The following is a 46,005-nucleotide window of genomic DNA, read 5'->3' on the forward strand; positions in this document are numbered from 1 at the left end:
TCCGAACTCCTGGTACGGCTGTCCGACTCGCTGGGACACCGGGAATGACCCGCGTTACCGCTGGGTTACATCTCACGCAATCTCCAGCGGGGTGGCAGTCCAGGTGGCTACCATGCTGCAACCGGCAACGATCGCGTTGCTGAACCCCGTCACGGTCATCCCGACCGCTCGGGCTTGGAGACGACAGGAAGGAGGAGTTCTCATGGTTCTCGTTCGTCAGGAGATCGGCGACGTTCTGCGGGACTTCCGCTTGCAGAAGGGCCGGACCCTCCGTCAGGTCGCGTCCAAGGCCAGCGTCGCGCTCGGGTACCTCAGTGAGGTCGAGCGTGGTCAGAAGGAAGCGAGCTCGGAGATCCTCGCGTCGGTCGCCGACGCGCTGGACACGCCCATCTCGACGATCATGCGCGAGGTGGGCGACCGCCTCGCCGTGGTCGAGGGACTCGTCCCCGTCCCGGACACGCTCCCGGACGAGCTCGTCGCCGAGTTCGACAACGACCTCGCGGTGCGCTGAGCCGTACTGCAGTCGAACGCCCCCGTCGGTCCGCCGGCGGGGGCGTTCTCGTGTGCGGGGGCGTGCTGGCGTCCGGGCTACCCTGGTCGGATGCGCGTGAGTGAGTTCTGGCGAGCCGTCGACCAGGTGTTCGGCGAGGCCTACGGTGCCGTCGTCGCACGGGACGTCGTGCTCGAGGAACTCGGAGGTCGTTCGGCGGCCGAGGCGATCGCCGCGGGCATCGACACCCGCAAGGTCTGGGACGCGCTCTGCGACTCGCAGGACGTCCCCGCGGACCGGCGGCACGGCAAGGGGCTCATCGAGCCTCGGGGGTGACGCGCCGCGGTGACCGCTCGGGATGCGTGTCACGGGCACGCTCGAACGCGTGTTCGGCGTGTCGCTCGAACGGGTGTTCGACGGGTGGTACGTTCCTGCACAGCGGAGTCGATCGAGGCATTCGTCCACAGGCAGCGTGACCACCGGCAGTGATGTCGGTGGCGGGCCCTAGGTTCGAAGCCATCGGGAGACACCCGGAGCCTTGTCCGAGAACCAGCAGCCCTGCACCACCGGCGGCTGGGGGCCAGACAGCCTACAGGCGGCAGACCACGAGCACGCAGGAGCACATCATGCCTTCACCCGCAGACCGCGAGAAGTCCCTCGAGACCGCCCTCGCCCAGATCGACCGGCAGTTCGGCAAGGGCGCCGTGATGCGCCTGGGCTCCGAGGACCGTGCGCCGGTCGCCGTCATCCCGACCGGTTCGGTCGCCCTCGACGTCGCGCTCGGCATCGGTGGACTGCCCCGTGGCCGCATCATCGAGATCTACGGCCCGGAGTCCTCCGGCAAGACGACGCTGACGATCCACGCGATCGCCAACGCGCAGCGCAACGGCGGCATCGCGGCCTTCATCGACGCTGAGCACGCGCTCGACCCCGAGTACGCCAAGAAGCTCGGCGTCGACATCGACGCCCTGCTCGTGTCCCAGCCCGACACCGCGGAACAGGCACTCGAGATCGCGGACATGCTGGTCCGCTCGGGATCGATCGACCTGATCGTGATCGACTCCGTCGCAGCGCTCGTGCCCCGCGCCGAGATCGAGGGCGAGATGGGTGACTCGCACGTCGGTCTGCAGGCACGTCTGATGTCGCAGGCCCTCCGCAAGCTGGCCGGTGGGCTCAACCAGACCCAGACCACGATGATCTTCATCAACCAGCTGCGCGAGAAGATCGGTGTGTTCTTCGGCTCGCCCGAGACCACCTCCGGCGGCAAGGCGCTCAAGTTCTACGCCTCGGTGCGCCTCGACATCCGTCGCATCGAGACCCTGAAGACCGGCACGGACGCGGTGGGCAACCGCACGCGTGTCAAGGTCGTCAAGAACAAGATGGCGCCGCCCTTCAAGCAGGCCGAGTTCGACATCCTCTACGGCACGGGCATCTCGCGCGAGGGCTCGCTGCTCGACTTCGGTGTCGACCACAACATCGTCAAGAAGTCCGGCGCCTGGTACACGTACGACGGCGACCAGCTCGGGCAGGGCAAGGAGAACTCGCGCTCCTTCCTCATCCAGAACCCGGAGATCGCGGCCGAGATCGAAGGCAAGATCCTCGCCAAGCTCGGCGTCGGCGGTGCGAAGCCGGCGGCGGACGCAGCACCGGTCGAGTCCATCGAGCCCAAGCTCGCCGCGCGCAAGGGCGCGTGAGCATCGACGACGACGCGGGCCTCGCACCGGTCACCGACCTGTTCGGTGCGCGGTCCCGTCGTGGTCGTGCGGACGTCAGCCCGCCTGCTGAGCCGGATGAGTCCGGTGGGGGCGACCGACCCGGGGACACCGACATGCCCAGCACGCCTGGGCAGTCCGGGGAGCCCGAGGACGACCTCGCCGACGACGCCGATGCACCCGTGCCTGTGCAGCTGCGCGGCCCCGCGGCCCAACCGGCCTGGGTCTCGCCCGTCGTGGGTGACGGCTCCGGCCGGAGCGCTCGCGCCGAGGAGTCGGGGTACGCGACCGAGGACGAAGCCACAGCCCGGACGGCATCGGTGTTCTCCATCGCCGGGGGTGAGGAGATCGACCCGGCCGACGCTCCCCGTCCGATCGACGAACAGCGCGCCGACGCCGAACGGATCAGCATGCGCGCGCTCGGGCGCAAGGGCGTCAGCACGTCCGAACTCCGGTCGACGCTCACGCGGAACGACCTCGACCCCGACGTCGTCGAGCACGAGATCGAGCGACTGACGCGAGTGGGCCTGCTCGACGACGTCGCCCTCGCGACCGACCTGGTCGACCGCTTGCACGACCGCAAGGGCCTCGGACGCCAGGGGGTCGTCGCGGAACTCCGGAAGCGCGGCATCGACCAGGCCGCGATCGACGCGGCACTCGACGCCGCTGCCGACGACGATGACGACGAGTTCCTCCGCGCGATCGAGCTCGCACAGAAGCGCGCCGGGCAGCTCCGCGGGCTCGACCGGGCGACCGCCGAGCGTCGGCTCTCCGGGGTCCTCATGCGCAAGGGCTACAACGGCGGCATCGTGCGGATCGCCGTCGAACGAGCGCTCGACGGCGGCGGCGGACCGCGTCCCGGTGGTCCGCGCGGGACCGTCCGGTTCGAGTAGGCCGAGCGGTCCGAGCGGAGCACCCGACCTACACTGGGACGACCATGGCGACCGTCGACGCGCAGCCCCGCACCTACGAAGTCCGCACCTACGGGTGCCAGATGAACGTGCACGACTCCGAGCGGTTGAGCGGGTCGCTGCAGGCCGCCGGGTACGTCGCCGCGGACGGCGCGCAGGCCGACGTCGTCGTGATCAACACCTGCGCGGTGCGCGAGAACGCCGACAACCGGCTCTACGGCAACCTGGGCCAGCTCGCCGGCATCAAGCGCGACCACCCGGGCATGCAGATCGCGGTCGGCGGGTGCCTGGCGCAGAAGGACAAGAACGTCATCCTCGAGAAGGCGCCGTGGGTGGACGTCGTCTTCGGCACGCACAACATGGGCTCGTTGCCGACGCTGCTCGAACGCGCGCGGCACAACGGCGAGGCCCAGCTCGAGATCCTCGAGTCGCTCGACGTGTTCCCGTCGACGCTGCCGACCAAGCGCGACTCCACCCACAGCGGCTGGGTGTCGATCTCCGTCGGGTGCAACAACACCTGCACGTTCTGCATCGTGCCGTCGCTGCGCGGCAAGGAGAAGGACCGCCGACCGGGCGACGTCCTCGCCGAGATCCAGGCGCTCGTCGACGACGGCGCGATCGAGGTCACGCTGCTCGGACAGAACGTGAACTCGTACGGCGTGGAGTTCGGCGACCGGCAGGCGTTCGGCAAGCTGCTGCGTGCAGCCGGCCAGATCGAGGGACTCGAGCGCATCCGGTTCACCAGCCCGCACCCGGCTGCCTTCACGGACGACGTCATCGACGCGATGGCGGAGACCCCGACCGTGATGCCCCAGCTGCACATGCCGTTGCAGTCCGGTTCCGACCGGGTGCTCAAGGCGATGCGGCGGAGCTACCGCAGCGAGCGGTTCCTCGGCATCCTCGACCGGGTGCGCGCCTCCATCCCGCACGCGGCGATCTCGACGGACATCATCGTGGGCTTCCCCGGCGAGACCGAGGAGGACTTCGCGGACACGTTGCGCGTCGTCGAGCAGGCCCGGTTCGCCTCGGCGTTCACGTTCCAGTACTCGATCCGACCGGGGACCCCGGCGGCCACCATGGACGACCAGCTGCCGAAGGCGGTCGTGCAGGAACGGTACGAGCGACTGACAGCACTGCAGGAGCGCATCACCGCCGAGGAGAACGCGCAGCAGATCGGCCGGACGGTCGCGGTCCTGGTCGCCAGCGGTGAGGGGCGCAAGGACGGCGCGACGCATCGGCTCTCGGGCCGCGCGGAGGACTCCCGGCTCGTGCACTTCTCCGTGCCGGCGGGCTCGGACGTCCCGCGTCCGGGCGACGTCGTCACGGTCGAGGTCACCCGGTCGGCACCGCACTTCCTGATCGCCGACGCACAGGACGGCGATCAGTTGCGTGTCCGTCGCACCCGCGCGGGCGACGCCTGGGACCGCGCGCAGGCCGAGTCCTGCGGCGTCCCCACCCCCGCCGAGCGGGGCTCCGGGCCGCGCTCGGTGTCGCTCGGGCTGCCGACACTCCGTGTCGGCCGCTGACCCGGTCGTGACGGACAGCACGGCGGAGCCGCACCCGGCGAGCGGTGACCTCGTCGCGATCGTGGGCGCGACCGGGACGGGCAAGTCGGACCTGGCCATCGCGGTGGCCGACCGGTACCGTGCGGCGGGTCGACCGGCCGAGATCGTCAACGCCGACGCGATGCAGTTCTACCGTGGCATGGACATCGGTACGGCGAAGGTGCCCCTCGTCGAGCGGCACGGCATCCCGCACCACCAGCTCGATGTGCTCGACGTCACGGACGACGCGAGCGTCGCTGCCTACCAGCAGCAGGCCCGCGCCACGATCGAGCGGATCACCGAGGACGGCGGCGTCGCGGTTCTGGTCGGAGGCAGCGGTCTCTACGTGTCGTCGGTGCTGTACGAGCTCGACTTCCCGGGCACCGACCCGGAGCTGCGTGCCGCCCTCGAACGAGAGCACGACGAGCACGGGCCGGGCGCCCTGCTCGCGCGCCTGCGCGACCTCGACCCGGAAGCCGCGCGAACCATCGACGCACGCAACCCCAGGCGCTTGATCCGTGCCGTGGAGATCGCGAGTCGATCCGACCGTGTGACCACGAGCCTCCCGGCCGTGCCGCGCGTGTGGCGACCAGCGACCGTCCTGCGGCTGCACCGGGAACGGGAGCAACTCGTGGCGGCCCTGCACGACCGCGCGCAGCGCATGTTCGACCAGGGGCTCGTCGACGAGGTAGCTGAACTGCGCGACGTCGGACTCGAGCGGGGGCGGACGGCGCGTGCGGCGATCGGGTACTCGCAGGCGCTCGAGGTGCTGCACGGTGCCGCGACGGTCGACCAGGCCATCGAGGCCACCGCCGTCGCGACCCGCAAGTACGCCCGGCGGCAGGTCTCCTGGTTCCGCCGGTACTCCGAGGCCCAGGTGCTCGACGTCACGGGAGCCGACCGCGACGACCTGTCCGCCCTGGCCCGTAGGATCGTCCCGTGACCGAGCTGCACTTCACCAAGGGCCAGGGGACCGGCAACGACTTCGTCCTGTTCGCCGACCCGGACGCGGCGGTCGACCTGACGCCCGAGCGGATCCGCGCCATCGCCGACCGCCGGTTCGGCGTGGGGGCGGACGGCGTGATCCGTGCGGTGCGCGCCGACGCGATCCCCGAGGGGCGTGCGCTCGCTGCCGCCGCTCCCGAGGTCACGTGGTTCATGGACTACCACAACGCCGACGGCACGGTCGCTGAGATGTGCGGCAACGGCATCCGCGTGTTCGCGCGCTACCTGACCGAAGCGGGCCTCGTCGACCTGCAGCCCGGCGAGACCCTGTCCGTCGGCAGCCGCAAGGGCGTCGTCGACATCCAGCGCCAGGCGAACGGGTTCGCGGCCGACCTCGGGCGGTGGGGCCTCGGGATCGAGGGCGGCGGCGCATCGGACGTCCTGGTCCGCGCGAAGGACCTGGACCGGGCGAGGCCGGGCCTCGGGATCGACGTCGGCAACCCGCACGTCGTGGTGGCCCTGGCGTCCGAGGACGAGCTCACCGGACTCGACCTGACCTTCGTCCCCGTGCTCGACCCTGCCCCGGCTGCCGGTGCGAACGTCGAGTTCGTGCTGCCGGGCGACCCGCTGGTGCAGGACGGCATCGGGCAGATCACGATGCGTGTCCACGAGCGGGGGAGCGGCGAGACCCTCTCGTGCGGGACGGGTGCCGTCGCCGCTGCCCTGGCGACGCGGCACTGGGCTGGTGCTTCGGCGCCGGACACCTGGCGCGTGCGGGTCCCCGGCGGGGTCGTGACCGTGCGGATGTTCGCGGCCGAGGACGGCGAGCACGTCTCGTTGGCCGGGCCCGCCGAGCTCGTGTTCTCCGGAGACCTGACCGTCTGACGGGCGCGGGCGCGCGGCGCGGCGCTGGCCGCGTGTTGTCGGTTCGGCGGTGCGGTTGGCGTTCGCCCAACCAGAAGCACCTCGAACCGCGCAATCGCGCAGTTCGGGGTGCTTCTGGTTGTGCGAACGGCGCCGAGGTCGTGTCGGCGGTGGCGTCGGCGTCGGCGTCGCGTCGGCGTCGCGTCGGCGAGGCATCGGCGTCGGACGGGAGGCTCGGGTAGGGTCGCCGACGTCGGTGACGCGAGTGGGGCCTCCCGTCTGGACTGCTGCGGGCGCGTTGCGCCGCTGCGGCCGGTGCGCGCTGGCGCACCTCGCGCACCGTGCGAGGTTGCGGACACGGTGCGAGCTTGTAACCGCGCACCGTGGACGGAACCTCGCACCATCCGCTGCGGGCGCGCCCGCGCTGCGCCGCCCGCGTCGCCCGCCCGCGCCCGCGCCCGCGCACCTACGCCGCGGTGCGGTGCACCCGCAGGACGCGGAAGCCCTTGTCCGTCGTGGCCCTCGTGACGTGGAACGACGCCCCGAGCGCATCGTGCAGCCACCGCTGCAACGAGTCGCCGCCGAGGTCCTTCGACACGACCAGCCACGCGTCACCAGCGACCTCGAGCCGGGGGAGCCAGGTCGTCAGGATGTCGTGGAGTTCGTCCTTGCCGACACGGATCGGCGGGTTCGACCAGATCGTGCGGAAGCGCAGGTCGGCGGGCACGTCGGACGGCAGCCCCACGGTGACGTTGGCGACCCCGGCGGCCTCGGCGTTGTGCCGCGCCAGGTCGAGCACGCGCTCGTTGACGTCCACACCCCACACCGCAGCGTCCGGCGAGTGCAGCGCCATCGTGACCGCGATCGGCCCCCACCCGCAGCCGATGTCGAGCAGCGCCCCTTCGGGCGACGGCGGCGGGACCGAACCGAGCAGCACCCGGGTCCCGCGGTCGATGCCGTCCGGGCTGAAGACCCCCGCCGCGGTGGTGAACGAGAAGGTCCGCCCGGCCAGCGTCACGGAGATCTGCCGCGGACGCGCCTGGCTCTCCGGGGTGGCCGAGAAGTAGTGGTCGTTCGCCATGGAAGAACCGTACCGGCTCGCCCGTGTGTCCCGGAGGAGACGGAGGTAGCCTGTGGACAGCATGACGGAACCCAACAACCAAGCTGAAGGCGACGGCGTCGTCGAGCGCGTGCTGCGCAACGCCGACTCGCGGGCCAGCTCGTCCATCTTCGCGCCGGCACAGGCGATCCAGACCCGCTCGGTCGACGAGCAGGGCTGGGCCGGCGACGGCGACCAGTACGACCGCGACGACCGCGCAGCGCTGCGCCGTGTCGCCGGTCTCTCCACCGAACTCGAAGACGTCACCGAGGTCGAGTACCGGCAACTCCGGCTCGAACAGGTCGTCCTGATCGGGGTGTACGCCCAGGGCGACGCCGCCGACGCCGAGAACTCCCTGCGCGAGCTGTCGGCCCTCGCCGAGACCGCCGGCGCGGTGGTGCTCGACGGGCTCCTGCAGCGCCGACCGCACCCGGATCCCTCCACCTACCTCGGCAAGGGCAAGGCCGAGGAACTGGCGATGGTCGTCAAGGCCACCGGCGCCGACACCGTGATCGCCGACACCGAGCTCGCACCGTCGCAGCGTCGTGCGCTCGAGGACGTCGTCAAGGTGAAGGTCATCGACCGCACCGCCGTGATCCTCGACATCTTCAGCCAGCACGCCAAGTCCCGCGAGGGCAAGGCCCAGGTCGAACTCGCCCAGCTCGAGTACCTCCTGCCGCGACTGCGCGGGTGGGGTGAGTCGATGTCCCGACAGGCCGGTGGTCAGGTCTCCGGCGGCGCCGGCATGGGCTCGCGTGGCCCCGGTGAGACGAAGATCGAGCTCGACCGTCGTCGCATCCACACGCGGATGTCCAAGCTCCGCCGACAGATCGCCGGCTTCCGCCCCGCGCGCGAGGCCAAGCGTGCCGACCGACACCGCAACGAGGTGCCGAGCGTCGCGATCGCCGGGTACACGAACGCCGGCAAGTCCTCGCTGCTGAACCGCCTGACGAGCGCGGGTGTGCTGGTGCAGAACCAGCTCTTCGCCACGCTGGACGCCACGGTCCGCCGGACCGAGAGCACGAAGGGCCGCGAGTTCACGTTCGTCGACACCGTCGGCTTCGTCCGGAACCTGCCGCACCAGCTGGTCGAGGCGTTCCGCTCCACACTCGAAGAGGTCGGCGAGGCGGACGTCATCGTGCACGTCGTCGACGGCTCGCACCCTGACCCCGCTGCTCAGCTGGCGACGGTGCGCGACGTGATCGGCGACGTCGGTGCCCGGGACATCCCGGAGATCGTCGCGTTCAACAAGGCCGACCTGATCGACGAGGCGCAGCGCCTGGTGCTCGTCGGCATGGCGCCCGACGCCGTGTTCGTGTCGGCCCGTACCGGCGAGGGCGTCGGCGACCTCCTCGCCGCGATCGAGGCCCGCCTGCCGGAGCCGGACGTCGACCTGACCGTCGTCGTCCCCTACGACCGGGGCGACCTGGTCTCGCAGCTGCACGACACCGGCTCGGTGGAGTCGGTCGACTACGTCGAAGCCGGTACCCGCCTGCACGTCCGCGTCTTCCAGCGGCAGGTCGCTGAGCTCGACCCGTACGTGGTCGCGCCGGTCGCGTCGGCGTAGACCGCCACCACCGCACAGACGGGAGGCCCGGTGCCAGCTGGCACCGGGCCTCCCGTCCGTCAGTGGATTGCGCAGGCGAGCTCGCTCAGAGCGAGCGGAGCACCGCCACGACCTTGCCGAGCACGGTGGCGGCGTCGCCGAGGATCGGCTCGAACGCCGTGTTGCGGGGGAGCAGCCAGGTGTGCCCGTCGCGCTGGCGGAAGACCTTGACGGTCGCTTCCTCGTCGAGCATCGCGGCGACGACGTCGCCGTTCTCGGCGGTCTGCTGTGACCGGACGACGACCCAGTCGCCGTCGCAGATCGCCGCGTCGATCATCGACTCGCCGACGACCTTGAGCATGAAGAGGTCACCCGAGCCGACGAGCTGGCGGGGGAGCGGGATGATCTCGTCGACGTGCTGCTCGGCCGTGATCGGGACACCGGCGGCGATCCGTCCGACCAGGGGCACGAGGGTCGTGGTGTCGACGTCGGGTCCGTCGGCCTCGGCGGAGGGCTCGTCGACCAGGACCTCGAGCGCACGCGGGCGGTTCGGGTCGCGGCGGATCCAACCGCCGAGTTCGAGCTGCCCGAGCTGGTGGGAGACGCTCGACAACGAGGACAGGCCGGCGGCGTCGCCGATCTCGCGCATGCTCGGCGGGTAGCCCCGGCTCGCGATGGAGGCCCGGATCGCGTCGAGGATCGCCTGCTGCTTCGCGGTGAGCGGTTTCTGGACCCGCAGTTCGTCCGCCACGTCGTCTCGCCTCCTGGTCGGGACGCGGCGCTGCGGGAATGTCGGTGGTCCCCGCCAGGCTTGTCCCAGTCAGTCGAAACAGTATCCGACCGCATACCGCCGGACAAACACCTGTTCGAGCGTGTCGCACGAAATCTCCCCAGAAATCACTCCGGGGGACTTGTGCGCCCGTTCGTTCGAACGTATGTTCGGTACAGCGCTTCGGAATGCAGCTTCGGCAGGCATCCCATGCTCCGCACCGCATCCGAGCACCGCACAAGGAAGGCACCACGACATGAGCACCATCGCACTTGCATCCATGCAGGACGCTCCTCGCGTCGTCCGCACCCGTCTGCGCCTCACCCGGCGCGGGCGCGTCGTCCTGACCAGCCTCGCGGCGCTGCCACTGCTGGTGACCGTGGCGCTCGTCGCCCTCAACGGTGGGCAGGCCTCCGCAGGCAACACCGTCGGCCACAGCGACTTCCAGACGGTGACCATCCAGCCCGGCGAGACGCTCTGGCAGCTGGCCGAGCAGACCGCGCCGAACGCCGACCCGCGCGACTTCGTGCAGGACGTCGTCAGCCTCAACGCCCTCGACGGCTCTGGGCTGCAGGCCGGCGAGCAGATCGCCATCCCGACCAAGTACACCGACGCGCGCTGACGGACCGGGCACGCGCCTCGGCACCGTCCGGCTGGCCGGTCGGCTCGGAGTCTCGGCGCTCTACGATGGATCGGTGGCATTCACGCTCGAAGACCTCCCGATCCGAGACGACCTCCGCGGTCTGAGCCCGTACGGCGCACCGCAGAAGCACGTCCGCGTGCAGCTCAACGTCAACGAGAACACGCATCCGGTGCCGGACGACGTCGCCCAGGACATCGTCGAGTCCATCCGGGTCGCGCTGCAGACCGTCAACCGGTACCCGGACCGCGAGTTCACCGCGTTGCGGGAGTCCCTCGCGGCCTACCTCGGCCACGACCTGCGCGCCGAGCAGATCTGGGCGGCGAACGGCTCGAACGAGGTCATCCAGCAGCTCCTGCAGGCCTTCGGCGGCCCGGGGCGCAGCGTGCTCGGGTTCCCCCCGACCTACTCGATGCACTCGATCATCGCCGCGGGCACCGGCTCGCGGTGGATCGCCGCCGAGCGCGACGACGCCTTCCGGATCTCCCCGGAGACGGCGGTCGCTGCGGTGCGGGAACACCAGCCGGACCTCGTGTTCCTCTGCGGGCCGAACAACCCCACGGGCACCCCGCTCGACCTCGCCACGATCCAGGCCGTGTACGACGCCACCGACGGCATCGTGATGGTCGACGAGGCCTACGCCGAGTTCATGCCGATCGGGCAGCCCTCGGCGATCACCCTGCTGCCGGGTCGTGAGCGCCTGGTCGTCTCGCGCACCATGAGCAAGGCGTTCGCGTTCGCCGGCGCCCGCGTGGGGTACCTCGCGGCGCACCCGGCCGTGATCGACGCCCTGCGCCTGGTGCGCCTGCCGTACCACCTGTCCGCCCTGACCCAGGCGGCCGCGGTCGCCGCGCTCCGCCACGCCCCCGAGATGCTCGCGATGGTCGACGACATCCGCGGGCAGCGCGACCGCATGGTGACCGAGCTGCGGGCGATGGGGTACGCCCCGTACGAGACCTGGTCGAACTTCGTGCTGTTCGGCGGGGTGGCCGACCCGAACGCCGCGTTCGAGTCGCTGCTGGAGGAGGACGTCATCGTGCGCGACCTCGGCATCCCGAACCACCTGCGCGTGAGTGCCGGCACCGAGTCGGAGACCACCGCGTTCCTCGACGCCATGCGCCGCGTCGCCGCCGAACAGCCGCCGGTTAGGGTTGGAGCATGACCGCGCGCACCGCCACGATCAGCCGCCGGACCAGCGAGTCGAGCGTCGAGCTCGAACTCGACCTGGACGGCACCGGCTCCTCCGACATCAGCACGAGCGTGCCGTTCTTCGACCACATGCTCACCGCGTTCAGCAAGCACTCCCTGATCGACCTGCGCGTGCGGTCGACCGGGGACACCGACATCGACGTGCACCACACCGTCGAGGACACCGGCATCGTGCTCGGGCAGGCGCTCAAGCAGGCCCTCGGCGACCGGTCGGGCATCGGCCGCTACGGGGACGCGCTCGTGCCCCTCGACGAGGCGCTGGCGCAGGCCGTCGTCGACGTGTCCGGGCGCCCCTACCTGGTGCACACCGGCGAACCAGCGGGCTTCGAGTTCCACCGCATCGGCGGGCACTTCACCGGGTCGATGGTCCGTCACGTGTTCGAGGCCATCACGGTCAACGCCGGCATCACCGTGCACGTCCGCGTGCTCGAGGGCCGCGACCCCCACCACATCGCCGAGGCCGAGTTCAAGGCGTTCGCTCGGGCGATGCGCCGTGCCGTCGAGCTGGACCCCCGCGTCGACGGCATCCCGTCCACCAAGGGCGCCCTGTGAGCGGCGACGCGAAGCCGAACGTCGTCGTCCTGGACTACGGCTCTGGCAACGTCCACTCGGCGGCCAAGGCCCTGGAGCGCGCCGGTGCCCAGGTCACGCTGACCGCGGACAAGCGCACCGCGCTGCAGGCCGACGGACTCCTGGTCCCCGGCGTCGGTGCGTTCGCGGCCGTCATCGACCAGCTCGAGCAGGTGCAGGGCGGCGAGATCGTCGACCACCGTCTGGCCGGCGGGCGCCCGGTGCTCGGCATCTGCGTCGGCATGCAGGTCCTCTTCGCCCGGGGGGTGGAGCGCGGCGCCGACGTCGAGGGCCTCGGGCAGTGGCCCGGCACCGTCGAGCAGCTGCAAGCCGAGGTCCTGCCGCACATGGGGTGGAACACCGTCCAGACGCCCGAGAACAGCGTGCTCTTCGACGGGCTGCAGGACGAGCGCTTCTACTTCGTGCACTCCTACGGCGTGACCGACTTCCCACTCGAGGCGTACGGACCGTTCCGCGCGCCGAAGCTGACCTGGGCCGAGCACGGCCAGCGGTTCATCGCCGCGGTCGAGAACGGCCCGCTGACCGCTACCCAGTTCCACCCGGAGAAGTCGGGTGAGCCCGGCATCCAGTTGCTCCGCAACTGGGTCCGCTCGCTCTGAACGCCAGCACGACCCCGAGCGCAACCGGGCGCTGAACGCCAGCACCACCGGACCGGAGCGGCCCACCGGAGCCGCTCCGGGCCTCCAGTCCGACCAGCCACGCACCGAGAACCGACAGGACCATGACCGACCTGACCAGCACCCCGCCCCTCGTCCTGCTGCCGGCGATCGACGTCGTCGACGGCCAGGCCGTCCGTCTGACCCAGGGCGAGGCCGGCAGCGAGACCGGGTACGGCGACCCGGTGGCCGCTGCCCGCACCTGGCGCGACCAGGGCGCCGCGTGGATCCACCTGGTGGACCTCGACGCCGCGTTCGGCCGGGGCGACAACCGCCGCGTCATCGCGGAGGCGATCGCCGAGGTCGAGGGGGTCCAGGTCGAACTGTCCGGCGGCATCCGTGACGACGCCGCGCTGCGCGCCGCCCTGGCGACCGGCGCCACCCGGGTCAACCTCGGCACCGCCGCGCTCGAGGACCCGGAGTGGGCCGCTCGGGTGATCGGCGAGTACGGCGACCAGATCGCCGTCGGCCTCGACGTGCGTGGGACGACGCTCGCCGCACGCGGCTGGACGGAGGACGGCGGTGACCTCTGGGAGGTCCTCGACCGGCTCGAGGCGGCCGGCTGTGCCCGGTACGTGGTCACCGACGTCACGAAGGACGGCACGCTGCAGGGTCCGAACGTCGAGTTGCTACGCCAGGTCTGCGACCGGACCGACCAGCCCGTGGTCGCCTCGGGCGGCATCTCGACGCTCGACGACCTGATCGCGCTGCGCGCCCTCGTACCGCACGGACTCGAGGGCGCCATCATCGGCAAGGCCCTGTACTCGGGCGCCTTCACGCTCCCCGCCGCGCTCGACGTCGCCTCGGCGTAGTCGCCGTGGCAGGCATCTCGAACGGGCTCGGCGGCGGTCCCACCGACCAGGACGGCACGACACCGCACGACCACCACGCGGCGGACTCGGCGGGCTTCCCGTGGGCCGGCCGGACGTTCGACAGTCACGACGACGCCTTCGCCGACGACGACGGCCTGGCCGACCCCGGCGTGCTCGCCGCGATCGCGGCCCTGCCCGACGGCGGCTCCCAGGCAGCGGTCGTCACGGCGCTCGGCACCGCACGGCTGCTGGTGCCCCTCGTCGCACAGGCCGGTGACCTCGGCGAGACGCCGGACGGGCGCGTGGTCGACAAGACGCAGGAGCTCTCGATCGTCACGGTGGCGGGCCCCGACGGTCGCACCGTGATGCCCGCGTTCACCTCGGTCGCCGCGATGCAGGCCTGGGACGCCACGGCACGGCCGATCCCGGTCGAGTCGCGCCGGGTCGCGATGGCCGCTGCCAGCGAGGACACCCAGCTCGTCGTGCTCGACCCGACCGCTCCGAGCGAGTTCGTCCTGCGCCGTCCCGCGGTGTGGGCGCTCGGACAGGACCTGGCGTGGACACCGTGCTTCGAGGACCCGGAGGTCGCAGCCGCGTTCGCCGACTCCGTGACGGGGGAGTCCGCCGTCGCGCGGGTCGAACTCGCACCGGGGGACCCGCTCGGACGGTTCGCCGGACCGGAGCTGACGGTCGGGCTCGTCCTGCACCCGGGTCTGGACCGCGAGCAGGTCGGCGCGCTGGTCGGTCGTCTGCAGGAACGGTGGACGGCTTCCGCCGTCATCGCGGAGCGCGTGGACAGCATGCGCGTCGCCCTGCGCGCCGCCTGACGAGCGGCCACACCGGACAGGAGGCCCGGTGCGGCTCCGACAGCGCGCGGCGGTGCGCCCCGGGCCGCGTCGGGCGCGCCGGTACGATGACGGGGTGAGCACCAACCCGACGACCCAGCCCGGCACCGGCGAGACCACGTACGGTCCGACCGGCCGGCCCGTGCGGGAGTTCCCCGTGCCCGAGGAACTCGACGGTCACGGCCCTGCCCGCATCATCGCCCTGTGCAACCAGAAGGGCGGCGTCGGCAAGACGACCACCGCGATCAACCTCGGCGCCGCGCTCGCCGAGTACGGCCGCAAGGTGCTGGCCGTCGACTTCGACCCGCAGGGCGCCCTGTCCGCTGGCCTCGGGGTGCGCACCCACGACATCCACACCGTCTACGACCTGCTCATGGGCGCCGTGAAGGACCCCAACCAGGTCATCCAGCCGACGAACACCCCTGGACTCGACGTCATCCCGGCCAACATCGACCTGTCCGCGGCCGAGGTGCACCTGGTCAACGAGGTCGCGCGCGAGCAGATCCTGGCCAGCGTGCTGCGCAAGGTCGCGAACGACTACGACGTCATCCTCGTCGACTGCCAGCCCTCGCTCGGCCTGCTCACCGTGAACGCGCTGACCGCCGCCCACGGGGTGCTCATCCCGCTCGAGTGCGAGTTCTTCGCGCTGCGCGGTGTGGCGCTGCTCATCGAGACCATCGACAAGGTGCGGGACCGCCTGAACCCGGCCCTGCAGCTCGACGGCATCCTGCCGACCATGTACGACTCGCGCACCCTGCACTCGCGCGAGGTCATGGAGCGCGTCGTGGACACCTTCGACGACCGCGTGCTCGACACCGTGATCGGCCGCACCGTGAAGTTCCCCGACGCCACTGTCTCCGCGCGCCCGATCACCCAGACCGCGCCCGAGCACGCAGCAGCGAAGGCCTACCGGCAGCTCGCCCGAGAGCTCGTCCAGCGTGGCGCCGTCGCCTGACCCCGTCGCCGACACACCGGCCGTCCCCGAGTCCCTGCCGGGCTTCCGGGTCCGCCTGACGAACTTCGACGGGCCGTTCGACCTGCTCCTGTCGCTCATCACGAAGCACGAGCTGGACATCACCGAGGTGGCGCTCGGTGTCGTCACGGGCGAGTTCATCGCGTACGTGCGCCAGGCCGAGTCCGCCGAGGAACTCGACGAGGCGAGCGAGTTCCTGGTCGTCGCCGCGACCCTGCTCGACCTCAAGATCGCCGGACTGCTGCCGCAGGGTGAACTCGTCGACGCCGAGGACGTGGCCCTCCTCGAGGCGCGGGACCTGCTCTTCGCGCGACTGCTGCAGTACCGCGCGTTCAAGCAGGCGGCGGACTGGTTCGGCGCGCGCTGGGGTGCCGAGTCCCGTCGGCACGTCCGGAGCGTCCGGCTCGAGGAACGCTTCCGTGCGCGGACACCCGAGCTCGTCTGGACCCTGTCGGTGCAGGACTTCGCAGCGCTCGCGGCGGTGGCGTTCGCGCCCCGGACGATCCCGACCGTTGGTCTCGACCACCTGCACGCCCCGCTCGTCAGCATCCGCGAGCAGGCCGCGGTGGTGGTGTCGATCCTCCGGACCCGTGCCGCGTCCGGCGAACCGGACGTGAGCTTCCGCGAGGTGATCGCCGGGGTCGACACGACGGGTATCGTGGTGGCTCGCTTCCTCGCCGTCCTCGAGCTCTACCGCACCGCGTCGATCGCCTTCGAGCAGGACGAGCCCCTCGGGGAGCTGACCCTCCGGTGGACCGCGGAACACTGGACCGACGAGAGCCTCGCCAACCTTGGAGCCGACTATGACGGATGACGTCCACGACGCGTCCAGTGCCGAGCCCGGGGGCGCGGACGAGATCGCCGAGGCGCGTGCCGTCGAGCAGGATCTCCGCGCGCACGCGGCGTCGGACGTCCCCGTGGACCTGCCCGTCGACCGGCAGCTCGAGGCCATCCTGATGATCGCCGACGAACCCCAGTCGCTCGTCGCCCTCGGCGCGGCCGTCGGTGCGCCGGTGCCGGTCGTCCGTCAGGCCGTCGAGCGACTCGTCGCGGACTTCGACGGCGTCGACGGCACCGTCCGCCGCGGCTTCGAACTCCGCGAGGTCGGCGGCGGCTGGCGCTTCTACGTGCGGCAGGACCTCGACGCCGTCGTCGAGCAGTTCGTCGAGGCGGAACGGCCGTCTCGGCTGTCCCAGGCGGCGCTCGAGACGCTCGCCGTGGTCGCCTACAAGCAGCCGATCACCCGCTCCCAGATCGCGTCGATCCGGGCCGTCAACGTCGACGGCGTGGTCCGCACCCTCGTCGCGCGCGGCCTGATCGAGGAGTCGTTCACCGACGCCGAGACCGGCGCGATCAACTACGTCACATCCGACCTGCTCCTGCAGCAGCTCGGCATCAACTCGCTCGACGAACTGCCGCTGATCTCCCCCCTGTTGGAGGACGGCGTCGACGGTTTCGGGCAGAACGAAGGGATCCCAGATGGCCGCGTATGAGGACGGACGACACGGCGGCGCCGGTCGCGGAGACGGCGGCCGGTCCGGCGGTGGCCGGGCGGGAGGCCCGGGTCGCCCCGGCGGGTCGGACCGCGGTGGGTACCGTGGCCGCGACGAGGGCCGTGGTCGCGACGACCGCGGCGGCGCACGTCGCGACGACCGTGGTGACGCCCGTGGTGACGCCCGCGGTGGCGACCGTGGTGGGTACGCCGGTCGGTCCGGTGGTGCGCCGCGTGACGACCGCGGTGGTGACCGTGGTGGGTACGCCGGTCGGTCCGGTGGTGCGCCCCGTGACGACCGAGGTGGCTTCCGTCGTGACGACCGGGCACCCCGTGACGACCGCGGCGGGTTCCGACGTGACGACCGTGCACCGGAGCGCGGCGGCTTCCGCCGTGACGACCGCAGCGAGGACCGCGGGTACGGCCGTCGTGACGCCGACCGTGGTGGCCCGCGGCGCGACGACCGCGGCGCTCCGCGTCGGGACGACCGGGCACCGCGCCGCGACGACGGTGGTTTCGTCCGTCGTGACGACCACGGTGCCGGACGCCGCGACGACCGCGGCTTCGTCCGCCACGACGGCGACCGCCGTGACGACCGCACCGGTGGCGACCGTGGTGCACCGCGCCGCGACGACCGTGGGTACGGACGTCGTGACGACCGCACCGGTGGCGGCGACCGCCGTGATGACCGTGCCGGTGGCGGCGACCGCCGTGACGACCGTGGGTTCGGCCGCCGTGACGACCGCACCGGTGGCGACCGTGGCGCACCGCGCCGCGACGACCGCGGGTACGGCCGCCGGGACGACGATCGTGGTGCACCGCGCCGTGACGACCGTGGTGGCGACCGTCGCGACGATCGCGGGTACGGCCGCCGCGAGGACGACCGGGGTGGCGCACGACGCGACGACCGCGGGTACGGCACCGGAGCCTCCCGTCCGGCGCCCCGTGACGACCGCCGTGACGACCGCGGTCCGCGTGACGGCGACCGGCGTCCGGCGCCGACCGGTGACCGTCGGGTCGACCGGCCGCGCTGGAGCAACGCCGAGCGCGACCAGCGCGACCGTCGTGCCCCGCGGCAGGACGACCGTCGCGGGCAGACCCCGGACGGCCAGGCCAGCCGGGTGTGGCACAACGGGCGACGTTACGTCGGCGGCACCGCGACCGTCCGCAACCGCGACCGTGGCACCACCCCGCGTCCCGAGGGGGAGCGCGACGCCAGCGGCACCCCGGTCGAGGGCACGCCGGAACGTCCGCTGATCCCGGAGTGGGACGCGGCCGAGGGCGCGACGGCGACGCCGGCCGAGCCCGACGGTGAGCGCCTGCAGAAGGTGATGGCGTCTGCGGGGGTGGCGTCACGGCGGGTGGCGGAGAACCTCATCGCCGAGGGCCGTGTGACGGTGAACGGCGAGGTGGTCGAGGCGCTCGGGCGTCGCGTCGACCCGGAGCACGACCAGATCTCAGTCGACGGCGTGCCGATCCAGGTCGACACCTCGCGGCGGTACGTGCTGCTCAACAAGCCGACGGGCGTGGTGTCGAGCATGCTCGACGAGCGGGGTCGTGCGGACCTGTCGCAGTTCGTCGAGAAGTTCGAGGAGCGCCTGTTCAACGTCGGGCGCCTGGACGCCGAGACGTCGGGGCTGCTGCTGCTGACGAACGACGGCGGGCTCGCCCACGTGCTCGCGCACCCGTCGTTCGGCGTCACCAAGACCTACATCGCGAAGGTCGCTGGGAACGTGAACCCCGCGACGGTGCAGCAGCTGCTCGACGGCGTCGACCTCGAGGACGGTCGGATCGCCGCGGACAAGGTGCGCCTGCTCGAGTCGTCACGAGGGGAGTCCCTCGTCGAGGTCACCCTGCACTCGGGGCGCAACCGCATCGTCCGCCGCATGCTCGAGGCGGTCGGCCACCCGGTCAACGAACTGGTGCGCCGCTCGTTCGGGCCGCTGCACCTCGGCAGCCTGCCGAGCGGTCGCACGCGTGAGCTCACGAGCGTGGAGCTCGGTCAGCTGCTCGGCATCGCCCGGAGCGCGGGGAAGCCGACCGGGGACCCGGACGCCGAGACGAGCGACTGATCCGCGGACGCCGGGTGTCGGTCGGTAGGCTGGCCGGGTGACCGACCAGCCCCAGCCCGACCAGGACCGTCGCGTCCGCGGACCCGTCCGCGTCGTCGGTGCCGGTCTCCTCGGCGCCTCGATCGGGCTCGCGCTGCGGCAGCGGGGCGTCGAGGTGATCCTGGACGACGTGTCGCCGGCGACCCTCGCGCTCGCCGTCGACTACGGCGCCGGGCGTCGTCCTGCCGAGGGCGACGCGCCGGAGCTCGTCGTCGTGGCGGTCCCGCCGGACGTGACCGCTCAGGTCGTCGAGCGTGAGCTGGCGACGTACCCGGACGCGATCGTCACCGACGTCGCGAGCGTGAAGTCCGCGCCGCTGGAACGCCTGCGTGCCGCCGGGGCCGACGTGTCGCGCTACATCGGCTCGCACCCGATGGCCGGGCGCGAGCGCAGCGGTCCCACCGCGGCGCGCGCGGACCTGTTCATCGGACGGCCCTGGGTGATCGCCGGGCACGACGCCATCACCTACCGTCGGGCCGCCGTGGTCGAGGACCTGGCGCTCGACCTCGAGGCGACGGTGATCCCGATGGACCCCGCGCTGCACGACGAGGCCGTCGCGGTGATGTCGCACGTGCCGCAGCTCGTCTCGACGCTCATGGCCTCGCGCCTGCAGGACGCGCCGGAGTCCGCCCTCGGGCTCGCCGGCGGCGGCGTGCGGGACGTCACGCGGGTGGCGGCGAGCGACCCGGGGCTCTGGGTGCAGATCATCGGCGCGAACGCCGCACGGATCCGCCCGGTGCTGCGCGACCTGCGCGACGAACTCTCCCGGGTCATCGATGCCCTCGAGGACCCGGACGCCCCGGGAGCGCCCCGCACGATCGCCGAGACCATGGCGTCCGGCAACCGTGGCGTCGAACGCCTGCCCGGCAAGCACGGCACCACCAAGCACTTCGCCCAGGTGGTCGTCCTGGTGGACGACCGACCCGGGCAGATCGCCGAACTGCTGACCCTGATGGGCGAGATCGGCATCAACCTCGAGGACCTGCGCCTCGAGCACTCACCCGGTGGACCGATCGGCATCGTCGAGGTGTCGGTCGTCCCCGAGCAGGAACAGCGGCTCGTCGACGAACTCGAGAGCCGCGGATGGAGGATCGCAGCAGCATGGGCGTGAACGAGGACCTGGACGAGACCGGCGTGACCGGCGGCCCGGACGGCCCCGACACCGGGCTGCCGTCGCCCGTCGACCAGCCCGGCCCCGCAGCCGGTCCGGGCGGCGGTGCCGACGGGCAGGGCGGTGGCGAGCCAGGGATGACCCGCGACCCGATGCCCGCCGGGCTGGCGGACGGTGCGTACGTCGCCAAGTTCGTCATCGCGGTCGACGGGCCCGCCGGCAGCGGCAAGTCCAGCGTCTCGCGGGCCGCGGCACGGGCACTCGGCTTCGGGTACCAGGACACCGGCGCCGCCTACCGGGCGCTCGCGTGGCACGCCCTGCAGCAGCAGGTCGACCTCGACGACGCTGCGGCGGTCCTGGCCAGCTGGGACACCTTCGACTACGAGATCGGCACGGACCCGGACGCGTACTTCGTCCGGGTGGCCGGCACCGACGTGACGGACGCGATCCGCACCCCCGACGTGACCGCGGCGGTGGCGCACATCGCCAAGCTCCCCGAGGTCCGAGCGCGCCTCGTGCAGCTCTTCCGGAACGTGATGCGCAAGACCGATGCGCAAGGGATCATCACCGAGGGACGGGACATCACGACCGTCGTCGCACCCGACGCCGAGGTCAGGATCCTCCTGACGGCCGACGAGCAGGTTAGGATGGCACGGCGTTCGGCGGAGGTCACGACCCAGTCGGCCGCCGAGACCTCGGCAGCACTCGCCCGACGAGACGCCGCCGACGCGAAGGTCGTCGACTTCATGAACGCCGCAGACGGCGTCACGACGCTCGACTCCACCGACCTCGACTTCGACCAGACCGTGCAAGCGGTCGTCGACCTGGCCCGTACGGCCGGACACTGACACGCGGCCAGGCGGCCGCCGGCAAGGAACCCACCATGGCGCAGCTGGACAACGGACCAGAGCACGACGACTTCCCGGAGTACGACGACTCCCTGGGTGAGCGCATCGCGAACCTCGACGAGTCCGAGGCGGAGCAGCGGGCCACCGCGCTGCGCGCCGGACTCGAGGACTACGACCTCGACGATGACGACGTCGCACTCCTCGACGCGGGGCAGCTCGGCGAGGACGGCGTCCTCATGCTGCCGGCGCTCCCGGTGCTGGCGATCGTCGGTCGCCCGAACGTCGGCAAGTCGGCGCTCGTGAACCGCATCCTCGGTCGGCGCGAAGCCGTCGTGCAGGACGTCCCCGGCGTCACGCGCGACCGTGTCAGCTACAAGGCCGAGTGGAACGACAAGCGGTTCACCCTCGTCGACACCGGCGGGTGGGAGCCGGACGCCAAGGGCATCAACGCCTCGGTGGCGCTGCAGGCCGAGGTCGCGATCGACCTCGCCGACGCGGTGCTGTTCGTCGTGGACGTCACGGTCGGCATCACCGCGACCGACGAGCACGTCGTCAAGATGCTGCGCGGCACCGACAAGCCCGTGATCGTCGTGGCGAACAAGTCCGACGACGAGCGCCGCGACCTCGAGGCGTACGCGCTGTGGAACCTGGGCCTCGGCGAGCCGCATCCGGTCTCGGCGCTGCACGGCCGTGGTGTCGCCGACCTGCTCGACCTCATCATCACCACGCTGCCGGACGTCTCCGCGGTCGCCAAGCAAGAGGTCGGCGGACCCCGTCGCGTCGCGATCCTCGGCCGCCCGAACGTCGGCAAGAGCTCGCTGCTCAACAAGGCCGCCGGTGAAGAGCGCGTCGTCGTGAACGAGCTCGCCGGCACCACGCGCGACCCGGTCGACGAGCAGATCGAACTCGGCGGGCGTGTCTGGCGCTTCGTCGACACCGCCGGCATCCGCAAGCGCGTGCACCTGCAGCAGGGCGCCGACTTCTACGCCTCGCTCCGGACCACCGCCGCGCTCGAGAAGGCCGAGGTCGCGGTCGTCGTCCTCGACGTCACCGAGCCCGTCTCCACGCAGGACCTCCGCATCATCGACCTGGTGCTCGAGTCGGGCCGTGCCCTCGTGCTGGCCTACAACAAGTGGGACCTGCTCGACGACGAGCGTCGCCGGTACCTGGAGCGCGAGATCGAACAGGACCTGGCGCACGTGGCCTGGGCGCCCCGCGTCAACATCTCCGCCCGGACCGGTCGTCACCTCGAGAAGCTCGTGCCGGCCCTCGAGACCGCACTCGAGTCGTGGGACACCCGCATCCCGACCGGCAAGGTCAACGCCTTCATCGCCGAGCTCGTGCAGGAACACCCGCACCCGGTCCGTGGTGGTCGTCAGCCGCGCATCCTGTTCGGCACGCAGGCTGCCAGCCAGCCGCCGACGTTCGTGCTCTTCACCAGCCAGTTCCTCGATCCGCAGTACCGCCGGTTCATCACCAGGCGCCTGCGCGAGGTCTGGGGCTTCGCGGGCACGCCGATCACCGTGAACATGCGCGTGCGCGAGCGCCGGAAGCGCACCTGATCGGGCGTACGCTCCGGGCATGGCACCAGCGTCGCGATCCGCGCGCGTCACGTGGATCGCGACGGGCGTGAGCATCGTGGCCGGCGTGGCCGCGGTCTCGGTGCTGCTGTCCGTCCCGGTGCCGACCGGCCGCACGACGCCCGAGCCACTGGTCCGGGCGACGCCGTCCGCCACGGCGACCCCGCTCGTCGACGAGCCCTGGTACCGCACGGGGCTGCCGGTCGACGGTGACGTCGTGTCGATCGGTGTGCGCACCGCGGGGCACGTCACCGTCGTCCGCACCGGGGACCGGTCGATCCGGGTCACCATCACCGACTTCTCGACCGACCTGACCACCGCCGACATCCGCGTACAGCTGACCGGCGGCGACGTCGTCGGACACGGGGTGCACACCGACTGGGTCCCCGATGGCGACCCGGTGGAGATCGGGACGATCGCCCACGGTGCGACCGGGACCGTGATCGACATGTCGATCCCGCAGATCCTGCCGCCCGAGGTGCACTCGTTGCTCATCCTCGACTGGAACACCAGCACGATCATGGGCGGGGCCGAGCTGCTGCCGTCGACCTGAGGCTCGGACCGCCTGATGCCGTGGACCGGACCGCCACCGGAGGCGCGGTGTGCGCCGGACGTGCACCGCGCCTCCAGGACGGCGGAGCGCGGTCCGCACCCGACGCGCGGATGCGGCACCATGGTCGGGTGACGTTCCCCGCCCTCGCCGACCGGGTCTGGTGCCGCCTGCGACTCGACCGGATTGCCGGCGGCCGTCAGGCCGACCACGTCATCCAGCGGGAGATGCTCGAGCACCCCGCCACCATCCGCTCCTTCCGCTGGATCCGGTGGCTGCTGGTGGCCGAGACCGTCGTCGGCCTCGCCGCGATCGTCGTCGCCGTCGTCCTGACCCGTGATGGGCAGACCGTGCCGTGGGCCGTGTGGTTCCGCGCGACCGTCGTGCTGCTCATCACGATGACGCTCTACCTCTTCGCCTGGCGCGCGCAGCTCGGCTACTCCTGGGCCTACCAACGGCTGCGGTTGTTCAGCCGGATCTTCCCGATCGTGACGCTCGTCGTCGCCGCGATCCCCGGGCTGTACCCGTTCTGGATGGTCATCGAGCAGATCCTCTTCTCGGTGCTCATGGTGGGCATCGGGGACGTCCTGACCTCGGACCACATGCGCACCACCTTCCCGAAGCCCCCGCGCTCGACCCGGTCGTAGGTCCTGGGTCTGGCGGACCCAGGGACGGACGGGTCCTGGCAGCGCCCACCCGGTCGGAGCATCGTGGAAGGCATGACGAACACCACGCTCCCCGGCGGCACCTTCCGCCTCGCCGACGACCTCGAGCTGACCCGGGTCGGGTACGGCGCGATGCAGCTCGCAGGACCCGGTGTGTTCGGGCCCCCGACCGACCGCGACGAAGCCGTCCGCGTCCTCCGCGAGGTCGTCGAACTCGGCATCACGCACATCGACACCTCGGACTTCTACGGGCCCCACGTCACGAACCAGGTCATCCGCGAGGCACTGCACCCGTACCCGGAGCAGCTGCGGATCGTGACGAAGGTCGGTGCACGACGTGACGAGCAGGGTGGCTGGCCGCACGCCCGCGAGCCGCACGAACTGGTCGAGCAGGTGCACGACAACCTGCGGAACCTCGGTCTCGAGCAGCTCGACGTCGTCAACCTGCGCATGGGCGGCTTCGACGCTCCAGAGCCGGGGTCGATCGCGCCGCAGTTCGAGGCACTCGCCGAGCTGCAGCAGCAGGGGCTCATCGCGCACCTGGGCCTGTCGACGGTGTCGGCCGAGCAGCTCGCCGAGGCACAGACCATCGCGCCGGTCGTCTGCGTGCAGAACCTGTACAACGTCGCTCGGCGTGAGGACGACACCCTCGTGGACCTCACCGCGGAGCAGGCGATCGCGTACGTGCCGTACTTCCCGCTCGGCGGGTTCTCGCCGCTGCAGTCCTCGGCGCTGGACGCCGTCGCGGCGCGGCTCGAGGTGTCGCGGCTGACGGTCGCGCTGTCGTGGCTGCTCCAGCGGTCGCCGAACATGCTGCTCATCCCGAGGACGTCGTCGGTCGCGCACCTGCGCGACAACGTCGCGTCGGCCGGCTTCGCGCTGCCGGCGGACGCCGTGGCGGAGCTGGACGCGATCGGGTCTGCCGCGTAGTCCCGAGGGGAGCGGCGGTCGGGAGGCTCGTGGCGGCGCCGCCACGGGCCTCCTGTCCGTCCTGGGGTGGCGTCCGCTACGGTGGTCGCGGGGGTGACGTGTGAAACTCAAGATGACCATCGGCGGCACGGCGGGGGGCGACCGTGACGTCGTCGTGACAGCGGACGTGACCGCGACGATCGGCAGTCTCGCGAACCGGTTGGCGACGGGCAGCCCGTCCGGGGACCACCCGCTCACGCTGCGCGTCCAGTTCCCGGACCGGCCGCAGGCCCGACTGCTCAACCCGTCGGCGACCGTCCACGAGTCCTCCCTGCGATCGGGGTGCCGCGTCGAGGTCGTGCCGGTGACCGAACGACGGCGGGGAGACGCCGTCGAGGACGCGCCCGCCGCGGTCGTGCAGGTGCTCTCGGGACCGGAGGCCGGGCACGAGTACACGCTGTCCCGGGGCGTGAACCTGATCGGACGGGACGCGATGGCGCAGGTGTACCTCGCCAGCGACGACGAGGTCTCCCGTCGGCACGCATCGGTGACGATCGGCGAGACGATCGAGGTCGTCGACCTCAACTCGGCGAACGGGGTCGCCGTCGACGGCCGACTCGTCGCCCGTGCGTTCGTCGACGCGAGCACCGTCGTGCAGGTCGGGGAGTCCCGACTGCGGATCGTGCCGCTCGCGTCGAGCGGGCTCCCCAGCTCGCCCGGGACGACCGACACGTCGTCGGAGTTCTCGCGGTCGCCGCGGGTGGACCCGGCGTACCGGGGGCGGTCGTTCACGCTGCCGGAGATCCCGGTCCCCGGTGAGAAGCCCCGGCTGCCGGTGATCGCGATCATCGCCCCGATCGTGCTCGGCGCCGTGCTGTTCCTCGTCACGAAGCAGCCCTACACGCTCGTCTTCATCGCGCTCTCCCCGGTCATCATGATCGGGACGTGGATCGACCAACGGGTGCAGGTCAAGCGACGGAAGCGTGACGAACGGCAGCGGTTCGAGGACTCGCTCGCGGACGCGCGCACACGACTCGCGGAGGAGCGCTCGCGCGAGGTCGACGCCCGCATCGCCGAGTCGCCGGCACCCGCCGTCGTGACTGCGGCGATGCGGACCCGGTCCGAGCTGCTCTGGACCCGCAAGCCCGAGCACACCACCTTCCTCGAGGTCCGGTTCGGCGCCGGGACCCAGCCGTCGCGCGCATCGATCACCATGCCGTCGAAGAACACCGGCAGCGTCGACGACTGGAACCGGGCGGAGGCGCTCGCTGAGGAGTACGCCATGGCCGGACCGGTACCGGTCATCGAGACGTTCGAGCGTGCCGGTGCGATCGGCGTCGCCGGCACCGGACTCGCCGCTGACGACGTGGCCCGGTCGCTGGTGGTGCAGCTCGTCGGTCTGCACAGTCCCGCCGACCTCGTCGTCACCGCCTTCGCGGGCGGCACCACGACGGAGCAGTGGGGCTGGTTGAAGTGGCTGCCGCACGTGGACTCGCCGTACAGTCCGCTGCGGTCGGGCGGTCTCGTCAGCGACTTCGCCGGCGCGTCGACCCTGCTCGCGGAACTCGAGGGCCTCGTCGCCACACGCCGTGACGCCGGAGCCGGCCGCGGCGAACAGGTGCGGTCGCGCCTCGACGAGGCACGCGCCCTCGACGAGGAACACGGCGAGTCCGTCGACCGCCTGCCCGCGGTCCCCGCGGTGCTCGTGGTCGTGACCGCCGAGGCCCCAGCCGACCGTGCGCGGCTCGTCGCGCTCGCCGAGGAAGGGGCGGACTACGGGGTGTTCGTGCTCTGGCTCGCTCCGTCGCAGCAGGCGCTGCCCGTGGTCTGCCGGACGTACATCGCCCTCGACCGCGCCACCGGCACGGCGACCGTCGGGTTCGTCCGGTCCGGCCAGTCCGTCGTGCTCGACGAGCTCGACCGCGTGGACGTCCTCGAGGCCGCGACCGTCGCCCGGGCCATCGCCCCCGTCCAGGACTCCGGCGCCCGCGTCCTCGACGAGACCGACCTGCCCCACAGCGTCGCGTTCGTCGACCTGTACGAAGGGGACCTCGCCGGGGACCCGGTCGCGGTCGTCAGCCGCTGGGCGAAGAACGACAGCATCACCGCCGACTGGGTGCCCGGTGCGGGTCGCGAAGCCGGTGGCATCCGCGCCGTGATCGGCCAGGGGCCGAGCGAACCGCTCGCGCTCGACCTCCGCGCCCAGGGCCCGCACGCGCTGGTCGGCGGGACCACCGGCTCCGGCAAGAGCGAGTTCCTGCAGACCTGGATCATGGGCATCGCGGCCGAGTACGCACCCGACCGCGTGACGTTCCTGCTCGTCGACTACAAGGGCGGCGCGGCCTTCGCCGAGTGCGTGGGGCTGCCGCACACCGTGGGACTCGTCACGGACCTCAACCCGCACCTGGTCCGCCGCGCGCTGACGTCGCTGCGTGCGGAGTTGCGGTACCGCGAGCACCTGCTCAACGAGTGCGGCGCGAAGGACCTCGTGACCCTCGAACAGCGCGGTGACCCGGCCGCTCCGCCTGCACTGGTGATCGTCATCGACGAGTTCGCTGCGCTGGCCTCGGAGATCCCCGAGTTCATCGACGGCGTCATCGACGTCGCCCAGCGTGGTCGGTCGCTCGGCCTGCACCTCGTCATGGCGACCCAGCGTCCGAGCGGCGTCATCAAGGACTCCCTGCGGGCGAACACGAACCTCCGCATCGCGCTGCGCGTCGCGGACGAGGTGGACAGCACCGACGTGCTCGGCGTGCCTGATGCTGCCTGGTTCGACCCCGGCACCCCCGGCCGCGCCGCCGCGAAGATCGGCCCCGGGCGCGTGCTCGACTTCCAGACGGCGTACCTCGGAGGCCGGTCGGACGACGTCGTCCACGAACCTGACGTCGACGTCCAGGACTTCCCGTTCGGCCCCGGCACGATGTGGCCGAGTGCGGCGCGTGCTCCGCGTGACAGCACCCATGCGAAGGACATCGAGCGGCTCGCCGGCACCATCGCCGCCGCGGCGGACCGCCGTGCGCTCGCCGTGCCACGCAAGCCGTGGCTCGACCAGCTCGCCGACACGGCCGACCTCGCGGAGCTCGCCGCGTCCGACGGATCGGCGCTCGTGATCGGGACGCTCGACGTCCCGGAGGACCAGCGCCAGTCCGCCTACGCGGTCGACCTCGACGTCGCCGGCAACGTCGCCGTGATCGGGACAGGAGGCTCGGGCAAGTCGACCGCGCTCCGTGCGATCGCAGTCGCCGCGTCGAGCGTCGCTGACCGGCACCCGGTGCGCGTGCACGCGCTCGACTTCGGTGGCGGCGCGCTCGCCATGTTGGAGGCCCTCCCCACCGTCGGCTCGGTCATCTCCGGACCCGACGACGAACGCATCACCCGTTTGCTGACGGACATCGAGACGACGATCGCCGACCGCTCAGCTCGATTCGCCGCCGCCCGCGCCGCGACGTTGCGTGAGTACCACGCCGTGACCGGCGTCGCCGAGCCCCGCATCCTGGTGCTCGTCGACGGCATGGGAGCCTTCCGGAACGAGTACGAGTTCCGCCCGGGCACGCTGCAGCTCTTCGACCAGGTGCTCGCGATCGCCTCCACGGGACGGGCGCTCGGCGTGCACCTCGTGATGTCCGCGGATCGCGTCGGCGCGTTCCCGACGAACCTGCAGGCCAACATCGGCGAACGCCTCGTCCTGCGACTGGCGAGCGACATCGAGTACAACGCCGCGGACGTCCCGTCGGACGTGTTGGTCGAAGCCGTGCCAGGTCGTGGCCTGGTCGGCGACCACGAGATGCAGGTCGCCGTCCCGAGCGGGAGCGCTGACCTCGTCGCACAGGCGTCGGCCGTGGAGGCGCTCGCCGTGGAGCTCACCGCCCGGGGCGTCCCGGAGACGCCGCAGGTCCGGCGGCTGCCCGTCGTGGTGCCAGCGGCGGGGCTGCCCTCGTCCGTCGACGGCCGGCCGACGATCGGGCTCGCCGACGACACCCTCGCTGCCGTCGGGATCCCCACCGACGGGCTCTTCGTGGTGACCGGACCGTTCGGCTCGGGGCGGAGCACGACCATGCGGACGCTCATCGGGTCCGTCACTGCGACGTTCCCCGACCGGCCAGCACACCTGGTCGTCGGACGCCGCAGCGCACTGCGCGACGCCGCGGACTGGGCTTCGGTCGCGAGCGACTCCGAGTCTGCCGATGCCCTCGCCGGACAGATGGCTTCTGCCCTGGAAGCCGGAGGGACCATCGACCCGCAGCCGTTCATCGTGATCGAGAACGTCGGTGACTTCGAGGGGCTGCCCGCCGAGTCACAGGTGGCCCGACTGATCAAGGCCGCGCGGCGTGCCGGGGTGTTCGTCCTGGCCGAAGCCGACACGATCACTGCCCCGAGCGCTTGGCAGCTCTTCGGCGAGCTCAAGACCGCCCGCGCCGGCATCGCCCTGCAGCCCGAGGAGACCGACGGACTGACGTTGTTCCGGACGGCGTTCCCGCGCTGCACGCGGTCGGACTTCCCGGTCGGGCGGGGCTTCATGGTCGACTCCGGGCGCGTCACCCGGGTGCAGGTCGCAGATTCGTCACAGGGTGGTTCACATCGCATGGGTGATGAAACCGTGGCCTCTGTTAGCGTGAGCAACATGGTCGCCGGAGGGGCTGGCGACCAGCACCAGCAAGGAATTGGGGAATGACCATGCCGAACATCAACGTGTCCTACCAGGAGCTCAACGGCAACGCCGATCGGCTGCTCGCTGGGCGTGACGAGATCAACGCGACGCTGTCGAAGCTGCAGGCGCAGATCGCCTCCCTGACGCAGGCGGGGTTCCAGACGGACCGCTCCTCGGGGGCGTACAACGACGCGTACCAGCGCTTCACCTCGGGGGCGCAGAACACCATCGGTGGTCTGAACGACCTCGCGCAGTTCCTGCGCACCACGGCCACCACACTGGGTGACGTCGACCAGCAGCTCGCGTCGAAGCTGGGTCGCTGACCCAGGCCATCGCGTGCGGCGCCTGATCGGTGCCGCTGCGGGGGTGACGCGTGTACGGGGAGATGTCGAACCTGCGGGCAAAGGCCCGCACGCTACGCGACGACGCGGCCGGCCTGCGGTCACGAGCTTCCGGGCTCGTGGCGCAGGCCGACGCGCTCTCGTCGTCGTCCAAGGCGGCCGATGCTGTCCGTCGGCGCGTCCACGAGTCCAGTGCCGAGCTCGGCAAGAAGGCCCAGCTGCTCGATGATGCAGCGGATGCACTCGAGATGCACGCGAAGGCCGTCGACGCCGTCAAGGCGAAGATCGCCGAGGCGGAGCGGATCGCGCGTGATCTGTGGAACCGGGCGTCCAGCCTGGTCGCCAACGTCGTGGACAGCGTCAAGGACGTCGCCAGTGGCGCCGTGAACGGCCTGATGAACGTCGTCGGAGCTGCGCTGTCCGGCAACCCGGACGAGATCCGGGTGTCCGTGCACGAGGTCAACGGACGAGCAGTCCCGAGCTCCCAGGTGTCGAGTGCCCGGGCGTTCATCGGTCAGGTGCCTGCACCACCGGCGGCGGGCTCGAAGGACTGGCTCGACGTGCGGGGAGCAGCCATGCGGAACGGTGTCGGATGAGTTCGGCGCCGAGTGTCGACGTCATCGAGTGGGCGCTGTCCCTCGGCGAGCTCCAGGCGGTGCGGGCGCACCTCCCGGGCCTCGTGCTGCCGTCGTTCGTGCCCGCAGGCGACGGTCGAGGTGATGTCGAGGCGCTCGTCTCGCGCGGCGTCCTCCAACACCGTCCCGCGCTGGACGCGGAGTCCTGGGCCGAGGACCTCGCTGCGCCGTTCCTGCTGTCGCTCGCACTGCAGAACACCGGGTCGATCGTCATCCAGGTCACGGCTTGGACGCCGACCAGCACGATCGCCCACTCGACGGTGATCCAGGCCTCCGCGGCGTCGCACCTCACCGTCCGGGCTGATGACACTGTTCGACTCCGGGGCACGACCCTCGACCAGATCTGGTCGACACTCGCGGGCCTCGTGCCTTCGGTCGTCGTGGACGACCCGGCGCGTGGGACAGCCACCGTCAGCACCGTCGCGTCCCAGGCGCTCGTCGACACGATCGGACAGCGGGACCCGCGCTTGCTCGACGCGGTCGTGCGCGAGCTGCACGTGCCGGTCGATGCCGTCGGTCTGTTCCGTGGACTCGCTGAACCGGTGCACTCCGGCTTCCGAGTGAAGGCCTTCACCGTCCAAGACGGCGCCGTGTTTGCCGGCAACTGGTTCGGCACTACTCGGGGATGGCTGCGGATGGGTGTCGGACTCGAGCCCGGAGCGCCTGGTGCCGAAGTCACACCGGAACTCATCACCGATGCCGGGACCGTCACGGTCACGGCGCAGACCGACGAGGACATCCGCACCGAGCTGCTGGGTCTCGTCGCAGGACTGATCAGGGACGGGGACCGGGATGTCTGAGGGACTGAAGGTCGACTTCGCGGAGATCGACCGCATGACGAACGGGTTGACCGAACTCAACACGTGGGCGCTGCCGCTCGTGCCGAAGGTCGGGGCGATCTCCGCCGACGGTGATCTCCTGGCTTCAGCGATCCTCTCGCCGGGCTCCGCCGTGGCGGCTGAATCCGCAGCGCTGACGGCATCGGTGCAGCTGGGGGTGACGGTCGCGTCGACCGAGGCGCTCGTGGTGGTCACGGCGTCGATCGTGAAGGTGTACCAGACGGCAGAGCTGGCGCTGGCTGTGGCGGCGACCACGATTCAGGTCACCGTGACGGCGGCCGCCGGACTCGTCGGACGCGTCGCGGTAGACGTGCTGCTCAGCGTGAAGACGGGAATCTACACCGTCGTTACGCTGGCCGCCGTCACGAAGGAAGCGGTGGACAGTGGGCTCGTCGCCGACGTCGCCAGCATCGCTGCTCATTCATTGAAGGACGCTTTCGACAGCGCGATGCGAGGTGATGCCTCTCTAGCCGACCGGTTCCAGCAATTCTCCTCGGACGCTGCAAAGAACTTCTCGACGAACTTCGCTGCGGCGTTACCAGGGCTCAGCCCGAAGATCGTGGCAGTGGAGCAGGAGTCGCTGGGTGATCTGCGGAAGCTGGGCGTCTACGACGACCTGCTGAGCACGCTCATCGCAGATGGGCAGCGGTTCGGATTCTTCGAGGACGGCAGGCCGAAGATCGTCACGGATGCCATTGAGCCGGACAAACTCACCGATCGTCGTGACACTGCTCTCGTCGCAAGTACCGTCCAAACAGGGCAGTCCTTCACTACAGACGCCGATGGCAACATCGTTCCTACAGATGTCGGCTCTCTGTTCGCGAGCTCGAGCCAGATTGACAATATAGGTCAGGACGATTTCGCGGATGTCCGCATCATCAAGAGCATCGACGTTGACGGCACCGTCCGCTACACCGTTCAGATCCCGAGCACCCAGAGCTGGGACCCCACAGCGGGAGCGACGCCGAATGACTTGACTTCAGACGCGATGGCGATGCGTTTTGGCAACAACAGCGCGCTCTCGAGAGGTGTGCTCGATGCGATGAAGCGGGCTGGCATCGAGGGTGAGCCGGTGATGATGACCGGCTTCAGCCTCGGTGGGATAACGGCTGGCGCGATCGCAGCAGATCCCCACGGATACAACATCCAGCAAGTAGTGACGGCTGGGTCGCCGATCGGGGCAATGGACATCCCGTCGACCACGCGCGTCACTTCGCTTGAGTCGGTTCAGGACCCCATCGCTGGTCTCGACGGCGTGGACAACCCTTCGTCCTGGTCGACCGTCCGAGGGGATGCTCCGACCAAGCTAGGGGAATCTGTCTCGCCAACGCTGGCGAGTGCGCACGACGCGAATCGCTACTCTGTGATGGCAAGTGGCAACCCTGCCGTCAACGATGATGGTTCCATCGTTCAGTTCCTCGGCGGATCTGCAAAGACCACAACCGTTACCGATTATCAGATCCGGAGGACCAATTGACCAATCGAAGTCAACGACTCGCAGGCATCGGCGCGGCGATTGTCATATTGGGATCACTCGGAGGGTGCAGTGCTATGCCTACAATGGATCCGACAGGGATCGACGCAACTGGGTCGGCGCAAAGCCAGGGGGGGCAGTCTCTCGATGCGGCGCGCCAACAACTTCAGACCATACCCGGGCTTTCGAACACGTCGGTCGATGTTGATGAGACCATTTCGGGGCTCAACAAGCATCATCAAGTTCTCGTTGCGGCCACGTTCGACGACTCTGCGAAGTTGCCAACCATGATCGACACACTGGCGCAAATCGGCTGGTCGGTAAACGAGCACGAGCCGGACACCGGCGTTTACGTCCGCTTGCGTCTATCACCCCAGCCGGTGATTGGCGAGGTTGCGAAAGCACACGGGTGGCCTGGGGCGGCTTACGCCACGTCAACAGACAGTTTGAAACAACTTGTACTTTTGCCCCAGGGTTCTCTGCGGGATCGGTTTGGTCAGTGGCCTGGCAGCGCGCCGGAGGCGACAGGGTGACAGGGTGACAGGTCGAGCTGCGTACAGCGAGCACATTTGCAGACGCGTCGTCATCCTTCGTGCGATAGGAGGAGTCGCGACAGCAACCTTGCCTACACCGCTTGAAGCACGCGACCGCATAGGAAGTGCAGCGTCCTGTAGTCAGGGCGATCGTGTCGACCGAAGGCGATCGATTCGCTGACGCGAGGTGCACCGGAGCTCAGCGGTTTCGCAATCTCTCAGAGGCAATTTGACGGTCACCGATTATCTGACGGAGCGTCAGCAGGAACATGAAACGCGTTGCAGCTATCACTGGGCTGATGATGAGCTTGGTTCTTCTCGCGTCCTGCGCAAGCGGCATCTCTGGTGTGCAGACACCGACGGAGGCGGAGAGCTCGCTTGAGGCGCTGCCCGGTGTGGACAGCGCCTCAGTCTCTGTGAAGAACGACACGAGCAGCCTCTCCGCGACGAACACCAATCGCGTGGTGATCATTCTCAACATGACTGCCGGGACTACGAGTGATCAAATTAGCGATGTGGAGGTTGATTTCATTTTGCGGACAGGTTGGTCGGTGGACTCGAACCGTCCGCTGGGTCGGGGCGTTACCGTAGGCGTTGATGGAGCAGAGGCTGTGAGTGTTGGGAAGCTTCTGGATCGCGCTGGCTGGGTTGAGAGTGGGTCCCCGATCCCGGGACCCCGGTCTGGGAATGTGCCGGCGCGTTTGCTGGTGGATCGATTTGGCGAGTGGCCAGGCACCACCCCGGGCGCACCCCCGAATCGCTGATCCTGGACCGCAAGGCCCGGACGCAGACAATCGAACGTCAGATCGCGGACTGCATCCCAGGTCAGACGGATGTGCGCCAGTCGGTGAACGGAGCGCTCTTCACCTGCGCTGGCGGTGATCGCCAGTGGGTGGGAGGCGCGGATGTCGCGACTGAGGGGCCGGCCGACATGGACTCGATCGTCGAGCTTCTGCTGCAGCAGTGGGACGGTCGTGATGGATGGGTGGCACGGGGCAGATCCGACCCTGCCGGGCTCCCGACTGCGGAGATCGTCGGTCGAGACGGCAAAGGCTACCTCGTGGCGCGCGGGACGACCGCTGACGAAGTCACGATCATCTTGTCGTCGAGGTGCTTCCCCGTGCCGAACGGCTTCAGCGGCGCCGGGTCGTGGTGACTCCCGCCAACGCCAACGCCAACGCCCATGCCAACGCCATCGCCAATCCGTCCCGCCGAATCCGCAGCCGTGACCCCCGTCAGGACGAGAAGTCCCACGAGATGTGCGTCCCCGGGTGGAACCAGAGCAGCGCCGCGATCCCGAGACCCAGCAGCGTCAACCCGTTGATCACGGCCAGTGGCACCCACCACCTGGGTGGGAGTCGACGGAACACCCCGACGAAGAAGAACGCCAGCGCGAGAACGAACGGCACCGCGGTGATCGCCGAACCCCGGACCGCGAACCCTGCCATCGCCGGTCGAGTGATGTCGAGCGGTGCCCCGAACGCGGTGATGAACACCACGCAGAACACCCCGACCATCGTCGCGAGGATGCCCACCGTGAGCGCGATGATCGCGGTGACCAGGGCACCCACTCCGACCGGAGTGTCGCCCCACCGACGATGCGGTCGCTGCCCTGGCGACCGATGAACGGCCACAACAGGCGCAGCCAGCGCCCACCACGGAAGCGGCGACCGGTCGGCCGGCTCCGGCGACGGCGTCCGCCGCCAGTCTGGTGCGATGTCCACGATCAGTGCCCCCCGCACCCGACCCTAGGCGACCGTGGCCAGCGCGAACGGCAGCACGGCAGATGCCCCCGCGCGCCGGAGCTCGCGTCCAGCAACTGTCATCGTCCACCGGCTGTCGACGAGGTCGTCCACGAGCAGCACCGGCCCCTCGTGCTCCCGCAGCGCGGCGCCGAGGGACGGACCCACGACGAAGCTGTCCCACACCCCGGCCAACCGGTAGGCGCTGTTCGTTGCACCGTCGCCACGCGGCACCCCGCCAGCCCGTTCGAGCGTCCCGAGGAACTGCAGCTTGCCGATCGACGACAACGCCGCGGCCAACGACTCGACGAGCTGCGGCCGCGAGCGCGACGTCATCGCCACGACGCCGGTGGGGCGCTCCTCCCATGGCCAGTCCCGCAGCGCGCGGATGCACCCGTCGAGCAGCTCGCGGGAGACGGGCGCATCGGGGACCCCCGGTGCGAAGAGCGCGCGGAGCGGCCCGCCCCATCCGAGGTCCGTCAGCCGGGCGACGGCGCGACCGGGCGCGACGACCTCGCCCGCGGGCAGTTTGCCCTTGACGGGGACGTCGAGTGCGCTCATGCCGGAGGGCCACTGGGCACGAGGGGCGATCTCGACGCCGACCTGGTCGAGGGCCGAGGAAGCACCTGCAGCGGCAGCGCCCGGGACCTCGGTCGGGTACCAGACGCCCGCGCAGTTGTCGCAGCGGCCGCAGGGCTCGGCGGAGGGGTCGTCCAGGTCCTGCTGCAACAGCTGCATCCGGCAGGCCGAGGTCGACTCGTACTCGAGCATCGACGACGCCTCGGCGGCGCGAGCAGCAGCGACGCGCTCGTACCGGGCAGCGTCGTACGACCACGGCTGCCCCGTCGACACCCACCCGCCGGCGACGCGACGCACAGCGCCGTCCACGTCGAGCACCTTGAGCAGCAGCTCGAGCGTGGACCGCTTGATGTCGACGAGCCCCTCGAGCGCGACGGTCGACATCGCGGTGTCCGTCGACAGCGCCCCGAGGACGGCCGACGCGCGCGACTCGGTGGGCATCGAGGCGCTGGCGAAGTACTTCCAGATCTCCTGGTCCTCGTACCCGGGGAGCAGCAGGACGTCGGCGTTGTCGGTCGCACGGCCTGCACGACCGATCTGCTGGTAGTACGCCACCGGTGACGAGGGCGCGCCGACGTGCACGACGAACCCCAGGTCGGGCTTGTCGAACCCCATCCCGAGCGCGCTCGTCGCGACCAGGGCCTTGAGCTCGTTCCCCTTGAGCTGCTGCTCCAGCTGCTCGCGCTCGTCGGTGTCGGTCCGGCCTGTGTAGGCCCGGACTGCGTGGCCGCTCTCGCGCAGGAGCCGGGCGATGTCCTCGGCTGCCGAGACGGTCAGCGTGTAGATGATGCCGCTGCCGGGCAGGTCGCCGAGGTGCGCCAGCAGCCACCCGAGCCGCGCGCGGGCATCCGGCAGGGTGAGGACACCGAGCCGGAGCGACGCACGAGCCAGCGACCCGCGGATGGTGAAGACCGGGTCGGCCAAGCCGGCGGTGAGCTGTTCGGCGACGTCCTCGACCACGCGTTCGTTGGCGGTGGCGGTGGTCGCGAGCACGGGGACGCCGTGCGGCAGGGAGCGGATGAGCTCGGCGAGGCGCCGGTAGTCCGGGCGGAAGTCGTGGCCCCAGTCGGAGATGCAGTGCGCTTCGTCGACGACCAGCATGCCCATCCGCCCGACCAGCGCCGGGAGCTGCTCGTCGCGGAACTTCGGGTTGTTCAGCCGTTCGGGGGAGACCAGCAGGACGTCGATCTCGTCGCGGGCGAGCGCCGCCTGGGTGTCGGCCCACTCGTGCGCATTGGCCGAGTTGATCGAGACGGCGCGGACCCCGGCTCGTGCAGCGGCGGCGACCTGGTCACGCATGAGTGCGAGGAGCGGCGACACGAGCACGGTGGGGCCGCCCCCTCGGCGCCGCAGCAGCAGTGTCGCCAGGAAGTACACGGCGGACTTGCCCCACCCGGTGCGCTGCACCACGAGGGCGCGCTGCCGGTGCTCGACCAGGGCGGAGATCGCCTCGAGCTGGCCGGGGTGGAACACCGCGTCCGGACGCCCGGTGAGCGCAGCGAGCGCCTGCTGCGCCTCTGCGGCGATGTCCGCGGAGACGGCCGGAGCGGCCGGAGCCGACGGAGCGGACGAGGCGGACGGACCGGAACCGAGCACGGGGGAGGACATGCCCCCATGCTGTCAGCACCGACCGACGCAACGTGTCCCGCGCCTCCAGGCTGTGGACAACCGACCACCTGTGGACAACCGACCACCCGGAGCCGAGCCGAGATGACGGACAGACCTACTGGTACGTGACCAACGACGGCGTCGGCGCCACCTGCTCCATCGTCTGTGCGGGGGTGAGCATCGGCTGGTCCTCGTCGAAGAAGTTCTTCCACCCCCAGTGCACCCCCGCCGGCGCGCCGTCGTGCAGCGCCCGCCAGGTGGCCTGCTTGTCGGGCTGCGAGCCCTGCCCGTCGACGTGGATGAGCACGTCCAGTTCCGGGTGCGAACGCAGCGCCGCGCGGTCCCGGATCATCGACGACCGGAACTGGTGCAGGACCAGGGCCTTCGGCGGGAGTCCTCGTGACCGGACGAGGTGCGCCAGCCAGTCGGAGACCTGATTCACCTCGGCGGCGTCGACGCTCCCGATCTGCCGCAGCGGCACCTGGTCCGGTCCGAGGCGCCACTCCGGGTCGAGCGCCAGCCACACGCCCGGGCGCCGGAGGAGCGACTCGTAGCGCTTCGCCTGGGTCAGGAAGTCGGTCCGCCCCGGCTGCAGGTCGAGGATGACCGGCATGCCCGCGTCGTGGGCGGCGTCGACGTACGGCTCGAGCGTGGCGACCGGAAGCTCGCTCGAGTAGTCGCCGTCCGTGCCCGCCGCACCGGCAGCGACCGTCGCGATGACCTCGAACGCCGGGGTCACCGGTGCGTCCGACAGGCCGTCGTACGACGCAGCCAGCTCCTTCGTGCGTGCGACCGTCGCCTCCGGGCCCTGCTCGCCGAGCACGCCGAGGGCGGGAGCACCGGGGGCGCCGTAGGTCGCGACGTAGCGGTGCCCGGCGAACGGCCGCTGTCCGCCGTGGGGGAGCTGCCACCCGCCCTGGGCGGCGCGGACCGTCCACCGCGGCTCGCGCAGGTCCGCGAACGCGGCGCCCGCCAACAGGGTCGGCGCATCGCGGTGCTCGTGCAGTGCCGAGACGACGGCAGGTGCCGCCGCCGGGTCGGACACCCCGCGCGGCATCCTCACGAGGTGCGCTCCCGCTGCCAGTGAGGTCGCCACCACCGCGGCGTCCTCGCTCGCGTCGGCCACGACGACGGTCGCCGGACGGGAGGCCCGGCTCGGCTCCGGCGCGTCGCCACCGTCCGGCGCGTCCCGCTCCACGGCGTCGGTGCGGACGTGGACGTCGCCCTCGGCCTGGTACCAGGACGCGCCGAGGCGGTCGAGTTCGTCCCCGACGGCGTCGCTGGCGTCGTTGCTCTCGTCGTTGGTCAGCAGCACCGGGACGTGGGCGCGGCGTGCGGCGCTCGCGGCGGCCCGGATCGCGTCCGCGTCACCGGCTGACGCGACGACAGCACCGGGAGCAGTGGCGAACAGAGCCCGACTGGCCCGGACCGACCGTGCCGCGGGGTCGTCCTCGGCGGCGACCGTCACGGTGCCCGGGCCTGCGTCCGTCAGCGTCGGTCGGGCATCGCGGCCGCCGGAGCCGGTGCACGCAGCGACGCCGGCGACCAGGCCGCCGACCACGAGCACGGACAGGAGACGGGTGGAGCGGGAGGGCATCGGGCCACCCTAGGTGCTCGTGCTGCACGCCTGGTCCGGGCAGGTGGCACGACCATGGCCCGGCGTCCGCTATGCTGATCTGGCTGCTCCGCGCTCGGTCGGGTGCGGGTGGCGGAGTCCTCCGGGACTCCGAGCTCCCCGGAGCTCGCGGGCTGTGGCGCAGCTTGGTAGCGCACTTGACTGGGGGTCAAGGGGTCGCAGGTTCAAATCCTGTCAGCCCGACCGGAAAGCCCCGATAGGACCACGGTTCTGTCGGGGCTTTTTTCCTGCTCGCGCGCTGCCCCCTCGAAAACCCCTCCAGCCTCGCGACCGCTGCTGACGGCCGCTCTCCCGCAGCTGCAGTCGTTGTAGCGACGACGCGATCGCCATGCGGTTCTCAGTGAGGAAGGCGACATGCCCCCTGCGGCCATCAGCGGATGCGTCGCCCAGGCATGAGAATGGCTCTAGAGGGATGCGCGGAGCCGGAAAGGCGGAGTATGGACGAGGATGACGAACAGCTTCGGCGCGTTCGGTTCTACGGTCTGGGTGATCTAGCAACGGGCTGGTACCTGCCGCGTGTAGTTGACGTTGCGTCTCGATTTGATCCAGACGTTCCTCCGACGAATTTGATGGACGTGCTAGAGCTGCACAACGTTCAACAGTATCTTGAGCACGAGCTCCTCCCGGCGGGACTTGGTGAGCATGAACGCGAAGGGATTCTAAAACTCGCCCCCGCCATCGGCCGCGCTGTCGCTCGCTTCTTCACCGAGATACGCGGCGAGAATGCGACGTCAATTATCGCGGCAGTAGATTTCCAATACCATTCCGATCTCGTGCACCTGTTAGGACGCTACGGCGCCTATCATCGTGTCGAGGCGGAAGAAATGCTGTCGTCCCTGCGAAATGCGGGCGTTGGACTTGCTGAGATGCTCGCAAGTAAGAAGCTTGTACAAGCCTATGGCGAGGCGTTGCGGAGAGACCTCATCGCGGCACCTCGCAATGCGGAGATTTTGCTGCGGAAGCATCTTGAAAAGGATGCCAGGTCGAACGTTTATATTCCCACAGAGTTCAAGCCAGCTGATGCCAGGGCGTTGATCGAAGCTTATCTGCCGGAGGAATATGCAAATCTCAATTACGTGCGACTGATCGCCACCGCCAAAGACCTCCCGGAGCTCGGCATCGATGCAAAACTTCGACTAAGCGCAAAGCGGCGGGGTGCTGAGTTGAGTTCGCAGCTATTCGCCCAGGGTGAGGGTTTCAAGACTGGGTGTGACGTGCGAATTGAGGACGACCAACGCGAGCCTGTGGTCTTCGACATCGATTCCTCTGACGGATCTATCTGGCGATACTCGTACAGCAGACGCTGGCTCGAGGACACGACCGATAATCCGAGCATTTTGAACAATTTCCAGCATCTCTTCGAGTTTACCGATCATCAGGTGTTACTCACACTCCCGTCCTACACGGCTGCGCTCGGAGTGATGGAAAGGGTTATGGGTCTGACTGGCGTGGCGGAGTACAAGGTCGGGTTGCACTTCCAGGCAGTGGATGCGCGTTCGCTCCTTCAGACGTTGATGCTACACAACTTCCTACAGGCGAAGGGGATGGATCTCGAGAAAGTCATCAGCTGGTTCTTCGAGGAGTACCTAGTGGAGGAGTTCGGCATCACGAAATTCACCTTCACCCCTTCTGGGAAGGATGTGCCCTACCTGCAAAAAGTCCGTCATCTCTTCGCTGAAATGGAAAGCGTAGCCAATCAGTTCGGGTTGTACGCTGAGAACGGAGAACTTGATAGAGAGCTTCTCAGCATGGGGTCTGCGCAGGTCCAGTTCAAGAAAATTCCAAGTCTCCTCAAGGGCAAGTATGTCTACGCCACCGAAAATTCGGAAGCCGCTCGCGTTCTGAATCTTCTATTTTCCGACCAGTCCCCTTTGCTGTACATCAACGAGGGGCTACAGGGTGATGATGCTGTGGCGCTTCTGCTCGAAAACCGCCTGGCGCGCGAGGATTTCCATCGGTATCAAGTAGGTGACATTGATTTTCTGATTGATCAGGGCATTCTGAAGAATGACGGGGAATACGTCACTTTTGCTGACCTCGGCCAGCTCGTTGTCTTTCGGAGCCTTTACAGTACGGATGCAGCAAACTATCACCATCTGTCGGATTCTCAGCGTGCTCACGTGGATGTGATGGTTGCAAAGGGATGGGCTGTGCGGCGCTCCTCCCTTCTGACTGCTTCAGAGGGGGACTACTTCAACTTCTTCCTGAATAGAGTCGGATTCAGCAACGGCCTCAACCTGCGGAATTCTTACTTGCACGGATTGCAGGAGAATGGAGACGGCGACGACGGCGTGCACTTCAACACCTACTTGATTGCGCTTCGTCTGACGATTGCGCTGGTAATAAAGATGAATGATGACATTTGCCTTTCAATGTCAACTGAAGCCACCGGCGGTAGCGGTGGGGAGACTGTCGGATATGGCGCGGGCGACTCGCACTGAGTCAGTCGCCTTATCCAGGGCCGACGTGCTAGGGCGTGCAGCGTTTCCAGCGGTCCAGGTGTTAGAATTTTGGATGTCACGGTAGGTCCCTCCGCCGCCCCGACTCCGCTTCCAGGAGTCGGGGCGGTTCTTTGTGTCAGTACTTCTTGCTGAGCGCCGGATAGCGGACCACGAGAGCGCGGTACGCGGCGTAGGGGTCGTTGGCCTTCTCTGCCAGCCACTCCGCTTCCCGTGCGAGGCGTTCCAGAGCGTCGATCTGCTCCTGGGCGCGGCTGCGCAGGGCGGTGTAGCGCTCGGCGGCCTTCTTCAAGTCGACACGCGAGCTGTCCAGCTCGTACTTGACATCCTCGCGCACGGCACGCTCGATGCTCGTCGCATCCTTGACGAGCGCGGCGCCATGTTCGATCAAGGCCCCCGAGCTGTCGACCAAGGAGTTCTCGTAGATGCGGACTCGATCGAATACCGCGTCGTCCACGCGCTTGATCTCGGCCCGTTCCGCGACCGAATTCGGGTAGGACTCTTCCCGAGCGTGGATGCGGTACACCTCGGGGTCCGCAGCGACCGCCGGGCTGTAGTCGAAGACGGGCATGTCAGGCTCCAATCCGGCGCGTCGGACGCTTGGCCAGATCTCGGATGCGATCCCGGGTGCTGCTGCTCTCGTCGGCTCGCTCGAAGGCCGCGGTGAAGTACCGCTCCGTGGCATCGAGTTCGGCCCGCAGCTCTTCGGCAGCGCCGCGGTAGTCCTGAGCGCGAAGGCGCAGCAGTCCTGCCGCGCGCGGCCCGTAGTACGCGGGGTAGGGCGTGGTCTGGATGGTCATCGGTCGTCCTTCTGGGTTGAGCGGTCACTGCTGAGTCGGCCGCGGGTCTTCGTCGGGCGGAGCGTCTGAGCGACTTCGGGGAACAGCACCCCAAGAGTCGTCAGGTGGTCGACAAGCGCAATTCGCACGATTGTCGCCTTCGAAATGCCGCCGAGGCGCACCATCAAGTCGAGCGCGTCCACTACTTCCCTCGGCACCGTGGTTCGCAGTTCTGCTTCCGATTGCGGCATTGCCATGTGCTGTCCTTCCGTTGGCTGTAGCATTAACGGTACATACGTGCGTCAGCTTCATGGGGCAATAGGTGCGTTTTTGTTTTTGCGAATATCGACAATGATTGAAGGCGATTATCATGAGTAACAGCAGCGACCGCGGCACCGAGTACACCGGCACCGACAAGGAGCGCGCCACCCGCCCGCTCAGCGCGCAGGAACAGGCCCGGGCAATGCGGCGCGAGGGTCTGATGGATCACCGACCGAAGTCGGAGGAGGCACCGCGGTAGTCTCTGAACATGGCGAGTCCCGAGTTCTGGCGCGAGGTTGCGTCCAACCCTCCACGCGTGCATTTCCCTCCGACGTCTTACCCAGAGGTTGAACGTCTGCAGGTGCAGCTAGGAGCGCGGCTGGATCGAGCGCGCTTGCGCGCACTGGAACTCGATTCCGAGGTAGCAGACTGGCGTCATCTTCAACCGCTGCGACTCGAAACCGTCATCGACGAGGACCGTCACGGTTGGGGGCTACGCCTTCATGTCGAACAGGAAGCAGACCTAGCAAGCTGGGGATTGACTTTCGGGGAGGCCATTCATCACCTTAGAAGCGCCCTCGATACCACGCTCGTCATGCTCGCCAAGGTGGAGGGACTAGCTCCAAAGCGTCGACTCCAGTACCCGATCGTGACGGATGAAAAGGACTGGGCAGATCAGCGCAAGCGACACCTACGCGAGGTTCCAGGCTGGGTGTGGAAGCCTGTCTACGCCGCCCAGCCGTTCCTATCGAACGATCCTCTGAGGCACCCCCTCGCCCGCCTCAACGACCTGGACAACGACAACAAGCATCGAACGCCTTCTATTGGCACCGTCTTGCCTGCCGAACTCGAACACGATTTTACTCCCGTTTTGCGGAGTGGACGCTCGGTCGCCCCAGCCAGGCAGATCGAATACGACCTTTCGCTGTCGGATGGATCCATGCTGCTCCACGAGAGTGTTGGGGACGAGGAAGTAGAAGGAGTGTTGGGTGACCTGTGGTGGAGCGCGGACATTGGAGTCGAGGATCGCCAAGGCGAATACGTGTCGAGCGTCGATTTCTACCAGGAGGCAGAGAAAGCTGTGCAGGACGCGTGCGCGATGCTCCTCGCGGTATGGGAAGGTCGACTGGCAGGTGAAGGCCCGTTCGTCAGCCAACCAGGTGACTCTTTTCGTCGCCGCAAGCCCGATGGGGTGGGTAATGGCTGAGCCGAGGCGCTTGAAGAAGGGTGTACGGCTCGGCGTGATCAGAGGCGGCACCGGCGACTTCCGAGCCATCGCTACCATGAGCTTCGCTTCGGACGGCGGCGTTCACATCACCCCTGCCCAGCTCCCCGGCGTGATGTGGCGATACGGGCTGCACCCCTCCGGGCGCAGGCTACTGCGCAGCGAATACTCGGAAACGCAGCACCGCCCGAAGCTGCATTACCACTCCTCCGGGTACGTAGCCGCAACTCTCGACGGCCATACACTCGAGCACAGACCCGCCCGATTTCCTGCGCTGTCGTCACTCCGCAAAGGACAAATCTTCTCCGTGAGTGCGGTCCGCCCCTGGGAGCTGCCGAAGGTCGAGAAGCCACGAGCGGGCGATATGTGGACGCTCCAGCCTCGATGGCCCTGGGCAGTCGGCTGGACTCTTTCACTCCTAGAGCTTCCCGAGTTCGACGGGACTCGTCTCCACCTGATGCGTAACCGTGGTCTGATAGCAGGCGACCGCACGCGGTTCGTTCTCGACCTTCGCGAGTTTGGTAGAAGCGCCCTCTTGATAGGTCATGTGCTCATCGAGGAGGACTTCGGCTTTGAGATGGAGGCTTCGGTCACGGTTGGCGCTTACGCGAACGGCCCGGGGCAGACGTTGGCCCAAGACCCGTTCCTGCTCTGGAGCTCTTCGGCGCGCAACCCGATGGTCGCCTGGGAACCCCGGGAACATGACATCGACGTAGCGGACCTGGATGCCGCACTCGCAGGACCTGTGTCCAGCATGACGCTCGGGGAGCGTCTGGAGAAGCGGTGGGGGATCCGACCGAGACGTCCCGACCAGCCAATCGACCCCTCCTAGAACCCCTCCAACCGCGCGCCACCAACCTTGACCGACCCAAACCGAAGTGAGCTTCTGCGGCTTTCGAGAAGCCCGGAAACGTGGGCCGAGAAGGCCCTTCGACGGCCGGTTCGGTTCACGTCGGTTTGCAGCGGTAGGGCGTCACCGCCCGCCTGGGGGTCAAGGGGTCGCAGGTTCAAATCCTGTCAGCCCGACCGAATGGGTCGTCGTCGTTGGTGTGGTGAGAACTCGGCGGCAGATGGAAGGCCCTTCCCGAAGGACATCGGGAAGGGCCTTCTCCATGTCCGGAGGTGGAGCCATGCGTTTCCAGTTCGCCGCGATGCGCGCACGCGCATCCGGGTTCGCCAGTGGCGGCAGTCCGTGACAGCATCACAGCATGTCCGCCGTGCACGACGTCCGTGAGGTCAGCAACGCATCCGGAGACGACCTCGACGCGGCTCGTGCGATGTTCGAGGCCGCCTACGGAGCGTCCGGGTTCGTACCGGAGCGGACCGAGCGGCGCTTCGGGTACCGGTTCCGAGCCGTCGGTGACGCGACGTTCACGCTGGACGCGAAGCGCTTCGACGGCCGGATGGTCGGGGAGGTCGATGCGACCAGTCACTACTTCGTGACCTGGGTCAGCGATGGTGGCGGTCTCATGGACATCGGCCGTGATGCGGTGGCACTCGCGGCAGGGCGCCCGGTGGTGTTCCCCAGCGAGCGACCCTTCCGGTTCGACCTGGCGAACGTGCGGCAGAACGTCGTGCAGTTCGACCGGAGGATGCTCGAGAAGGTGGCGGCCGAGCTCCACGGGGTCGAGCCGGCGCCGATCGTGTTCGACCACGCGGACGCACCGGCACGGGAGTCGATGCGCCTCTGGAACGGTGCGCTCCGCGACGCCGCGGGTGTGGTGTTGGGCAGCGCGCCGGTCTCGGCACTGGCGATGGCCGAGGCCGCGAGGCGGACGGCATTCGCGATGCTGCGCACGTTCCCGCACACCACGCTCGCACTCTCGGCACCGGTCCCCGTCACCGCCACCGGTCGCATCAAGCGCGCCATCGAGTACATGCACGCTCATGCCGACACCGCCATCTCGACGACCGACGTCGCAGCGCACGTCGGCCTCAGCGTGCGGGGACTCCAGCAGGGCTTCCAACGGCACGTCGGGATCTCCCCGAACGCGATGCTGCGCGGGATCCGGTTCGATCGTGTCCGTGCCGAACTCCGCCACCACGCCGTAGGGGAGACGACCGTGTCGGCCGTCGCCCTGGAATGGGGGTTCGCGCACGCTGGCCGCTTCTCGGCCGCGTACGCGAGGCGCTTCGGCGAGCTGCCGAGTGCGACGCTCCGCAACTGAGCCCGCCGCGCTGACATCCGCACGCGCTCGACATCCGGTTCACGAACACCTCCAGCGGGTCCCGGCCCTCAGACGAGGGACGCGGTGACCCCCGACCGAGGGACATCCAGCACGCAACATGTCACGGTTCGGTAACGGGGTACGGCGCTCCAATCGGTTCTGCGATCTGCGCCGAATAGCTTGCATCAGCCGGGAAACACCCGGAG

Annotated in this window: 46 protein-coding genes and 1 tRNA gene (1 of these 47 running past the window's edge); 38 read left to right on the forward strand and 9 right to left on the reverse strand. The window is 69.5% G+C overall.

Features of this window, described 5'->3' with window-relative positions:
- The 8 genes from BIU90_RS03585 to dapF all read left to right on the forward strand — a co-directional run.
- Nucleotides 1-48 carry the final stretch of a CinA family protein gene (locus tag BIU90_RS03585; protein ID WP_254786937.1) on the forward strand. The gene continues 480 nt to the left of window position 1, outside the view, so 48 of the gene's 528 nt are visible here — the last part of the coding sequence; its start codon lies off the left edge, out of view; its stop codon occupies nt 46-48.
- A 154-nt stretch (nt 49-202) separates the two neighbouring features.
- Complete coding sequence (locus BIU90_RS03590; protein WP_071298851.1) at nt 203-511, forward strand: helix-turn-helix domain-containing protein; 309 nt, start codon at nt 203-205, stop codon at nt 509-511.
- 90 nt (nt 512-601) lie between these two features.
- Nucleotides 602-826 (forward strand): DUF3046 domain-containing protein, encoded by a 225-nt coding sequence (locus BIU90_RS03595; protein WP_071298852.1) that lies wholly within the window; start codon nt 602-604, stop codon nt 824-826.
- 290 nt (nt 827-1,116) lie between these two features.
- Nucleotides 1,117-2,184, forward strand: a complete 1,068-nt coding sequence (recA, locus tag BIU90_RS03600) for a recombinase RecA (RefSeq protein WP_071298853.1) — start codon at nt 1,117-1,119, stop codon at nt 2,182-2,184.
- Nucleotides 2,181-3,095 carry a regulatory protein RecX gene (locus BIU90_RS03605; RefSeq protein WP_071298854.1) on the forward strand — a complete coding sequence of 305 codons (915 nt, stop codon included), beginning with the start codon at nt 2,181-2,183 and terminating at the stop codon, nt 3,093-3,095. The genes recA and BIU90_RS03605 overlap by 4 nt, the downstream gene beginning before the upstream one ends.
- Before the next feature lie 44 nt (nt 3,096-3,139).
- The gene (gene miaB, locus BIU90_RS03610; RefSeq protein ID WP_071298855.1) at nt 3,140-4,639 is read left to right on the forward strand and encodes a tRNA (N6-isopentenyl adenosine(37)-C2)-methylthiotransferase MiaB; all 1,500 of its coding nucleotides are present in this window, start codon (nt 3,140-3,142) and stop codon (nt 4,637-4,639) included.
- Between the two features lie 7 nt (nt 4,640-4,646).
- Nucleotides 4,647-5,600, forward strand: coding sequence for a tRNA (adenosine(37)-N6)-dimethylallyltransferase MiaA (miaA, locus tag BIU90_RS03615; RefSeq protein ID WP_071298913.1), 954 nt, complete (start codon nt 4,647-4,649; stop codon nt 5,598-5,600).
- Complete coding sequence (gene dapF / locus BIU90_RS03620) at nt 5,597-6,487, forward strand: diaminopimelate epimerase (protein ID WP_071298856.1); 891 nt, start codon at nt 5,597-5,599, stop codon at nt 6,485-6,487. The genes miaA and dapF overlap by 4 nt, the downstream gene beginning before the upstream one ends.
- 445 nt (nt 6,488-6,932) lie before the next feature.
- On the opposite strand, the gene BIU90_RS03625 is transcribed toward dapF, so the two are convergent.
- Nucleotides 6,933-7,547 (reverse strand): class I SAM-dependent methyltransferase, encoded by a 615-nt coding sequence (locus tag BIU90_RS03625; protein ID WP_071298857.1) that lies wholly within the window; start codon nt 7,545-7,547, stop codon nt 6,933-6,935.
- Nucleotides 7,548-7,608: 61 nt separating this feature from the next.
- Here BIU90_RS03625 and hflX point away from each other — a divergent pair, with 61 nt between their 5' ends.
- Nucleotides 7,609-9,132: a GTPase HflX gene (gene hflX / locus BIU90_RS03630; RefSeq protein WP_071298914.1), complete on the forward strand. Its 1,524-nt coding sequence runs from the start codon at nt 7,609-7,611 to the stop codon at nt 9,130-9,132.
- A gap of 85 nt (nt 9,133-9,217) precedes the next feature.
- On the opposite strand, the gene lexA is transcribed toward hflX, so the two are convergent.
- Complete coding sequence (lexA, locus tag BIU90_RS03635) at nt 9,218-9,862, reverse strand: transcriptional repressor LexA (protein ID WP_071298858.1); 645 nt, start codon at nt 9,860-9,862, stop codon at nt 9,218-9,220.
- A 274-nt stretch (nt 9,863-10,136) separates the two neighbouring features.
- On the opposite strand from lexA, the gene BIU90_RS03640 reads away from it, so the two are divergent.
- The 22 genes from BIU90_RS03640 (at nt 10,137) to BIU90_RS18165 (ending at nt 33,342) form a co-directional block, all read left to right on the forward strand.
- Entirely contained in the window at nt 10,137-10,502 is a 366-nt protein-coding gene (locus BIU90_RS03640; protein ID WP_071298859.1) for a LysM peptidoglycan-binding domain-containing protein, read from the forward strand.
- Nucleotides 10,503-10,575: 73 nt separating this feature from the next.
- Nucleotides 10,576-11,682, forward strand: a complete 1,107-nt coding sequence (locus tag BIU90_RS03645) for a histidinol-phosphate transaminase (protein WP_071298860.1) — start codon at nt 10,576-10,578, stop codon at nt 11,680-11,682.
- The gene (gene hisB / locus BIU90_RS03650) at nt 11,679-12,281 is read left to right on the forward strand and encodes an imidazoleglycerol-phosphate dehydratase HisB (RefSeq protein ID WP_071298861.1); all 603 of its coding nucleotides are present in this window, start codon (nt 11,679-11,681) and stop codon (nt 12,279-12,281) included. Before BIU90_RS03645 ends, hisB begins: the two co-directional genes overlap by 4 nt.
- Nucleotides 12,278-12,919 (forward strand): imidazole glycerol phosphate synthase subunit HisH, encoded by a 642-nt coding sequence (gene hisH, locus BIU90_RS03655; RefSeq protein WP_071298862.1) that lies wholly within the window; start codon nt 12,278-12,280, stop codon nt 12,917-12,919. Before hisB ends, hisH begins: the two co-directional genes overlap by 4 nt.
- A 122-nt stretch (nt 12,920-13,041) precedes the next feature.
- Entirely contained in the window at nt 13,042-13,788 is a 747-nt protein-coding gene (gene priA / locus BIU90_RS03660; protein ID WP_071298863.1) for a bifunctional 1-(5-phosphoribosyl)-5-((5-phosphoribosylamino)methylideneamino)imidazole-4-carboxamide isomerase/phosphoribosylanthranilate isomerase PriA, read from the forward strand.
- 5 nt (nt 13,789-13,793) lie between these two features.
- Nucleotides 13,794-14,615: an SseB family protein gene (locus tag BIU90_RS03665; RefSeq protein WP_083403663.1), complete on the forward strand. Its 822-nt coding sequence runs from the start codon at nt 13,794-13,796 to the stop codon at nt 14,613-14,615.
- A gap of 94 nt (nt 14,616-14,709) precedes the next feature.
- A complete protein-coding gene (locus tag BIU90_RS03670; RefSeq protein ID WP_071298864.1) occupies nt 14,710-15,588 on the forward strand; it encodes a ParA family protein in 879 nt (292 codons plus the stop codon).
- Nucleotides 15,572-16,420 (forward strand): ScpA family protein, encoded by an 849-nt coding sequence (locus BIU90_RS03675; protein WP_071298865.1) that lies wholly within the window; start codon nt 15,572-15,574, stop codon nt 16,418-16,420. The genes BIU90_RS03670 and BIU90_RS03675 overlap by 17 nt, the downstream gene beginning before the upstream one ends.
- A complete protein-coding gene (gene scpB, locus BIU90_RS03680; RefSeq protein WP_083403664.1) occupies nt 16,410-17,099 on the forward strand; it encodes an SMC-Scp complex subunit ScpB in 690 nt (229 codons plus the stop codon). Before BIU90_RS03675 ends, scpB begins: the two co-directional genes overlap by 11 nt.
- Before the next feature lie 1,255 nt (nt 17,100-18,354).
- Entirely contained in the window at nt 18,355-19,170 is an 816-nt protein-coding gene (locus BIU90_RS18950) for a pseudouridine synthase (protein ID WP_071298917.1), read from the forward strand.
- A 37-nt stretch (nt 19,171-19,207) separates the two neighbouring features.
- The gene (locus tag BIU90_RS03690) at nt 19,208-20,320 is read left to right on the forward strand and encodes a prephenate dehydrogenase (protein ID WP_071298866.1); all 1,113 of its coding nucleotides are present in this window, start codon (nt 19,208-19,210) and stop codon (nt 20,318-20,320) included.
- A 152-nt stretch (nt 20,321-20,472) separates the two neighbouring features.
- Nucleotides 20,473-21,168 (forward strand): (d)CMP kinase, encoded by a 696-nt coding sequence (gene cmk / locus BIU90_RS03695; RefSeq protein ID WP_071298918.1) that lies wholly within the window; start codon nt 20,473-20,475, stop codon nt 21,166-21,168.
- Between the two features lie 35 nt (nt 21,169-21,203).
- Nucleotides 21,204-22,730: a ribosome biogenesis GTPase Der gene (gene der / locus BIU90_RS03700; RefSeq protein ID WP_071298867.1), complete on the forward strand. Its 1,527-nt coding sequence runs from the start codon at nt 21,204-21,206 to the stop codon at nt 22,728-22,730.
- A 19-nt stretch (nt 22,731-22,749) separates the two neighbouring features.
- Entirely contained in the window at nt 22,750-23,301 is a 552-nt protein-coding gene (locus BIU90_RS03705) for a hypothetical protein (RefSeq protein ID WP_071298868.1), read from the forward strand.
- A gap of 128 nt (nt 23,302-23,429) precedes the next feature.
- Entirely contained in the window at nt 23,430-23,945 is a 516-nt protein-coding gene (locus BIU90_RS03710) for a hypothetical protein (protein WP_254786938.1), read from the forward strand.
- A 72-nt stretch (nt 23,946-24,017) separates the two neighbouring features.
- Entirely contained in the window at nt 24,018-24,893 is an 876-nt protein-coding gene (locus BIU90_RS03715) for an oxidoreductase (protein WP_071298869.1), read from the forward strand.
- 100 nt (nt 24,894-24,993) lie between these two features.
- On the forward strand, nt 24,994-29,544 hold the full coding sequence (locus BIU90_RS03720) for an FtsK/SpoIIIE domain-containing protein (protein WP_139195078.1): 4,551 nt from the start codon (nt 24,994-24,996) through the stop codon (nt 29,542-29,544).
- The gene (locus tag BIU90_RS03725; protein ID WP_083403666.1) at nt 29,541-29,843 is read left to right on the forward strand and encodes a WXG100 family type VII secretion target; all 303 of its coding nucleotides are present in this window, start codon (nt 29,541-29,543) and stop codon (nt 29,841-29,843) included. The genes BIU90_RS03720 and BIU90_RS03725 overlap by 4 nt, the downstream gene beginning before the upstream one ends.
- Nucleotides 29,844-29,893: 50 nt before the next feature.
- Nucleotides 29,894-30,457, forward strand: a complete 564-nt coding sequence (locus BIU90_RS03730; protein ID WP_139195079.1) for a hypothetical protein — start codon at nt 29,894-29,896, stop codon at nt 30,455-30,457.
- Complete coding sequence (locus tag BIU90_RS03735) at nt 30,454-31,296, forward strand: hypothetical protein (protein WP_071298872.1); 843 nt, start codon at nt 30,454-30,456, stop codon at nt 31,294-31,296. Before BIU90_RS03730 ends, BIU90_RS03735 begins: the two co-directional genes overlap by 4 nt.
- Nucleotides 31,289-32,812, forward strand: coding sequence for a hypothetical protein (locus tag BIU90_RS03740; protein WP_071298873.1), 1,524 nt, complete (start codon nt 31,289-31,291; stop codon nt 32,810-32,812). Before BIU90_RS03735 ends, BIU90_RS03740 begins: the two co-directional genes overlap by 8 nt.
- A gap of 83 nt (nt 32,813-32,895) precedes the next feature.
- Nucleotides 32,896-33,342: a hypothetical protein gene (locus BIU90_RS18165; protein ID WP_139195080.1), complete on the forward strand. Its 447-nt coding sequence runs from the start codon at nt 32,896-32,898 to the stop codon at nt 33,340-33,342.
- Between the two features lie 199 nt (nt 33,343-33,541).
- On the opposite strand, the gene BIU90_RS03745 is transcribed toward BIU90_RS18165, so the two are convergent.
- Nucleotides 33,542-33,814: a hypothetical protein gene (locus tag BIU90_RS03745; protein ID WP_175470126.1), complete on the reverse strand. Its 273-nt coding sequence runs from the start codon at nt 33,812-33,814 to the stop codon at nt 33,542-33,544.
- Nucleotides 33,815-34,066: 252 nt separating this feature from the next.
- Between BIU90_RS03745 and BIU90_RS03750 the strand changes: the two genes are divergently transcribed.
- Nucleotides 34,067-34,498, forward strand: coding sequence for a hypothetical protein (locus BIU90_RS03750; RefSeq protein WP_071298875.1), 432 nt, complete (start codon nt 34,067-34,069; stop codon nt 34,496-34,498).
- A gap of 79 nt (nt 34,499-34,577) precedes the next feature.
- On the opposite strand, the gene BIU90_RS03755 is transcribed toward BIU90_RS03750, so the two are convergent.
- The 3 genes from BIU90_RS03755 to BIU90_RS03765 form a co-directional block, all read right to left on the reverse strand.
- A complete protein-coding gene (locus BIU90_RS03755) occupies nt 34,578-34,913 on the reverse strand; it encodes a hypothetical protein (protein WP_071298876.1) in 336 nt (111 codons plus the stop codon).
- Between the two features lie 177 nt (nt 34,914-35,090).
- Nucleotides 35,091-37,271, reverse strand: a complete 2,181-nt coding sequence (locus BIU90_RS03760; protein WP_083403667.1) for an ATP-dependent DNA helicase RecQ — start codon at nt 37,269-37,271, stop codon at nt 35,091-35,093.
- 115 nt (nt 37,272-37,386) lie between these two features.
- Nucleotides 37,387-38,868: a hypothetical protein gene (locus BIU90_RS03765; protein ID WP_071298877.1), complete on the reverse strand. Its 1,482-nt coding sequence runs from the start codon at nt 38,866-38,868 to the stop codon at nt 37,387-37,389.
- A gap of 148 nt (nt 38,869-39,016) precedes the next feature.
- On the opposite strand from BIU90_RS03765, the gene BIU90_RS03770 reads away from it, so the two are divergent.
- Both BIU90_RS03770 and BIU90_RS17805 read left to right on the forward strand, forming a co-directional pair.
- A tRNA-Pro gene (locus BIU90_RS03770) sits at nt 39,017-39,090 on the forward strand.
- Nucleotides 39,091-39,344: 254 nt separating this feature from the next.
- Nucleotides 39,345-41,348, forward strand: coding sequence for a hypothetical protein (locus BIU90_RS17805; RefSeq protein WP_175470127.1), 2,004 nt, complete (start codon nt 39,345-39,347; stop codon nt 41,346-41,348).
- 136 nt (nt 41,349-41,484) lie between these two features.
- Here the strand turns inward: BIU90_RS17805 and BIU90_RS03780 are convergent, their stop codons facing one another.
- From BIU90_RS03780 to BIU90_RS03790, 3 genes are read right to left on the reverse strand one after another with little or no spacing between them, the layout of a single operon-like run.
- Nucleotides 41,485-41,937 carry a hypothetical protein gene (locus BIU90_RS03780; RefSeq protein ID WP_071298879.1) on the reverse strand — a complete coding sequence of 151 codons (453 nt, stop codon included), beginning with the start codon at nt 41,935-41,937 and terminating at the stop codon, nt 41,485-41,487.
- A gap of 1 nt (nt 41,938) precedes the next feature.
- A complete protein-coding gene (locus BIU90_RS03785; protein ID WP_071298880.1) occupies nt 41,939-42,166 on the reverse strand; it encodes a hypothetical protein in 228 nt (75 codons plus the stop codon).
- Entirely contained in the window at nt 42,163-42,402 is a 240-nt protein-coding gene (locus BIU90_RS03790; RefSeq protein WP_071298881.1) for a hypothetical protein, read from the reverse strand. Before BIU90_RS03790 ends, BIU90_RS03785 begins: the two co-directional genes overlap by 4 nt.
- 113 nt (nt 42,403-42,515) lie before the next feature.
- On the opposite strand from BIU90_RS03790, the gene BIU90_RS18590 reads away from it, so the two are divergent.
- From BIU90_RS18590 to BIU90_RS03800, 4 genes are all read left to right on the forward strand, one after another.
- Nucleotides 42,516-42,665: a hypothetical protein gene (locus BIU90_RS18590; RefSeq protein WP_175470128.1), complete on the forward strand. Its 150-nt coding sequence runs from the start codon at nt 42,516-42,518 to the stop codon at nt 42,663-42,665.
- Between the two features lie 9 nt (nt 42,666-42,674).
- Nucleotides 42,675-43,613 carry a hypothetical protein gene (locus BIU90_RS18170; protein WP_139195082.1) on the forward strand — a complete coding sequence of 313 codons (939 nt, stop codon included), beginning with the start codon at nt 42,675-42,677 and terminating at the stop codon, nt 43,611-43,613.
- Nucleotides 43,606-44,463, forward strand: coding sequence for a hypothetical protein (locus BIU90_RS03795; RefSeq protein ID WP_139195083.1), 858 nt, complete (start codon nt 43,606-43,608; stop codon nt 44,461-44,463). Before BIU90_RS18170 ends, BIU90_RS03795 begins: the two co-directional genes overlap by 8 nt.
- Before the next feature lie 376 nt (nt 44,464-44,839).
- Nucleotides 44,840-45,799: an AraC family transcriptional regulator gene (locus tag BIU90_RS03800; RefSeq protein ID WP_071298883.1), complete on the forward strand. Its 960-nt coding sequence runs from the start codon at nt 44,840-44,842 to the stop codon at nt 45,797-45,799.
- Nucleotides 45,800-46,005 lie beyond the last annotated feature (206 nt).

It is taken from the genome of Curtobacterium sp. MCBA15_001, from assembly GCF_001864835.1.
GTDB lineage: Bacteria > Actinomycetota > Actinomycetes > Actinomycetales > Microbacteriaceae > Curtobacterium.

Excerpts from the sequence above, each read along its gene's own strand:
- BIU90_RS03780 (WP_071298879.1), bottom strand. The coding sequence starts at position 41,937 with ATGCCCGTCTTCGACTACAGCCCGGCGGTCGCTGCGGACCCCGAGGTG.
- BIU90_RS03590 (WP_071298851.1), top strand. The coding sequence starts at position 203 with ATGGTTCTCGTTCGTCAGGAGATCGGCGACGTTCTGCGGGACTTCCGC.
- hisB (WP_071298861.1), top strand. The coding sequence starts at position 11,679 with ATGACCGCGCGCACCGCCACGATCAGCCGCCGGACCAGCGAGTCGAGC.
- BIU90_RS17805 (WP_175470127.1), top strand. The coding sequence starts at position 39,345 with ATGGACGAGGATGACGAACAGCTTCGGCGCGTTCGGTTCTACGGTCTG.
- miaB (WP_071298855.1), top strand. The coding sequence starts at position 3,140 with ATGGCGACCGTCGACGCGCAGCCCCGCACCTACGAAGTCCGCACCTAC.
- BIU90_RS03735 (WP_071298872.1), top strand. The coding sequence starts at position 30,454 with ATGAGTTCGGCGCCGAGTGTCGACGTCATCGAGTGGGCGCTGTCCCTC.
- BIU90_RS03595 (WP_071298852.1), top strand. The coding sequence starts at position 602 with ATGCGCGTGAGTGAGTTCTGGCGAGCCGTCGACCAGGTGTTCGGCGAG.
- BIU90_RS03800 (WP_071298883.1), top strand. The coding sequence starts at position 44,840 with ATGTCCGCCGTGCACGACGTCCGTGAGGTCAGCAACGCATCCGGAGAC.
- BIU90_RS03785 (WP_071298880.1), bottom strand. The coding sequence starts at position 42,166 with ATGACCATCCAGACCACGCCCTACCCCGCGTACTACGGGCCGCGCGCG.
- recA (WP_071298853.1), top strand. The coding sequence starts at position 1,117 with ATGCCTTCACCCGCAGACCGCGAGAAGTCCCTCGAGACCGCCCTCGCC.
- BIU90_RS03740 (WP_071298873.1), top strand. The coding sequence starts at position 31,289 with ATGTCTGAGGGACTGAAGGTCGACTTCGCGGAGATCGACCGCATGACG.
- priA (WP_071298863.1), top strand. The coding sequence starts at position 13,042 with ATGACCGACCTGACCAGCACCCCGCCCCTCGTCCTGCTGCCGGCGATC.
- BIU90_RS03765 (WP_071298877.1), bottom strand. The coding sequence starts at position 38,868 with ATGCCCTCCCGCTCCACCCGTCTCCTGTCCGTGCTCGTGGTCGGCGGC.
- BIU90_RS03705 (WP_071298868.1), top strand. The coding sequence starts at position 22,750 with ATGGCACCAGCGTCGCGATCCGCGCGCGTCACGTGGATCGCGACGGGC.
- BIU90_RS03715 (WP_071298869.1), top strand. The coding sequence starts at position 24,018 with ATGACGAACACCACGCTCCCCGGCGGCACCTTCCGCCTCGCCGACGAC.
- BIU90_RS03725 (WP_083403666.1), top strand. The coding sequence starts at position 29,541 with ATGACCATGCCGAACATCAACGTGTCCTACCAGGAGCTCAACGGCAAC.
- BIU90_RS18165 (WP_139195080.1), top strand. The coding sequence starts at position 32,896 with ATGGATCCGACAGGGATCGACGCAACTGGGTCGGCGCAAAGCCAGGGG.
- hflX (WP_071298914.1), top strand. The coding sequence starts at position 7,609 with ATGACGGAACCCAACAACCAAGCTGAAGGCGACGGCGTCGTCGAGCGC.
- der (WP_071298867.1), top strand. The coding sequence starts at position 21,204 with ATGGCGCAGCTGGACAACGGACCAGAGCACGACGACTTCCCGGAGTAC.
- BIU90_RS03795 (WP_139195083.1), top strand. The coding sequence starts at position 43,606 with ATGGCTGAGCCGAGGCGCTTGAAGAAGGGTGTACGGCTCGGCGTGATC.
- BIU90_RS03790 (WP_071298881.1), bottom strand. The coding sequence starts at position 42,402 with ATGGCAATGCCGCAATCGGAAGCAGAACTGCGAACCACGGTGCCGAGG.
- scpB (WP_083403664.1), top strand. The coding sequence starts at position 16,410 with ATGACGGATGACGTCCACGACGCGTCCAGTGCCGAGCCCGGGGGCGCG.
- BIU90_RS18170 (WP_139195082.1), top strand. The coding sequence starts at position 42,675 with ATGGCGAGTCCCGAGTTCTGGCGCGAGGTTGCGTCCAACCCTCCACGC.
- BIU90_RS03745 (WP_175470126.1), bottom strand. The coding sequence starts at position 33,814 with ATGATCACCACGCGATTGGTGTTCGTCGCGGAGAGGCTGCTCGTGTCG.
- BIU90_RS03625 (WP_071298857.1), bottom strand. The coding sequence starts at position 7,547 with ATGGCGAACGACCACTACTTCTCGGCCACCCCGGAGAGCCAGGCGCGT.
- cmk (WP_071298918.1), top strand. The coding sequence starts at position 20,473 with ATGCCCGCCGGGCTGGCGGACGGTGCGTACGTCGCCAAGTTCGTCATC.
- BIU90_RS03640 (WP_071298859.1), top strand. The coding sequence starts at position 10,137 with ATGAGCACCATCGCACTTGCATCCATGCAGGACGCTCCTCGCGTCGTC.
- BIU90_RS03760 (WP_083403667.1), bottom strand. The coding sequence starts at position 37,271 with ATGTCCTCCCCCGTGCTCGGTTCCGGTCCGTCCGCCTCGTCCGCTCCG.
- BIU90_RS18590 (WP_175470128.1), top strand. The coding sequence starts at position 42,516 with ATGAGTAACAGCAGCGACCGCGGCACCGAGTACACCGGCACCGACAAG.